Source organism: Acinetobacter sp. YH1901134 (genome assembly GCF_013416965.1).
In the GTDB taxonomy this organism is placed as follows: Bacteria; Pseudomonadota; Gammaproteobacteria; order Pseudomonadales; family Moraxellaceae; genus Acinetobacter; species Acinetobacter amyesii.
This window is the reverse complement of record NZ_VPEW01000008.1, coordinates 57672-115185: the sequence shown is the minus strand read 5'-3', so window position 1 is coordinate 115185 and position 57514 is coordinate 57672. Positions and strand designations below refer to the sequence as shown.

Sequence of the window (57514 nt, the reverse complement as noted above, 5' to 3'; positions counted from 1 at the left end):
GCTGATGGTAGCTATGCAATTTCTGGTACAAAAATCTTCATCTCTGCGGGTGAGCATGATTTAACAGAGAACATCGTACATATCGTTCTTGCACGTCTTCCAGATGCACCTGCAGGTACAAAAGGCATTTCATTATTCATCGTTCCAAAATTCCTTGTGAATGCAGATGGTACTGTGGGCGAACGCAATCCTGTAACGTGTGGTTCGATTGAACACAAAATGGGGATCCGTGCTTCGGCAACAGCTGTGCTGAACTTTGACAATGCCATTGGTTACTTGATCGGTGAAAAACACAAAGGCCTACATGCAATGTTCACCTTCATGAACACTGCACGTATTGGTACAGCAATTCAAGGTATTGCACATGCTGAATTGGCATTCCAAGGCGCACTTCCATACGCCAAAGAACGTATGTCTATGCGCGCACTTTCAGGTAAAAAAGATCCTGAAAAAGTAGCCGATGCGATTATTCACCATGCAGACGTACGTCGTATGCTTTTAACTCAAAAAGCGATCGCTGAAGGCGGCCGTTCAATGATTTACTATGCAGCTCAAATTGCGGACAAAATGACTGATGCTTTAACCCGCGGTGATACAGCAGCGTTTGAAGCACATGATGACCACTTAGGCTTCTACACCCCGATTCTCAAAGGTTTCTTAACCGAAATGGGTTATGAAGCTGCAAACCATGGTATGCAAGTATACGGCGGTCATGGTTATATTAAAGAATGGGGCATGGAACAAATTGTTCGTGACTCACGTATCTCTACTCTCTACGAAGGCACAACCGGTGTTCAAGCACTAGACTTGATTGGTCGTAAAGTTCTGTTGACCTCTAAAGGTAAAGTGATTCGTGACTACACAGCTGAAATCTTGAAGTTCTGTGGTCAACATGCACGTAACAAATACATGCGTCGTTTTGCGTGGGACTTAACGAAGCTTTGTGCACAGTGGAATGCATTAACGGTTCGTATCATGCTTGCAGCACGTAAAGACCGTGACATCGTATCTTCTGCTTCTGTAGATTTCTTGATGTTCTCTGGCTACGTGATGATGGCTTATTTCTGGGCACAACAAGCTGCCGTAGCTTCTGAAAAATTAGCAGAAGGCAATGGTGCAGAAGTTCCTGAGTTCTATAAAGCAAAAATCAAAGTGGCTGACTTCTACTTTGAACGTCTATTACCACGCTCACAAGGTCACGCTGAAGCAATGGTTAACCCATCGAAGACCATGACTTCTTTGGCTCCTGAACACTTTAGCTTTGACTACTAAGCTTTAAACCGAGTTAAATGACTCTATAAAAAGACCGCTTCGGCGGTCTTTTTGTCTTCTCTTTTAATTTTCATCTATAGCGATAATGAGCAGCATTCTTAATTTCTTCATGAGGTAATAACAATGTATAAAGATGAACTTTATATGGAGAAATATTGTTGTATTTTTCAAAAAAATAATTTTATTTAATAAATATTAAATACTTAAATTAAATTTCACTCGATGATTTTAGCTTTACATTTGTATCTCATACAACTTCATATCTTCTCCATAGCCTCCCCCTATGATGACTTCATTGATTCATAAAGAGCGTAACCTTGAAAAAATTGATGTCTTCATTAATGATTGGTCTGATTGCAACAACTGCGACAATGTCTGCAATGGCAGCGCCTGTATTCGATCATAAAAATCCGCCACCTGCTCCATACTTTGATAAAAAACCTGTACCGCCTAAAGCAATACATCACAAACCTGCTGGGCCCCACATGGTGAAAAAAGAGCATCAACACGCTCATGCAAAATTTGCCAAACAAAATCATAAGGCAGTAGCTTTTAAAGGCAATCAACACAAACCTGTTTCGCAGCATAAATTACCGCCAATACCACCGAAACATCGTTAAGTAAATTAAAAAAAGACCGCTCATGCGGTCTTTTTTAATATTTACTTTGCTTTATCAGCAATAAATTCTTTAATCTCTATGGGTTTATCTTTTACCAACTCAACTGTGCCTTCATTCACACCATTAAAGTTCTTAAAGTGAATTGAAACACCTTGGTCGTTGGCAAGTCGCACACCACTTCCTGAAACTGCTCGTTTCAATTCATACACACGATCAGAATTATCAGTCAATTGTGCGGTTTCAAAATTATCTTTGGTTTTTAACTCAAGGCTTAGATCTTGTGGCCCTGTAAAGTGAATCACTTGCTCATCTTGAGCTACTGCAACATCGTTTGTTTGTGCAGTTGTGGCCGTTGCCTCTGTTGCAACATTTTGTTCTGATGGCGCTTTTTTATCGGTGCAACCCACCAAAGCTATAGTTAATAACGTCGCAGTTAAAATATATTTCATTTTCTGAAGTTCCTTTATGCCATGTAAATTCAATTATCAACTGAATAATTTCATACACATTCTGCAAATTACATTCGAAATATGAAAAATTACTTGTGGCTCAAATTTTAAACAAGTTTGACATAGCTTTCATTACAGGAATTCTTCCAACACTGAGTTTAAAAAGATATGTCCCTGCTCGGTACAAGACAAAAGTGTTGGATCACTGACCATCAATTTACGTTCACGTAATGAGTTCAATAACTCGGCAATTGGCTCTAAACTTTCCCCTGTACGCTCGCTATATAGCTTGGCTTCCACCCCATGATTTAAACGAAGTGCATTCATCATAAATTCAAAAGGCATGTCGGCTGCTTCGATGCGCTTAAACTGAAGATGTTCAGCAGGTACTTTGGCTAAATAGTCTTTCGGCAATCGGGTTTTTTGGAAACGATACACCCCGTCTGGCATGGTCACTTTACCATGTGCGCCTGCGCCAATCGCCAAATAATCGCCAAACTGCCAATAATTTAAATTATGTGCCGACGGCTTTTCTTTACGCCATGCCGATACTTCATAATTGATAAAGCCTTGCGCTGTTAAATAGGCTTCGCCCTGTTCTTGAATATCTTCAAGCACATCATCGACAGGTAAAATTGGTTTTGTGCGGAAAAAAACTGTATTGGGTTCAATGGTCAATTGATACCACGACACATGGGTTGCCCCATTTTCCACAGCAAGTTTTAAATCCAAAAGCGCTTGCTCAATGGTTTGTTCAGGCAGGCCATGCATCAAGTCGACATTTATCCGTTCAAAACCTGCCTCTTTTGCATGCTGAATGGCAGAAATCGCATCATCATTCGAATGAATCCGCCCCAGCTTTTTCAGCTGGTCGGTATTAAAACTTTGCACACCGATAGATAGACGATTGATCCCTGCATCTAAATAACCCGCAAAAGGATCGTGCTCAACCGTGCCCGGATTGGCTTCTAAGGTAATTTCACAGTCCGCTTCAAATGGCACTAACGCTTTGAGTTGAGCAAATAACCATTGATAGCCTTTGGATGAAATGAGCGATGGTGTACCCCCACCAATAAATACACTATGAATCAAGCGACCCTGAGCAAAATCGACTTGCGTTTTAAAGTCTTCAACCAACGCCTGTAAATATTCTTGTTCTAAGTCTAAAGACAATTCACCATTCGGGACCGCATGCGAATTAAAGTCACAGTATGGACATTTGCGCACACACCACGGCATATGAATGTATAAAGATAACGGAACAACTGCAGGATTTAATTCAGCCAAGGAAAATGCTCAAAAGGAACAAAAGAAGTAAGCGCATTTTAACATGACTGCATCAGAGCGCTTATGAAAACTCATCCACAATACAGTAGACTAATAAAATTAAAGAAGAATTAGATGATTAGAAGATGAAAATAAGCAGCCATTTATTGTACTTACTGCCGCTCGCGATGGGTGTTGGTATCGCCATGACCATTCAAACAGCGATCAACAGCCAATTGCGTGAATATTTATATTCACCGCTGCAAGCTGCCCTTTTTTCTTTTTTGGTTGGTACAATAGTCCTCGCCTTTATGGTGTTTTTTCAATCGGCCGAAAAACCGGACTTTGCAAGTTTTGCTCAAATCCCTTGGTATTTATGGCTGGGGGGATGTTTGGGTGTTTATGCCATCAGTATCAGCATTTATACCGCACCGAAACTGGGTTTTTTATCCCTCTCCGGTCTGATTATTTTTGGACAGATCTTAATGTCGATGGTATTTGACCATTTTGGCTTGCTCGGCACTGAAAAAACCCCGATTAACTGGCAACGCTTATTGGGTGGCGTGGTGATTTTTATTGGTGTGCTTCTCACTTTCCAACGCTAAGACCTCATTCCTAAGCACCTCACAAGAAATGAGTACATTCTGTGTCTACTGTCACGGCTGTAACAAGCAGCAAGTATGAATTAAAACAACTGTTTCATTTAATGATCCCGATATTAATTACGCAGTTTGCGCAAGCGGGATTTGGTCTCATTGATACCATCATGGCAGGACACATGTCCGCCAATGACCTTGCAGCCATTGCGGTCGGGGTTGGTTTATGGATACCGGTCATGCTGCTGTTTAGCGGCATTATGATTGCAACCACCCCATTAGTGGCAGAAGCCAATGGTGCTCGCACGCCTGAAAAAATTGCCACTATTGCCCGTCAGTCTTTGTGGGTTGCGTTGTTTCTTGGCATTATCGCTGCACTGGTTTTACAGGCAATGCCGCTTTTACTTCCTGTACTTGGTGTACCTGAGGCCTTGCTTCCGAAAGCCAGTTTATTTCTACACGCCATTAGTTTAGGTATGCCTGCTGTCACCATGTACGCAGCTTTACGTGGTTACTCAGAAGCATTGGGGCATCCGCGTCCAGTCACTGTGCTGAGTCTGATGGCCTTATTGGTGTTAATTCCACTGAACTTTATTTTTATGTATGGTTTAGGCCCAGTCCCTGAACTGGGTTCTGCTGGATGTGGATTTGCCACCGCGATTTTGCAATGGTTAATGTTCTTTGCTTTGGCGATGTACGTTTTCAAAGGATCGGCCTATCAAAAAACCCAACCTTTCGCTGCTTTTGAAAAAATGAACAGTGAATGGATCAAACGTATTTTAAAACTTGGCTTTCCCATTGGCTTAGCCATTTTCTTTGAAGTCAGTATTTTTAGTACAGCCGCTATTGTGTTGAGTCCTTTAGGCGAAGTCACCATTGCCGCGCATCAAGTCGCCATTTCGATTACCTCGCAATTGTTTATGATTCCCATGTCACTAGCGATTGCGCTGACCATTCGGGTCGGTACCTATTATGGGGAGAAGAACTGGCTAGCGATGCGAAAAGTCCAAAAAGTCGGTATGTTGACAGGGACGGTATTTGCCCTGATTACCATGTTGCTGCTTTGGCTTTTACGTAATGAAATTGTGTCACTGTATACCAATGACTATGATGTGACTCAGCTTGCAGTATATTTGGTCTTGTTCGCGATTGCCTATCAGTTGATGGACGCATGGCAAGTCAGTGCCGCAGGGTGTTTACGCGGTATGCAAGACACTAAAGGGCCGATGTGGATCACCATGATCGCGTATTGGATCATTGCCTTCCCTATCGGGATCTATCTTGCACGCTTCACCACGACTGGTGCTGCAGGCGTTTGGATTGGCCTAATTGTGGGTCTGACTGTCGCCTGTATACTGCTACTTACACGTTTATTTATGATGAATAAGCGTTTAGCTCAAGCGGGATAAGCCCTTAAAAATCATCTAAAAAGTTACTTAAAAAAGACGGCTAGGCTATGCAGAAGATTAATGCAAATTAACACGCTGCATAGCAACGCCATAAATAAAAAGCACGAAGAAGAGGAAAATAAACATGTCCCATGTATTTCGCTCGATGAGTCTCTGTCTGAGCTTGGGCTTCTCCATGTCACTACAGGCTGAACAAACAATCAACCGACATGAATTTCCTTTGTATTACGCACCCATCAAAGTCCAATCACAACCTGAATTTGATTACATCAATCAAGCACTTTGGACAGCCTTTCGCTTTTATCATGAACAACAAGCAGACTCATATACCGCACGTTTAAAGTTAAGTTGTCAGCAGTCTGGTATGGCATATACCTATCAGGACTTCATCAAGGCCAATCAAAAGTTTGCCTCTGCGGGTGATCAGGATTTTATCGTGACGCAAAACCTCATCACCTTGAATGAAAACTTACACCATAACCAATGCAGTAAATATCTCAGTCCACATTTAGAACTGGAAAAAACTGAAGCAACTGATGTTACGGAGTAACATCAGTTGCTCAATTTGATTCAAAAAAAGAACGATACACGAAAAAGTCATCTGCAATTGTTTGAGACAGGACTAGTTCTAATCAAAAATGTTTTTGCGATACTTTAAATAATTAGACGCTAGCGAACGAGTTTTGTCGGTGAGGTGCATTGCACCGCAAGATGGTTTCCTTGCGAAGCACGCTTCTCATTTTGCCGAATGAGAAACAACGTTTCGTAAGAGTACCTCCAGCTGAAGGCTAATCCCTTTATTCAATCCCTAGATGAAAGACTCCGTCGAATAAAATTAAAAATCTTTTTTTAAATGCGTAAATACTTTCACAGGCATAACATCAGTAAAGCAACTAAAGCAGCAAAGCCAACTAATTAAGCGCCTCAATGGCATTTTTTAAACCTTGTGGCACTTGGCTGTCGTCCTCTACGTCTTTCACGATCGCCTGCCCGACAATCACCTCTGTCCCATTAAAACTCATGGTCGGTGATCCATACAATTCATAGCCTTCATTTAAAGCTTTGGTCACACGGGCACAGAAATTGACATCATCTTTACCGGTTAAATAGCGATACACTTTCATCGTTCAGTTCTCTTCTAGCGACGCGATATTTTAAACCATTCAGCACGTGGCTTAAATTTGCCTGAATTATTTTCAGTATTTACATTTTTGCCCATCATTTTATCAATGGAAATAAAGTCTTAACAATTTAAAGTAGGCAGTTTGTGTTTTGTCGCCTATGATCGGTATTAGATAATAAATGATGATCTTGAGGAACATCACATGGCAAAAACGGCTAGCACACCGGGTCGTCGCTTTATGAAACTTGCCAGTATGACGGCAAGCATTGCTACTAAAACCGTTTCCAATTCCATCCGCAATATCACTGCCGATGAAGAACAGAAAAATGCATCTCGCAGTAAACTTTTTCAGGACATCGGTCTGCAAATTGCAGACACTTTGGGTGAAATGAAGGGTGCGGTGATGAAAGTCGGACAAATTGCCTCGCAGTACAAAGACATTTTTCCACCTGAAGTCGCAAAAGCGATCAGTAAATTACAACGCCAAGCGCCAGCCATGCCTTTTGCTGAAATTAAGGCTCAAGTAGAACAAGAACTCGGCAAACCCCTCGCGCAAATTTTTAAAAGTTTTGAAGAACAACCTTTTGCCGCTGCATCCATTGGGCAGGTGCATAAAGCCGTGTTACCTAATGGTCAGCAGGTTGTAGTGAAAGTCCAATATCCGGGTGTCGAAGAAGCCTGTGACAGTGACTTAAAACAAGTTCGGCTTGCACTTCGTCTGATGGGCGTATTGAAAATTGATCGGAAGTTACAAGACAAGCTATTTCGTGAAATTCAGGACAGTTTAGACAACGAATTGAACTATGAAATTGAAGCGCAAAACTTAGATGTGGCCCGTGCGTTTCATTGTGCGCTGGATGACAAAGTCATCATTCCACAGGTCTATAAAGATTATTCTTCACGTCATATTTTGACTCTAAGTCTAGAGCTTGGCGACAGTATAGAAACTGCCAGCACATGGTCACAAGAAACACGAAATGCCTTGGGAAGGCGCTTATTCCGTGCCATTGGCCGTGAAATTTTCTTCCTTAAACGTTTCCACTGTGACCCACATCCGGGCAACTTCGCCTTTCGTGAAGATGGTTCAGTCATCGTATATGACTACGGCGGTGTGAAAACCCTGTCTCCTGAAATCGTGTCGCACTTTAAGCAATTGATCAATGCTGCACGCAAGCACGATATTCCGCTGATGGAACAGCAACTCGATGCCTTACATTCACTCAATGAACTCGGTAAATTCCCTACGGAGTTGTATGAGCAATGGCTTGAAGTACTGATGCGTCCGCTGACCACACAATACGACTTTGCTGAAAACTCAGCACACCATGACGGGGTAGAATTAATTAAGCCTTCTCTTAAATATTGGGATGTGTTTAAACCGTCGCCAGACACCCTGATGGTGAACCGGACTGTTTCAGGACATTATTGGAATTTGATTCATTTGAAAGTGAATGACAATCTGAATGATCTCTTTGATGAGTTGGTCCCACCTAGCGCTTAAGAGAACATGAAGCGCTGATTGCCTGATGAATTTCGGGCAATATTTGCATTTTATATTGTTATGTTATAACATTCCCTTAATCAATAAATTTAAGGAACAGAAGAATGCGTGCCAACATCCATCCCGAATACCGTGAAGTGCTCTTTCATGACACCAATGCCAATGCCTTTTTTGTGATTGGCAGTACCTTAAGCACCAATCAAACCAAAGAGTTTGAAGGCAAGACCTATCCATATGTGACACTCGATATTTCAAGTGCATCACATCCTTTTTATACAGGTGAACAACGTCAAGTGAATAACGAAGGACGTATTGCGAACTTTAATAAACGCTTTGCGCGTTTCAAACGCTCACAATAAGTTCAGTTTAGATTAAGTTTTTTCTTTTAAAATTAAAACATTAAAGAAGTTCAGGGTTCCCCTCCTCCAGCCTGAGCTTCTTTTTTTTATGTCTGAAATTTTGTGGTTTTCAAGCGTTGTTTTAAACATCTATTTTTAAAATCGAATGAAATAAGTAATATCCCAGCCCCAATACGATGACACCAATCACCACACTGGAAATGGCATAACTAAATGCCAGCCCACTTTGCCCTTGTCTGAGCAGTTGAAAGGTTTCTAAGCCGAAACTGGAAAATGTGGTAAAGCCACCTAAGATCCCGACCATAAGCAATAAGCGTGCTTCATTTTGTAGAACGGGATATTTTTGGCTAAATGCAAACAACACACCTGCACAAAAGCAACCTAAAATATTCACCCACCATGTTGCCCACGGAAAGAGCACGGTTGGCTTGGCCAATAACAGTCCTGCTGCATAGCGAAGTGTTGCCCCAATTGCGCCGCCACATGCGACCAAAAGCCAGTTCATAGTTGTCCTACTTCAACATCATTGGTATCTACAGTTTAGGCAACAGACTGCCTAAGGTCGCCCTTCAATATACACGCATTTAATTTACGCAAATAGTGTTAAATGTTTGGGCCAAAGCTTGCTATAGTCTGCAACACTTTGCGGTATTTTTTATTGAAAGAGGACATTATGGCTCAGGAATTATTAGATCAACTTCAAGCAGGGACTGCGAAATTTTCAGATGTGATTGCATTTATTGAAGCGCGTTATAACCACACACCAACTGCTTTTACCAATGGCAAACAAGCCAATGCAGCGACTGAAAACCAAGGCAGTGCCAAAGTATTTTCTTTTGCCCAATTGAATGGTCTAAACCAAGCTGAAACATTAAGTCTTTTTGCTGAACATTATGCTGCTGTTTTGGCGACACCAGACGCAACTGACCACCAAAACATTCGCCAATTTATGCAAAATGGTTGGGAAGGTATTCAATTTGACGGTCAAGCGCTCAGCGCGAAATAATACATACGTGGACGTTTTAAATCAGTTCGTCTGCGATAAAAAAGCCAGTATAAATACTGGCTTTTTTATCTTTTCATCAGTGGTTCAAATCAAGACACTCGAACTCTGCAAGTCCATTCAGCCATCGCGGTTTTTTCCCAAGCTCGTGCATGCTTCAAATGTAGTAATTCTTCACCGGCAGTCAATGCGGTAAAACGATAAGTTTTTTGACCACCGGCACCAAGCACTGGTGTCGCATCTGCAGCAGCAGCTTGTTGTTGTTGTTGTTGTTGAGCTGATTGAAACACTTCTTCAACTTTAAAAAGTTTCGGTTGCTCAGCCAAAGACCATACATATCCGGTACTTGGATTTTCGTTTAACAGTACTTCTAAAGTTTGTCCACGATCCATCTCAAGCAAGGTCGGACAACTTTGCTGTTCAGTAAATACATGGGTTTTCCCATCTACAGTTGAACTCATACTGGTACATCCACCAAGCGCTAAACCACTCGCCAACATTAGACTCAAAATAAGCTGTTTCTTTATCGTCATTTTCATCATCAAATTATTTTACCTTGAATCTAATGCACACCGATTTCAATACGATCTCGATGTAATCGAAGTTTAGCCTTTGACTTTTTCAATCCACTGAATCGAACTTACACGAAAAACTTCACAAGCCCCATCACCCGTATCTGTTGGGGTCAAAGATGAAGTCCAAACCAAATCTTTGTCTTTCACCTCAACCAAATCCCCTTTTAAACGCACAAGATCACCACGTTTCACTTGAGTAATTTGTTTAGCAATTTGCGGATTTGCAGGAATGATGTGCATATTCGACACCATCATCATGGCTTGCTTTTGCGGTACAGGAACACGATCCATTTTCCAATTTAAGAAACGGTCATATTGATTGACTGAAATCGTCCGAGCAATTTCTGGCTCTGCAAATAAGCCCCAACTGACGGCATAATCGATCGGAGAAAATTTTGCTTGTTCATCTGTTTGATAGGTTTTTGAACCTAAAATTCGGAAATCACCTTTAAATTCTTTCAAGGTAGAAATCGACTGGCCTTTGGCAGCAGGTGCTAAGCCTTTGGCAATATTATAATCTGAAGACGCTTGGACACCGATATTCAATAAAAAGCCTGCAAGCACAGTACTTAATGCAATTCGCTTGATCATCGCGTTATCCTCTTACCCTGTAATACTTCACATTACTCAATTTTAATTCTGCAATTGAGCCGACTTCATCTATTCATAATGCCCCAACCTGAACATAAGCTTAAAATCGCGTAGGTTGAGCCTGATGAATGTCGTTTTCACTAGTTGTAACTCTATATTACGCACACAGTCTGCATAAACCTTATGAACTTGGTAACAAAATGCTGTTATTCAGTCAATTGGCCCATATTCACTTCCTACCACATGATTTAAAATTAAAAAGACATGATTTACACTTTAAAAAAACCAACAACAATGCCCGCTATGATTTATAAATTTTATCAACAACACATTTTTCCGCATCTTTTAAATCAAGTCATGCAAGTACCAAGCTTGATGGATAAACGACGCGAACTCCTGTTAGCCGTATCTGGTGAGGTGCTCGAAATTGGCTTTGGTACAGGTTTGAATTTAGCGTTTTATCAAAATGTCGATACGGTTTTTGCCCTAGAACCCAATCCTGATATTTTTCATTTAGCTGCTGAACGTGTACATGCAGCGCCCTTTGAGGTACAGCATATTTTAGCCAGTGCTGAAAAATTACCCTTTGCAGATGAAAGTCTAGATCATGTCGTGAGTACATGGACCTTATGCAGCATTGCCGATATTGAAACTGCGCTTGAAGAAATCTACCGTGTCCTTAAACCAACAGGAACATTTCATTTGGTTGAGCATGTACAACACAATGAAAATCGGAAAATTAAGCAGTTACAAAACTTACTGACGCCCATTCAAAAGAAAGTCGCGGATGGCTGTCATCTGGATCGTAATATGCAAAAGTTGCTTGAAGATGCCCAGTTTGAATGTTTTGAAACGCAGTATTTTGATGCTGAAGGCATTCCAAAAATTGGACAGCGCATGTTGCTCGCCCACGCACGGAAGTTGAGTTAAAGCTTCCAAGGCCATGTTTAAGCAAAATCAAATCTAGTTAAAAGTACCTAGTCTTTGATTAGTCGAATGGCATTAATTTTTAGGATATGACAGGGCTTTTTATTCAACACATTAAAGGTGCTATACGACTTCCCTGTTTTGGTGGAATGCACATCCACCCATTCACCCAAAATCTCCACACGATCCCCTGATTTCAAACGCCGAATACGATTTGCGACGTCTTCGGATTGAGCAATCACACTGACATTTTGCAATTCGGAGTTGAGCTGTTCAACTTGTGTCGAGGGTACATTTTTCGCTTGTACGTTAAAACAGCGGTTCTGCTGCGACCATTCAAGATGATATTTTAAAGACTGGAAATCATTTGCGCCTGAACTCAGTAGCAGATCAATATTGCTGACATAGGCCAAGTCTTGAAAGCCACCCACCACGGTCGGTGCTGCCGGATGTAAAGTACGACTACTTGCACTGTAGTAGCGTTTATCCAACAGCAAATATTCACCGGAAAATGCCTGAGTCGGTGTGACCTGAAAATTTTTCAGCACACCAGTTTGCTCTAAATGTGGAATGGCACGAAAATATTCAGACCATATCCACAGCATGAGCGCAAAAACGGCTGCAGTCGCTAAGAGTTTTTCCATGTGGATATTCTGTCCTTATTACTTTTCGACGGTTCTGAGCCTGAATCAAGCGAGCTTAAATATGCTCAAAATCAATTCGGATGGTTTCAAAACGCACTCGCCCTTCAGCAATGGCTTGAGCAATCGCTTGTTGCCCTTTGGTCAAACGTGCCCCACCACTTTTAATATCAATCAGCACCACTTCAATGTCTTCAGCGAGTCCATCACCATCACGAAAATCAGTGTAACCATCAAAAACCACATAATCGATCGGGTCACCGAGAAACTTTGCATCGCTAGGTAAATACTGAAATTCAGGCATGATCGGCGCCATTTGTTCAGCCATTTTGCCTTTTAAAACAGCACGACTGGTATTTACACTGCGCTTTTGTGCGTGGGCCAATGCCTGCTGATGTTCCAATTCTAGTTCTGCAATATATTGCTCGTATTCTGCCTTAATCCTTCCATTGCGACTGCCACTTAAAATTAAGGTGGTCAGTACAATCCCAATACATGCGCCAATGAGCATGGCCATCCAGACAGACATTTAAAATTCCTAATCTTTTTAATATATTACAGCGAAACGTATAGAAAAAACTTAGACTTTGGTTCTTTGTCATATTCCCCGCATTAAACAATGATATGCTAGGGATGAGCAGAATAAAATCTATTTAGGTCGATGAAAACGATATTAATTGCCAATCAAAAAGGTGGTTGTGGCAAAACCATCACAGCAATCAGTTTAGCCTCTGCACTTGCGCAAAAAGGTTATAAAGTGGCCTTGGCAGATGCTGACAATCAAAAGTCTGCACGTCAATGGCTCAAACAGCGCCCAGAGACTGCAGCCCCAATTCAGAGCCTAGATTGGCGTCATGAAAAATCGATTGGTGATGTGCCGAAAGGGATTGAATATCTAATTATCGATGCACCGGGTGCGTTATCGGGTGAACATGCAGATCAGTTGGTGAGTGAAGCTCATGCCATCATTACCCCGCTACAACCATCTTTCTTCGACATCGACTCGACCCGTCGTTTTTTAAAGCATTTACAAGAAATTAAACGGATTCGTAAAGGTAAAGTCCAAATCTTATTGCTTGCCAATCGTGTCAAACCCAATTCTGCTCATTCCAAAGAAATTCAAGATTTTTTCAATAAAGTTGAACAACAGCCCGTTGCTTGGATTTCTGAACGTACCGCTTATGGTCAACTTGCCATGCAAGGTCTTTCGGTTTTTGACAAAACGCAAAAATTGTACCTCGGTATGCAACAACAATGGCAACCTGTGCTCAATGCCATTATTGAAGACGAAGCCGAGTGGTTTTAACCCATCATTCCACATTTTGTTGATATAAAGGCCAATCTTGCAAGGATCTAGCCTGAAAGATATTCACCATAAGTTAACAAGCTCTCGTTTTCGGGAGCTTTTTTTTCGGTTAAGATTGAACACAACATGATGAAAAAATCAGAGCACGCATTGCCAACGTTCGCACCTACATTACAAAAAGTCTTATTGTTCGGATTATTTTTTATCCTGATTTTTTTGAGCTTTAGCGTACTCAAATACTTTATTGTGCCCGTTGTTTGGGCAGCGATTATTGCTTATATGACTTGGCCGCTGTATCAATCGGTGCATCGTTTTTGTGGCAATCGTGCAAATCTAAGTGCGGCGCTGATGATCTTACTGGTGGTGCTCGTGGTAGGTCTGCCGGTGATTTTTGCGATCTTCTTGCTACAACATGAAGGCCGTAACTTGTATTTTGAATTACAAAAGCAAGTTTTCTCTGGTCATGTCAATGTGCCTGATTTTATTCGCCAACTGCCGTTTATTGGTAAAGAAGTCAGTCGTACCCTGCATGAGCTGAACAATGACCCAAACAGTATTATTCAATCGGTACAAATTTGGATTCAGGGGCATTTGAACTACGGTAAAGTTCTGGTCGGCGAAGTCAGTAAAAATATCTTTAAGCTGTGTTTTGCCGTGATGTCTTTATTTTTCTTCTATCGTGATGGTCAAACTATTTTAAGTCAGGTCAGTAAAGCCCTCGAAATGGTGATCGGGCCACGTATTCATCATTATCTTGCCACCATCTCGGATACCACACGTGCCGTAGTGTATGGCATCGGTCTCACCGCCATTGCCCAAGCTTTACTTGCCGGTCTCAGCTATTTTGTTGCCGATGTGCCTAACCCAATGTTATTAACCATCATTACCTTCATGTTGGCACTGATTCCTTTTGGCCCACCGATTTCATATACCGCTGTGTCGTTGTGGTTATTTTCACAAGGTCAAACCATTGAAGCCATTGGCGTCATGGCTTGGGGTGTTTGTATCGTGAGTACGGCCGATAACGTGATTCGTCCTTTAGTGATTTCAGGGGCAACGCAGATTCCATTCTTATTAATCATGTTTGGTGTTTTAGGTGGGATCGCCAGTTTCGGTCTTGTTGGTTTATTTATCGGCCCAGTGATTTTGGCAGTATTGTTAGCCATTTGGCGTGAATGGTTGCATGAAACCCAAATTGAACCCGTCATGATGCCCAAAGCAACATTGGCACATAACTTAGACAATATGGATGATAAGCCTGAACAACCTTAATTCAGGCTTAAATTCATTAAACAAATATTACAATCAAATACTTAAATTATCTGTCATCCTGTATCCGCATCTGTTTCAATGGTTGAAACTCCATAAAAACAGACAGGATGCCAAACATGTCTTCACTATTTAAATTCGGTGCGCTTGCTGCGGTCAGTGCCCTGATGTTTACAGGCTGTGCGAGTACCTCGACTTCAACAGGTCTGAATGCAAAAACCGTGACGGTCAATGCCGTGACTACTCAAGGTATTGGTCAAAGCATCGGTCAAATTAACTTGGTTGATAGCCCTGCTGGCTTGGTTATTCATACCAATTTAACCCAGCTTCCTCCGGGTCCACACGGTTTCCATATTCATGAAAAAGGCTCTTGTGCCCCAGCTGAAAAAGATGGAAAAGCGGGTGCTGCTCTTGCTGCAGGTGGTCACTTTAACCCTAAAGCTGCACCTAACCACGGTACGCCGCTAACAGGTCACTTGGGTGACTTACCGATCCTTCAAGTTCAAACCGATGGCACAGCAAAAGTGAATTTAATTGCACCACGTTTGAAATTGGCGGATGTACAAGGCTTAGCCATTATGATCCATGCTGGTGGTGATAATTACTCTGACGACCCTAAACCTCTAGGCGGTGGCGGTGACCGTATTGCCTGTGGTGTGATTCAATAATCGACCTTGCACATAGATTTGAATAAGCGGACTTTAAGTCCGCTTTTCTATTGAATAAAAATTGACAGTTCACAGAAAAAAGCTCAGTCTAATTTACAAAATCATTCGAATACTTCATAACTCTGTGAACATGCGACTCTCTTGGTTTCAACAGTTTCAATCCAGTGCAATCATTATGTATTGCCTGCAAATTTGTATTGTTTTGAGTGGCACCACGCTCGGATTATATTTTCTCGGTTTTCATAGTGTTATTGTTCCCGTCACCTTAGGTGCGATTGCCACCGCGCTCACGGACTTTGACGACCGACTCAGCATCCGACTGCGTAATTTGCTCTATGTCTGCGTACTCTTCTTTAGTGTCAGTAGTATTTTAGATTTTCTCTATCCCTATAAGCTGCTGTTTATATTGTATCTTTCACTGTCCAGTGCAGGATTTATTTTATTAGGAGCTTTGGGGCAACGCTATGCCACGATATCTTTTGGCACGATTTTACTGTCGATTTACACCATGTTCGGCTTGGGCGAATATGACACCTGGTATTTTCAACCCAGCTGCTTTGTTCTAGGGGCCTTATGGTATGGCCTGACCTCAATTCTCTTTTACTTGATTAAACCCACCCTACCTGTACAGGACAATCTTTCGCGTTGTTTTTTACAAATCGCCGAAGTACTGAATGCAAAAGCACGCTTATTTGACCCAGATAATGTCGACAATGTGGAACACTTACTGTATGAATTATCACTCAAAAACAGTGATGTCATCCCAAGTTTAAACACGACTAAAGCTTCTTTACTCACCCGTTTAAAAGCCTCAAGGGCCAATAAAAACACCATCTACTGGCTGAATTTATATTTCTTGGCACAAGATATTCACGAACAGGCCAGTGCGAATTATTTACACTATGAACAAATTCATCAAAATTTTAGCCGTACCGATTTAATTTTCCGTTTTCAAAAAAATATTCGATTACAAGCGCAGGCTTGCCAACAGTTGGCCTACTGCATTTTGCATCGACAACCCTATCAGCCTGATCCGATTACTGCGCAAGCACTGGCACATTTGCATGCCTCTTTGCAGGAGTGGATGGCCAATAATCCGCAAAATATAGAAGTGAAAAATCTACAGCTGATCTTGAGTAATTTGGACAGTGTGCAAGAACGCTTTTCGCATGTGCAGGATTTAGATCATTCACAGCAACAGGCCTATCAGCAGCATATCGACAACCTCAATTTACTCGACGACGACATTCACGGTTTGCACGATTTATGGCTCAAACTGAAACAGCATTTGAGTCCAGAATCTGCCTTATTTCGCCATGCCGTTCGCATCGCTTTTGTCTTTGCCATGGGCTATGCCATTTCACTACTGCCTTTTGCCAAAAATGGCTACTGGATATTATTGACCAGTTTATTTGTCTGTCAGATGCGCTATTTTGCGACCAAAAGTCGTTTAAAAATGCGGACTTTGGGAACCATATTAGGGGTCTTACTTGGCATTCCTATTTTGTATTTTGTGCCGAGTGTCGAAGGTCAATTACTACTGACGATTATTTTTGGCGTGTGCTTTTTCTATCTGAGTGCCAAAAAATATGCCATGGCGACCCTCATGGCAACCTTAATGGTCTTGCTGATTTTTAATTTAAAAGGCGCTGGTTATGCGGTCATTTTACCGCGTATCGTTGATACCCTACTCGGCTGTTTTATTGCATGGTTCGCAGTCAATGTGATCTGGCCAGATTGGGACTTTCGCAATATTTCCAAGACCATTCAAAAAAGCTCTGCTGCGACTCTACATTATTTTGATGCCGTAGTTGAGCAATATCTCCATGGGAAAACCAATAGCATTGATTATCGGCGTGCCCGTCGTTCAGCCCATAATGCCCAAACTGAACTATCGAGCATGATTTCAAGTTTAAGTACCGAGCCTGAACCCGACCAAACTTTGATTCAACATGCTTTTCGCTATTTGGTCTATAGCCATAGTCAGCTCAGTTATATTTCGGCATTGGGGAGCCACCGTGAACAGGTACAAGACCAACAAGTCCTTGAACTGCTGAAATGGTGTCAAAGCACCTTAGACGAAGTCTTAATTCAGCAAAAACCGCTTAACCCTGAGAAAATTCAGCAAAAACTCTTTGAAATTAAAACACTCAGCACTGAAGAAATGCGGTCTAATCACCTACAACTGGTGCTCAAGCAAATCAGTTTATTATTAGAAACATTAGCCGAACTGATTCAGCTTCGAACACAGCTGATTCAGGCGGAAATTAAATAAAATCATTCGAGACTCATGATGAAAATGCTTAGTTTAGGTTTTAGACGCCTTATATTACCTACGATTGTGGCGACCTCATGTTTAGCTGCGTCTTCTGTTTTTGCAGCACTGACAGCACAAGATTTGAAGCGTATTTTGGAATGTCAGGCCGATTACGACACCTACCATGACACTTTGCTCGACTATGAAAAGACTCTGGAGCAACTGGGCTGGAAACGCCATGATGACCCACATCAACCGTTTATTTATATCTATAAAAATAAGCAAGCGGTTGAATTTTTTGGCATGCCAACCCAAGAAATTGGCCTGTCTTCCAATGCAGTATTCGCGATCTATCGCCAAGCCGATGTGAAAAAACTTGCCCAAAAATATGGTATTGAGCAGCATCCAATGTTTGCCAATATGCCATTTTTCCGTGGTGAAAAAATCTTGCGGACAGAAGCAGAAACCGATGAACTTCATGCTGTGAATCACAAATTGAGCTTGTCTGAAATGACCGGAAAAAGCCCAATGATTTTACTCGGCTGTAACTATGAATTTGATCAGGGTTCGATTGAAGATGCCTTAACGGATCTAGAAGGTTAATCCGAGCAGACGACTCAGAATTAACTTTAAATACATCAACTTAGATTCAATATGCGGATCAATTATTTCAACGGGAATGCTTCGTTCCTGCAGTGCTTTCAGGTACACTCAAGGCTGAAATCACTTTGAATTTAGACTTCGCATGAATATCAAGACCTTACGCTTTGTGGGCCTACTCGAAGGCATCTCCTTTTTATTATTATTGTTCATTGCTATGCCAATGAAGTACCTGATGGATAATCCAATATTGGTCAAATACGTCGGTATGGGACATGGCGTCTTGTTTATTGCCTTCTTGGTGGTGCTATTTGTGGTCTGTGAAAAGCAAAAATGGTCGCTCAGTGTATTTCTAATGGGCCTGATTGCATCGATTTTGCCTTTTGGCCCGTTCATTTTCGATCGCAAATTAAAAAATGCAGAACAACCGGCAACATCAAATTAAGACTGTTTAAAGAAAATAAAAAAGCCCAATTTTGTTCTACACAGCATTGGGCTTTTTCTATGATGGCATGAACTCGAATTTAAAATTCACCCGTCAATTTACGTTGTCGCATAATATCTCGCACCACCAAGCGTGGTAGGCTGAACCACAAGATAATGAGGGTAAAGCCTGCCAAACTATAGGCCCAAAGGCCAAAATTTTCATACAGCACGCGAACAATTTCGATCACGGCAAAGAACGTCAGCATCATGATTACAGACACTGCCGCAGCCACTGTGCCCTTCGACATTTCAGACGACATTAAGGCAAAACGATAGAGCACAGAAAAGCTAATCCCTTCACCAAAACTGACCAAACTCATGCCGAGAATGAGAAAGGTCAGAAAATAACTTTCAGTCATCGTCCCAATCACCACGAGGCTCGTTCCGAGTAACATCAGCGGTAGCCCGATCATCACAGACTGACCTAGAGGCAATTTGTCGATGATTTTAATCAGGACAATATTACCGATGATCAGCCCGCCCAAAACAGGAAACTGTGCCATGCCATATTGCATGCTACTCAGTCCTAGCTGCTCCACCAATATCACCGGAGATAGCGCAATCCACAGCATCAGTGGCATTGCCACCATCGGTAGGCCCAGTGTCAGTGCCAAAAAGCGTTTATTTTTTAACACCTGTTTAAAGTCATCAATGATATAGCCCACCGGTTGCTTTGGAATGCTGATGTGCTGAGTCGGCATCTTGGCCTTTAAACCAAACCAACTCAAAAAAGATAGAAATGCGATTCCTATAAAACCCCAATGCCATGACACGTGATCAATCATAAAGGCACCGAGGACGGGTCCGATCAGTGGCGCTAGTAGTGAAATATTCGCCATGATCGCCATGACTTTGATGGCATCACGCTCTTCAAAAGTTTCCTGAACAGCAGCATAGCCCACGGCAGAAATGACCGACAAACCAAAACCTTGTAAAAAACGCAACGTTAAAAAGCTTTCGATATTATGCGTGAGCAATATCGCTAGACAGCATAAGCTAAAGAATGCCACACCACCCAACAGGACTTTTTTACGGCCTAATCGGTCTGACAATGGCCCTAATATCGCAGCGACACAAGCACCTCCCAATAAGTAAAATGACATCGACGAGGGTGCCCATGCACTACTCACACCAAACTCTTGGGTAATCGCAAGCATGGCGGGTTGCACTAAGTCGTTTCCGATATAGACAGAAAATTCAAATAAAACCAGTGCCAAGGGAAACATTAAGGTGGCACGACTTAATTTTGTGGTTTGTACGTTTTGCATTGTTATCTACATATCAAATGTGTGCTGTCGAGCTTGAAATGACAAATAGGGAGAGACACTTCAGCCCAATGACGAGCACTGTAATATTAATTTTAAAAATGAATTTGCGGCATATCCGCCATATGTGCGTCGTATTCACAAGACGCTAGATAGAGATAAAATGAACTTCAACGAACCGATCTGTCGGTTTGAGTCCGACTATTTTAACAGTGTTTGCTGGCGTTGTATTGGTCTTTTTATCTAGCCACTTTTATGGCTTTTCATTGTCTGCTTTTTGGATAAAGCGACCTTGTTTTAGGTCCTCATAGGCTTGCATGACTTCTGCAAAATGATTCATCACAAAATAACCTCGCCCATAGATGGGTTCATTTAAAGGCTGCGCCGATAAATACAACATGTGGCTATCTTCAACTGCCGTCAATTCGACATTTTCACCTTGGCTCGACATAACTGCCATATGCTGTGCATTTAATAGTTCATCCGTTTCATTAAATTTCAGCTTGCCCGAACGTAAATACACAAGCGTGGTATCCCCTTCCTGTGCAGGCAGGGTGATGCTTTGATTGGCTCTGACAAAGACATCAAATACTTGCATAGGCGTATGTGTTTCTGCGGGGCCGTGGGCTGTTAAATAATGACCTGCAATGACCCGTACATAACCTGCATCTTGGGCTAAATCGACCTTTGGAATACTGGCTTTGGCTAAGCTCTGATAGCGTGCAGGATTCATTTTATCTTTGGCAGGCAGATTGACCCAAAGTTGCAAAATTTCAAATGCGCCGCCCCGCTGTGCAAAGGCGTGGCTAAAAACTTCTTCGTGCTGAATGCCTGAAGCAGCAGTCATCCACTGCACATCGCCCTCACCAATGACGCCACCGCCGCCAGTCGTATCATGATGTTCAAGTTCGCCTTTAAACACCAAGGTGACGGTTTCAAAGCCTCGATGTGGATGTTCCAACACGCCTTTTTTCAGTTGGGTTGGTTTCAGCACTCCAGGCCCTAAATGATCGAGCAATAAAAAAGGCGAAACGGTATTCCCCAATTCATAATGGGAAAATACTGAAGTCACTGGGGCAAAGTCACCTACAGCTGAGCCTGAGTCATTGACGTGAATAAAAGCGAGGGTTTTCATCATAAATTTGAAATCTGATCATGATTTGAATTCGGTTTTATATTATTAAAAACTATACGAACTCACGAGAAAATTTTTAGGATTGAATATTCTATGTTTAGGATGAAAATTAAGATACGCGGAAACTCATCCGCAACTGTCCGAGTCAGGACACATTCAATATGTAAAGTTTCTGCGACCTACACAATTGAAGATGGTATTTGACGAGTTTTGCGGATGAAAGATGGTTTTGCTACTTTTGCCGAAACAAAAGTAGATACGAGCTCCAATCATCGAATTTAAAATGAAAGGACCCCGTCATGCTGAATATTTAATAAGAAATTTAGACCTTAACTTTTTATAATTTAAGGACACTTCGCCGATTGGAAAGTCTTGGTATTTTTACCACGCTGGCACTGATATTCCTTTTGCGTATTTACACGCTCCCAGTCACCATCCACCAATCTAAAACTATAAATAGTACGAACCGATTTCACCGAATCATCCATCAAACCCGTTTCAGTCACTTTCACCTGCCCCGCATTTGGCGACTCGACACGGTTAAAATACTGACGAATTTCCACAGTCGACAGCTCTTTACGTAAATCAGGACGTTCTTTTAATACCTGATCGAGTGGCGTAGCAGAAGAACCGACTTTAGACACAATTTTCTGCGTTGTCGCACAACCCGCCAACATCCCCACACACAATGCAGACACAGCAATTAAACGATACATAGAACCAACTCAAATTTATTATTCAGCCCTATCATGCCGAACATTTGTCCAAAACACTATTTAAGCAATGTAAAAGAAGTACTCCATTCCAAAAATCAATGTGTGGTCTCTCATCCATGCGTGGCTAAAAAGTCGTGCTATAGCCATAAAAAACGCATCCGAAGATGCGTTCTAGTACGTCTTTAAAAAATTAAAGATCGAACAATTTACCTGGGTTCATAATTGCATTTGGATCGAATACTTTTTTCAATGCTTTCATATATTCGATTTCTTCTGCTGAACGTGTGTAATCGAGGTAAGGCTTTTTGGTCATACCCACGCCATGTTCTGCTGAAATTGAACCGTCATATTTTTTCACAGTTTCAAATACGTATTTGTTTACCACTTGGCATTTTGCAAAGAATTCATCTTTACTTAAATCCGCAGGTTTCAAAATATTTAAGTGCAAGTTACCGTCACCAATATGACCGAACCAGCAAATTTCAAAGTCTGGGTAATTCGCTTCCACAATTGCATCAATTTCTTTAATAAATGCAGGCACATGTGTAATCAGAACTGAGATGTCATTTTTGTATGGAGTGAACGGTGCGATTGACTCTGAAATGTCTTCACGTAAACGCCATAAGCTATGTACTTGGTCTAAGCTTTGGCTCATCACGCCATCCAGTACCCAACCTTGTTCCATGCAATGTTCAAAGATTTCCATTGCCGCATCCATGATCGGTTCAAATGGTGCTTCAAACTCAAGTAAAACATAGAACGGACATGGTGTTTCAAACGGACGTTGTACATGGCCATTGTCCAATACTTTTTGCATCGCAAGTTCACCAAAGAACTCAAATGCAGTCAGGTCGATTTTCTTTTGGAAGGCATGTAGAACAGGCATAATCGCATCAAAATCAGGCACACCGAGAACCAATACTTGTAAGTCATGGGGTTGGCGTTCAAGTTTGATTTCAGCTTCAGTCACGAGGCCCAAAGTCCCTTCACCACCAATAAATAAGTGTTGAAGCGCATAACCCGTCGCGTTTTTGATCATGCCTTTGTTCAAGCGCAGGATGTCACCTTTACCTGTAACCACGGTCATGCCCAACACCCAGTTACGTGTCATGCCGTATTTGATGACTTTAATACCACCCGCATTGGTACCAATGTTGCCGCCAATTTGAGATGAACCTGAAGAGGCAAAATCAACTGGGTAGTACATGCCTTGTTCTTCAGCATAGTTCTGAAGTTGTTCAGTCACTACACCTGCTTGTACGCGAACCATACGGTCAGCTGGAAAGAATTCCAAGATTTGGTTCATCTTGTCCATGCTCACCACGATTTCACCGTTAGCAGCCACAGCACCTGCTGATAAACCTGTACGACCGCCACTTGGGGTAATCGCGACATTAAATTGGTTGGCAAGTTTTACAATTTGTTGAACTTGCTCTGTGCTTGAAGGGAAAACGACGACCGAAGGATTTGGATCGAAGTGCTTAGTATGGTCACGACCCCAATTTTGGAGACTATCCGCATCTGTTTTAATACGGCTTTCGCCAACAATAGCGGTCAATTGGGTCAATAACTCTGGGGTTAAAGCGACTGGAGCATTCATCGTTTTCAGACCTTGCAAGAAGTAAACAAGTTTTTTTTAAAGGTCCAGACTTCATTCAGTCAAAACTGCGGTAACGCATATTTCAAGGGAAAAAGCCTGAAACAGAGCGCATCAAAATGTCAGGGAATTGGTCATGATGATTTTGAGCGGCACCATTATAAGCTATAACTGGGCTTTTTTTGACAAAACCCAAAGAAAAACGTGATTTCAAAATGTCACGAGGAATATGACCAAGTTAATTAGACCAAATCTAAAAAAATTGACTCATCATTCGCCAAAATAGCCATGACGTCGGTCATAAAGGAAATGTATATCAGGCGACTTCCTATGCTATTATATGCGCACTAAATTTGGCCTTTGTAGCGGAGCCGTAATGAGCCAACATCTTTCTTTACCTAAAGATAAAATTCGTTTCTTGTTGTTAGAAGGCGTTCACCAAAACGCAATCGACACTCTAAATGCTGCTGGATACACCAACATTGACTACCGTAAAACTGCGCTTGAGGGTGAAGCGTTGAAAGAAGCGGTTAAAGATGCTCACTTCATTGGTATTCGTTCACGTACTCAATTAACTGAAGAAGTTTTTGAAGCGGCGAACAAACTGATTGCTGTGGGTTGTTTCTGTATCGGTACAAACCAAGTGAACTTAAATGCTGCAATGATTCGCGGTATTCCAGTATTTAACGCACCATACTCAAATACGCGTTCAGTTGCTGAACTAGTACTTGCTGAAGCGATTCTATTACTTCGTGGTGTTCCTGCAAAATCTGCTTCAACTCACCGTGGTGGTTGGAACAAGTCTGCAGTCGGTTCATTTGAAACTCGTGGTAAAACTTTAGGTATTGTTGGTTACGGTTCGATTGGCTCGCAACTTTCTGTACTTGCTGAAAGTTTAGGTATGCACGTAATTTATTACGATGCTGTAACTAAACTTCCAATGGGTAATGCACGTCAAGTCGGTTCTATGGGTGAACTTCTTGCCAATGCAGACGTGGTTTCTTTACACGTTCCTGACGTTCCATCTACACGTAACTTCTTCGGTAAAGAGCAATTTGCTCAAATGAAAGAAGGCGCAATCTTCCTCAATGCTGCACGTGGTACATGTGTCATCATTGAAGATCTTGCTGATGCAATCAAATCTGGTCATATTGCTGGTGCGGCTGTAGACGTATTCCCTAAAGAACCTAAAGCAAACGGTGAAGAATTCGTTTCTCCACTTCGTGGCTTAGACAACGTGATTTTGACTCCTCACGTGGGTGGTTCAACAATGGAAGCGCAAGCGAACATCGGTCTTGAAGTTGCTGAAAAATTCGTTGCTTACTCTGATAAAGGTATGACTTTATCTGCAGTGAACTTCCCAGAAATCGCGTTACCGTTGACTGAAGGTAAACACCGTTTACTTCATATCCACAAAAACGTGCCGGGCGTTCTTTCAAAAATCAACAACTTGTTTGCTGAACACGGTATCAACATCTCTGGTCAGTCTTTAATGACTAAAGGTGATGTGGGTTATCTTGTGATGGACGTTGATGCAACTGCATCTAAAGAAGCTTTGGATACTCTTCACGAAGTGGAAGGTACAATCCGCGTTCGCGTATTGTTCTAATTTAATTAGACACTGAAGCCACAGCCTTCGGGCTGTGGTTTTTTTATTGTTATAAAATTTTAAAATCTGGCTAGTGCCACTCTCCCGCTCTTCGAGTCATCGAAACAAATTTAGTTTATGCCAAATTTTAAAGTTGCACCGGCTGTCCAAGCACCGCTGATCTTGCTTATTGCCATGATCAGCATGCAAAGCAGCGGTTCATTTGCCAAATATCTTTTCGGTCAATTTCCCATACTGACCGTCTCGGCCATGCGTTTAATGCTAGGCGCTTTGATTTTGGCGATTATTTTTAAAATTTGGCAGATCAATTTTAAACAAGTCAAATGGTCTGCGATTATCAGTTATGGCTGTGCTCTTGCAGGCATGAATATGCTGTTTTACTTGTCCATTGATCGCCTACCTCTCGGCATTGCCGTGTCTTTTGAATTTATTGGCCCTTTAAGTGTTGCACTATTGGCAGCAAGACGAAAATTCGACTTCGTCTGGGTCGGCCTTGCAATTCTAGGCCTAATTTTGCTGTTTCCATTTGATCAAGCAGCACAACGTCTTGACCCAATTGGGATCTTGCTTGCCCTCGGTGCAGGTGCATGTTGGGCACTCTATATCGTGGCAGGTCAAAAACCATCAGGGGTCTCAGGCAATCATACCGTTTGCTTAGGCATGTTCGTCGGCATGTGTGTTCTGATGCCCATCGCAATCTTTGCAGGTATGCCGGCACAGGCGTTTGAGCCAAGTAGTCTGCTGTATTTTATTGCACTTGCGACCTTAGCTAGTGCTTTACCTTTTACTCTAGAAATGATTGCGCTACGTAACATGACTGCGCTGAGTTTCGGTACACTCATGAGTTTGGAACCCGCTGTTGCCGCTCTCTCGGGTTTTATCTTTTTGCATGAACAATTGTTATGGACACAATGGTTGGCATTGGCAGTGATAATCAGTGCTTCGATTGGCTGTACTTATACCACGCAAAAGGCCAAATCAATTTAAATTCAAACCGCCTTAATCTTTTGAAAATATCTCCATTTTTTATTTTGAATTTAAAAATGGTGGCGATTTAAAGACGATTTTTTATATTCAATTTTTTTAAATTCAAAACCTGCAAATTGCATTTCTGCCTCTGAAAAGTCATCAATAATTCAATATTAACCGCTATACTGAGCAGAATTAAAAATTGGGGTACTTTGTTCCCCCCACCACAGCGTGCCGCATGCCAAACTCACAATTATTAGCAGTCGTTTTCATGGTACTTTCCATGATCTCCTATCAGATCAGTGCATCATTCGCCAAGCAATTATTTTTGGTGCTTGATCCACTCAGTGTGACCATTTTACGACTCTGTTTTGCTTCAATTATTATCTGCTTAATGTTTCGTTCATGGCACATTTTAAAACGGCTGTCTTTTTTAAAATGGTGGGATCTGCTCTGCTATAGCGCGGCACTCTGTTTGATGAATGTGTTGTTCTATATGTCACTGGGTAAATTGCCACAAGGCATTGCCGTGGGTTTAGAGTTTATCGGCCCTTTGGGTTTGGCATTGTTATCCATTAAAAACAGCAGTGATTATATTTGGGTCTTTTTGGCGATCTTAGGGATTGCGTTGATGGTGCCTTGGGGACAAGCTCATGATGGTAATTTCTCAATACTTGGGGCAGCCTATGCCTTAGCAGCGGGACTCTGTTGGGCATTCTATATTTATTTCGGGCAAAAAGTCGTACACCAAAATATTGGTATGCATGCGCTAACGATTGCCATCACACTGTCCGCACTGACCTTGCTCCCGATTGGACTATATAACAATGCACCCGCCCTACTCGATACCCAATATTGGCCGAAAGCCTTATTAATTGCGATTTTAGCCACGGCCATACCTTATGCACTGGATTTAAAAGCGTTAAAAATCCTCAGTAAACTTAGTTATGGGACTTTATCGAGTTTGTCGCCTGCATTAGCTGCCATTACAGGTATAGTTCTGCTTGGCGAAAATATTGGGACGTGGCAATGGGTGGCCTTAGTCTGCATTATGTTGGCGTCCGTCGGGGTGACTTTACGTTCCTCTCGCAATACTCCGAGCAGCGTATCAGACTAAATTTTTATATTTATAGTTGAAACAAAAAGACGGCCTCTGCCGTCTTTTTTTTGATTTTGCATTCGTCTTCAGGCTTCACTTGCGTTTAGCCCGTCAAACTGTCTTTATCTGCTTTCTTGTATTTCTTATATTCCGCCAAATATTGTTTGGCTAAACTTTCCTTTTGTTTTTCATCTAAGATTTTACCTGCTTGCTGAAAAAAGCCGTGCTCTTCTTCCTGCAAATGATGATGTACCGTTTCAGATAACTTTTTCGCAATTGCCAACCAACCTTGATTACTAAATTCAGTTTCCGTCAGTTGCTCTAATAATTCATCCATCTCATGATGTTCCGCCAATGCATGACGGGTGATGTTTAGGCCTGAATCAGTCATCATTAACGGGATGTAAAAATAACGATCTTCGCCAACAGCATGAGCAAATAACTCATTTTTGAGCAGCTCAAATAAATCTCGACGCTCAGGTGTATCCCCTGATGTTTGAATGAGTTTTTCAGCAAGTTCACGTTGCTTTTCATGACTTTGGCGTAAAGCTTCAAATATATTCATTGTAGTGATGACCTCTGATGCTTAGCTAATTGTGTATTATGAAATTTAATTATTATCCACAACTCAAACGAGTCGCTTATTTTCATACTAATCATTTCAGCGACAGAATTCAGCAACGCACTGTTAAGATTTGTTTTAAGCTTGTCCCGTAAAGGTTTGATAACACAACCGTACAATCAAAATACTCACCAAAATCAAAAATAGAATTCGAATAAAGCCACTACCGTATTTAATTGCCGCACGTACACCAACGATCGAGCCTAAAATATTTGCTACAGCCATCATTAAGCCTATCGCAAATAACACATGGCCAGTGGGCGCAAAAAAACTCAGTGCTGCAAGGTTGGTGGTTAAGTTGGCGACTTTTGACAAAGCAGAGGCATGTAAAAAGTCTGCTTGTAGATAACGAATAAAAAAGAAAATAAAGAAACTGCCAGTGCCAGGTCCAAAGATGCCGTCATAAAAGCCAATCACCAGACTACCAATAGCGGCAAAACCGAGGATTTTAGGAGTCAGTTCTTGGCGTACATGCACCTGACCAAATTGTTTTTTGGCAAAGGTATAAATCGCAATCACGATCAACATGACCAAAACGAAAGGACGTAAGACTTCTTTTGGAATCATTGATACACAGGCTGCTCCCACAAAGGAGGCAACAAATGCACAGCTTGCAATGACCGCAAGTAATTTCCAACGGAGTTTGACTTGGCGTAAAAAAGAATAGGACGCCGAAGCCGTACCAAAGATCGAAGACAACTTATTGGTGCCAAATACGGTCGCTGGAGATAAGTGCGGCATGGCATTCATAATGGCAGGAATTTGAATCAGTCCGCCACCGCCAACAGCTGCATCAATTGCACCAGCAAAAAATGCAAAAAATAGCAGGCTTAAGATGATTTCAATTTCCATAATTTGGCTTCAGTGGCTGTTAATAACTATTCAAGATTTAATACACGTTTTGGTACTAAGCGCTTACGATCAGTAATTTCCGCTAGACCTAAGCAACGTTCCCCATCAAATACCAAAACCTGCGCTTCCGCAGCATGCTCAATATTACTTTCCATTCCACGACTAAAATATTCAGCTCGACCTTCCGGCGCTTGCACTTTGCAAAAATGATCGACAGGTGAATACACCGGCAGCAATAATGCTTCACGCTCAGCTTCGGTCAGACTCTCTAAATATTCAATGGTAAAGCTTGGGTTAAGATCAAAATGACCCGTTTGAATACGGTGTAGATAGGTTAAATGTCCGTAAGTACCCAATGCTTTGGCAATATCTTCGCCTAATACACGAATATACGTGCCTTTAGAACAGGTGATGTCGAGTGTAATACTATTCTCATTAAATGATAATAACTCGATGGCATAAATCGAAATTGGACGTGCTTCACGCTCTATTTCTATGCCTTTACGCGCCAACTCGTACAGCGGGCGACCTTCTTTTTTCAGCGCAGAATACATCGGTGGAATTTGTTGGATATCTCCCACGAACTGTGCCAGTACCTGCTGAATAGATGCCTCGGTCAAAACAGGTACAGCTTGTTCCATCAATACCTCACCTTCCACATCACCCGTCGTGGTGCTGTGTCCTAAAAAGACGGTGGTTTGATAACGCTTGGTCGAGTCGAGCAAGAAATGTGAAAATTTCGTCGCTTCACCCAAACAAATTGGTAATAAACCTGAAGCCAGCGGATCAAGCGCACCGGTATGTCCTGCTTTTTGTGCACGAAACAACCATCGAACCTTCTGTAAGGCTGCATTCGAGCTAATACCTAATGGCTTATTCAAAAGAAATACACCATGTACAGGACGACGTTGGATCTTAGGAGAGGCTTTTTTCATGTCAACATTTGGCTAATACAGGAACAGCGCAATGGTAACAACCCACCTCTAACGTTTACAACTCTTCTATGTTTTTATCTGCGTTTTATGTCATATTGAGTTCGCATTTAGAACTCTAAAACAATTAAAAACGGAATAAAGGTGCATTGGGATATGCAAAAAAATAAACTTTGGCTCATCATTGCCTTGGTCGTTATCGCTGTTGCTGCATTTATATTTTGGCTGGCGCCAAAAGCATCACAAAATGATCCTTCAGATCAATCGATTCAACAACAAAATACGCCTTTAGCGCAGGGCGAAAACGCTACAGCACAAGCCACAAGCGGTTCTTCACTGCTCAGTCCAAGTCAACAAGACACAGAAGTAAACTGTCAAATCAGTATGGATGGTTCAAACCGTCTGATCGTGAACGAGCAAACACGGAATTGTTTTGAATATTTCATCACTCAATATGGTGAAAAGTCGATAGATCAAATCAAAAAGGACTTTAAAGCCTACATTGCACAAGGTCATAAAGAACCTGCGCTGTCACAAATTTATGATTTGTGGGATCGTTATATGAAATATCGTGAACAGTTAGGTCATTTACAGCCACCAAGTGACGATAAAGAGTCACCACAATATTATCGCTCGATCTATAGCAGTACCCAGAATTTAAGAAAGCAGTTCTTTTCAGATTATGAAATTGAAGGCTTATTTGGCAAGGAAAATACCTATCACGAATACACGCTGAAACGCATGGAAGTGGTGAATGACAAAAAACTGTCTGAATCAGAAAAAGCCAAAAAACTAAAAGCCCTGTTTGATGAACTCCCAGAAGACTGGAAAGAAAACCTGGAACAAATCAATAAACTTGAAGATTTACGCAAACTCACAGCGGACATTAAAGCCCGTGGTGGTTCAAGCGAAGAAATCCATCAAATGCGGTTAAATTTAGTGGGTCCAGAAGCCACTCAGCGCCTTGAAAATCTAGACAGCCAGCGCAGCTCTTGGAAATCTAGCGTGAATCAATATCTCACAGAGCGTGACAGCATTGTGAAAAGCAATATGAGTGACAGCGCTAAACAACAAGCAGTGCAGCAGCTCCGTAATCAACATTTTAAATCGAAGGAAGATCAGCTCCGCGTCAGTACCTTTGAATCTGTGCATGATCAAGGTGGAAAATTACCTTTCGCAGAATAAGTGCAAATAACAATTTAAAAATAACTTCAATTTCAGGATGAAATAATGAAAAAACCACAAGCTCTTTTATGCGCAATCATGGCTGCATCAGCAGCGATCGCTAGTACACAATCTCAAGCGGCGGCAGGACTCCAACATGTCACCGCCAACAGCTCGGCAAACTATGCCAAGACCAAATATCCGATTGTGTTTACCCATGGTATGTTCGGGTTTACTCGCATTGGTTTTGACAGCTTTGGCATGGATTATTTTTATCAAATTTTGCCAGATTTAGCTCGTAATGGGGCCAATACCTTTGCTGCCCAAGTTTCTCCGCTAGAGTCGACAGAAGTCCGTGGTGAGCAATTGCTCTCTCAAGTCGAAGAAGTTATTGCTCTGACCGGCCAACCCAAAGTGAACCTCATTGGTCATTCACATGGTGGACCGACAACTCGCTACATTGCAGCGATCAAACCTGAATATGTGGCTTCGGTGACTGGGGTTGCAGGCACTTATCGTGGCTCTCTAGTCGCAGATAAAATCCAAGCAAATAAAACTATTAACTCAGTCTTTGGGGTCCTTGGCGATCAACTCTTAGCACCGATTATTACTTGGGCTGAAGGCAACTCGAGTCTACCCAACAGTGTTGATGCATCACTTACCGCGATCAGTGAAAAAGGTTCTGCTGAATTTAATGCAAAATTTCCAACCGCAGCACTGGCTGCGAACTGCAATCAGTCGGGTGCCAAAGTCGACAATGGTGTGTATTACTACTCATGGACAGGTACAGCACAAACCACGAATGTATTAGATGTACTAGATACAGTGATTAGTCAGCTTGCCCCTTTGGCCTATGGAAATCGTGACAATGACGGTTTGGTTGGACGCTGTAGCACCCACATCGGACAAGTAATCCGTGATGACTACAATCACAACCACTTAGATGAAGTGAATATGATCTTTGGCCTACGCAGCCTATTTTCACCTGACCCAGTTGCGCTCTACCGCCAACATGCCAATCGTTTAAAATTACAGGGACTTTAACCCAAAAGTTAGTTCCCTTTAAGTAGTGAACAGGACGTCTTTAGACGTCCTTTTTTATTTACAATTTTCTTACTTTTAAGCATTAAATAAATTAATTCAATAAGTTATTAAATCATAACAACTAAAATAAATAGCAAAAATAAAAGACGAATGTATATAAATATACTTGTCACCTCAACGCCGTCCATGTCCTAAAATGACATGGAATTTCAAACCGAGCATGAAAAAATGACAAGGCATCTTTGTCTATTCAAACTCTCTGAAATCAAAGATATGGCCTAGCCAATCACAAAGATGTTGCTTAAAAACAGAGAGTATTTTCATTATTAAAAAGTAATAAAAACAACATCAGATCAAGGAACATTTATGCGATCTTTAGTAAACACGGCCAAGATGGCCTCTGTAGCTGCAGTTGCAGGCTTAGCGATGAGTATATCGGCAAGCACTCAAGCTGCGCCTAGCGCCCTCCAGGTGAAGGAAACGGCAAAATCTGACTATGCAAAAACCAAATATCCAATTTTAATGGTGCATGGTTGGCTCGGTTGGTCACGTATCGGCACTGATACCATCGGACTAGATTATTGGTACCAAATCTTGCCAGATATGGCACGAAATGGCTCAACCGTATTCGCAGCGCAATTATCTCCTGCAAATACCACAGCACATCGTGGTGAGCAGTTAATTGCACAAGTTGAAGATGTTTTGGCTATTACAGGGAAGCCAAAACTTAACTTAATCGGTCACTCTCATGGTGGTCCAACTGTATTGTATGTTGCTCAAACAAAACCACAGTACATTGCGTCTATTACAGGTGTTGCAGGAACCTATCACGGCTCTAAAGTAGCGGATGATATTCAAGGCAACTCACTTTCTCGCACTGCCTTTAATATTTTAGGTGATTATATTGTCGGTCCACTGATTGCTTTGGGTCAGGCAAAACCAGAGCTTGAAATTGATTTCGATGCTTCAATGAAATCATTATCACAAACAGGTTCTGCTGCATTTAACAGTACAGTTGCAAAATCTGCTGTAGCTGACGGTGTTTTGGCATCTTCAGAAAATTGCAGCAAAAACTTAAAACAAGTCGACAGCAAAGGCATTCAGTACTATTCATGGACTGGTGTTGCGCAAACCACGAATCTACTTGATATCGACACGATCCTAATGCAACTCGGGCCATTGTCTTACGGCAATAAAGACAATGACGGTATGGTTGCACGTTGTAGTGCTTATATCGGTAAAGTTATTAACGACAGCTACAAACTTAACCATACCGATTTAGCCAATATGATGTTTGGCTTAACAGGGCTATTTGCACAAGATCCTGTGGCGCTGTACCGTCAACATGCAAACCGTTTAAAACTGCAAGGACTTTAATTCTTATCGTTGAAGTTTAAATGTAATAAGGGGGCTTCGGCCCTCTTATTTACTTTTATAGATCTGAAAATTCATGATCGTTTATTTTGTTACATTTAGCGTCACAGTTAATCTCTTTCAATTTGCAACAGGTGGTCTTTATTGCTTTATTAGAAATGACAATAAATATTGTCATAAAACAATAATACATTGAGGATCGCTCATGAAATACGGATCATTTTTAGCAGGTTTAATTGCAGCTACATTCATCGGTAATGTATCTGCATCGCAAGCAACCCAAGTCACTGCCAAAGCTAGTTCCAGCTATGCAAAGACCAAATATCCAATCGTATTTAACCATGGTATGGGTGGTTTTATTACCGTTGGTACGGACTCATTTGGACTCGACTATTGGTATCAAATCCTTCCTGATCTTGCCCGAAATGGTGCAAATGTTTGGGCAACTCGCGTATCGCCTTTTAACTCTACCGAAGTGCGTGGCGAACAGCTTCTACAACAAGTTCTTGAAATCAGAGCACTCACCGGTGCGGATAAGGTGAATTTGATTGGACATAGCCATGGTGGGCCAACAATTCGTTATGTTGCCGGTGTTCGCCCAGATGTCGTGGCTTCATTAACCAGTGTTGCAGGACCTCATCAAGGATCCCCTGTTGCAGACTTAATTTTAAAAGCTGAAGGCACCGCTGTCGAAGCACCCTTGGTTGGAGCTGTGAATTTTGTCTCTAAAGCCATCATTTGGGCGCAAGGTCTAGATCCAAAGACTTACCCTCATGATGCATTGGCAGGTGGTTCAAGTTTAACGCTAGCGGGTTCTGCAAAGTACAATGCCGCATTCCCTCTGGGCTTGCCTAAATCCAATTGTGCTGATGGCAATAGCGTTGAGAAAGGCATTTATAACTATTCATTTACAGGTGTGGGCCAAATCACCAATATTTTAGATTTAGACTCAGCACTAAAAGTGACCGCATTACTGATCGATGGCGGAAAAGACAATGATGGCCTCGTATCACGCTGTAGTGCCAAATTTGGTAAAACCATTCGTGATAACTACAACTGGAACCATTTAGATGAAGTCAACCAAGTGCTTGGTCTCAAAGCGTTGTTCGCACCAGATCCTGTCGACGTTTATCGTCAACATGCCAATCGTTTAAAACTTCAAGGTTTATAATTTAGTAAAGCTATACATTAAACCCTGTAAATTCAGGGTTTAATGATATTTTTATTAATCAATTTACAAAATATCTTTCATTCTGTCGATTAGTTCTCACATTTTGCTTTCCTTTTTTTATAATCCTTAATGACAATAAAAATTGTCAAATAGACGAGTTTGTCTATTTCCAAACTGAACTAAATCACAGTTTGAATACCAAAACAAAAAGAAAGGAATGAAAAATGAAAGGAAAATTGCTCTGCGCCACGCTCCTTGCAAGTATGGCAGTGACCCAAACGCATGCTGCATTGGGTATACAACAAGCGACCACTAAAAAAGTCATCGACAATTATGCTGAAACCCAATACCCCCTAGTGTTTGTACACGGGATGTTTGGTTTTAATCGCTTAGGCGGTGCCGTTTTTGGTCTGGATTATTGGTATCAAGTTCTTCCCGATTTGGCAAGCCATAAAGCTACGGCCTTTGCTACACAAATCTCCCCGTTGGAATCCATTGAAGTTCGTGGAGAACAACTGTTAGACCAAGTTGAACAAGTAGTTGCCATTACTGGCAAACCCAAAGTGAATTTAATTGGTCACTCACATGGTGGCCCTACGGCTCGATATATTGCTGGCGTACGACCTGATTTGGTTGCCTCTGTCAGTACAGTCGCAGGCACCAATGACGGTTCACCTGTGGCAGATTTAGTACAGAGTGTGCCGATTTTAAATGGCGTATTAGCGACAGTTATGGATGCCTTAATGACCCCAGTGATTAACTTCGCACAGCAGTCGAATCTACCGTCAAATTTTAAAGCATCGATCTATAGTATGTCTCAACCGGGAGTCAAAGCCTTTAATGCAAAATTCTCACTGGGTATGCCTGCAACCAAATGTGCTGATGGCCCAAGTGTAGCCAATGGCATTAGCTTCTATTCATGGACAGGTATTTCCAACACCACCAACCTACTTGATCCAGACACGATCTTTACCGCAATGGGGCCAATTGCATTTAGCGGACAACCGAACGACGGCTTAGTGAGCCAATGCAGCAGTAAATTGGGTAAAACCATCCGTGATAATTATAAGTGGAACCATTTCGATGAAGTCAATCAAGTATTAGGCTTGAAAGGCTTATTTGCACCAGACCCTGTTTCAGTCTACCGTCAACATGCCAATCGTTTGAAACTTCAAGGGTTATAATTTTCTTTCTTGCATAAAAAAATGCGCCTAAAGGCGCATTTTTTTACAGCGTTGTAAAACAAATTATTTTGCTTTACGAGCTGGTAATTTTTCACGAATACGTGCAGCTTTACCAGACAATTCACGTAGGTAGTAAAGTTTAGCACGACGAACGTCACCACGACGTTTCACTTCGATACCAGCAACGATTGGTGAGTGAGTTTGGAATACACGCTCAACACCGAAACCGCTAGAAATTTTACGTACTGTGAACGCAGAGTTCAAACCACGGTTTTTCTTAGCAATTACAACACCTTCAAATGCCTGAAGACGTTCACGCTCACCTTCTTTTACTTTAACTTGAACAACTACTGTGTCACCAGGAGCAAAAGCAGGGATGTCTTGTTTCAACTGTGCATTTTCAACAGCTTGTACTAAAGGATGTTTACCGCTCATGGGGTATCTCCGATTATGCGAGTTAGAAGAGGTCTAATCATCGCTGGGGCTAGAGGCTAAAGCGCATAGACCCGATTGACTTTCCCTTTATGCTTGACCGCTTCAATGCATAAAGAGCCTAATATAAGATTTAAAAAATTTAAACCTGGGAATCTTTTAGCCATTTCTTTTGCTGCTTGGTCAATTCAACTTTTTCAACCAACTCAGGTCGGCGTTCTAAAGTGCGTTGATATCGCTGCAAAAACCGCCACTTCTCAATATTGGCATGATGTCCCGATTTTAATACTTCAGGAACATCTAAACCTTCAAAATGGTCTGGCTTGGTATATTGTGGGCAATCTAAAAGACCATCCACAAATGAGTCTTGCACATGTGATTGCTCATCAGACATTGCACCCGGAAGTCTCCGAATCACACTATCCAATAAAACCATCGCAGGGAGTTCACCACCAGATAAAACGTAATCGCCTATTGACCATTCCTGATCAACATATTGTTGGATCAAACGCTCATCAACTCCTTCATAACGACCACACAATACAATCAATCCATCATATTTGACGAAATCTTGTACCGCAGGTTCATTTAAGGTTTTTCCTTGCGGCGACATATACACCACAGGAACATGAACAGCACCCGCTTGCTTGGCAAGCTCTTTGGCACGATGAATTGCTTTCGCTAATGGCTCAGCCATCATCACCATACCTGGACCACCACCAAATGGACGTTCATCCACTCTTTTGTAGTTGCCCTCAGCAAATTCGCGTGGATTGATACAATGAACTTGCACAATGTCACGTTTTGCTGCGCGCCCGCTAATACCGTAGGCTGTAATCGCTTCAAACATTTCAGGAAAAAGCGTAATGACTGCAAAAAACATCGCAGACTCCTCTATTTTCCTGCTGCGTCAATCCTTAAAGGATTAATAATCTACGCCCCAATTTACGTAGATACGACCAGCTTCGAGATCAACACGCTGTACTACATCTTTATGCCATGGAATCATTCGCTCTTCGCTATCGACACTGTCAGCAGTAGCGCGAACTACCATCACGTCGTTAGCACCTGTTTCAAACAATTCGTGGATTTGACCGAGGTTGACTTCTTGTTCATCTTCTCCAAGACCTAACACTGTTAAGCCCTTCAAATCTGACCAGTAGTACTCGTCCACGCCTGCTTGAGGCAGTTGCGATTTAGAAATCCAGATATTTGCGCCAACCAAGTTATCTGCCGCGGTACGATCACTCACACCTTTTAGCGAAACAACCAAGCCTTTGCCATGTGGTTTCCAACGTTTTACATCTACTGTTTGCCAACCTGCTTTGGTCTCAATGTACCAAGGGAGGTAGTCAAAAATATTGCTCATAGGTTCTGTATTGGAATAGACCCAGAGCCACCCATTTAATCCATATGCTGAACGTAGCTGTCCAATCTGAATACGATCTTCGGGAACATTCTGTGTTGGTGTCATGGGCAACCTACTACTAATTAAGCAGTAGCTGCAGCTTTCTTAGCTTCAGCAGCTAAAGAAGCAACACGTTCTGAAGGTTGAGCACCTTGTGAAACCCAGTGAGCAAAACGGTCAGCATCTAAACGAAGTTTTTCTGCTTTACCTTGAGCCGTAGGGTTGAAGAAACCGATACGTTCGATGAAACGACCGTCACGTGCATTACGGCTATCAGTCACAATGATTTGATAGAACGGACGTTTTTTAGCACCACCGCGTGCAAGACGAATAACAACCATGATAGAACCTTATAGTTTTTACGGATTATCCCTGTACCGACCATCGATACATTTCAAACCCCTTTCATAGAGGGCAATATTTTACGTGAAATTTGCCCTGAATGAAAGATCAAAAAGTGTTTATCCACAATTTTGAATTTGGGGTTATTTGCCGTCCCAGTTTGAGGTGGCAGATGGAGTACAAGCAGTACCAGAATTATCTGTACCAACAGTCCAACACCGCTCACCTTTATAATTTAGTGCAATATGCCCATCAAGGTGCTGAGTTGAAGTTGCAATTGGTGTAGCAACTAATAACCACCTTTCTGAACCTAAGGGTGAGGATGTATCAATAACTCCACTATCATCAAGCCATTGCAGTTCTAACATATACAAAGGATTGCCCTGAATCGGGTATGTAGTCTTAATACCAATATCAGTCATAGTTGCACCTGTTACCTTAAAATTAGCAATTTTAAAGCGCTGAATTTGTGCAGCAACTTGCAACATATTTGCTTGCATATCAGTACGTTTAGTTTTTTTCACATATTGAAGATATGAGGGATATGCAAATGCTGCAAGTATTCCAACTATCGCAACAACAATCATCAATTCAACAAGTGTAAAGCCATTTTTTCTTACCATGACTCTGCTCCGGAACAATCAAAACCTATTGTCTTCCCTTGCTTAAAACACTGTATACCGGTACTCGTTACTACATAACTATTATTTTTTTCATCGGTTGATGTAGCCATAATTGCCCAACTTTGCCCGGTAGAAGATGAATTACTTAAAGTATTTGCTGTATTCGCTCCATCTCGAACACTAATATTATATTTAATATCAGTGCCCGTCGCACCATTAGGTACAACCAATAAATTGGATGAAGCAGTAAAATTTAAATAATTAAAATTACGCGTTTTATGCTTCTCCAAATCAACAGCGATTTGTTTCATCGTTTGTTGTGCTTGCGATGCTAAAGATTTTCTTGCATAAGCTTGATAACTAGGAATAGCAATAGCTGCAAGTATTGCAATGATGACAACGACAACCATCAACTCAATTAAAGTAAAACCTTTTTGAGCAAATAAAGTATTTTTGTTATACATACCGCCCACCTATTGTAACTTGGCATACCAACGCTGAGGAATTAAACAAATCTTACTCGCTTCACCGGTATTACCACCCAGACCATTATAAATAGTTCGAGTCCCAGTACTTAAACAATAATTGTTTTCACTACCGCCAGTTCCACCACCATTTCCACCACCATTTCCACCGCCAGTTCCACTACCAGACCCGTCATCAACACTGACAACTGTGCCTGTATGAATACCTACACCTATTTCATCTTTACCATACCATTCAGTACCAAATTTTGTTTTATCACACTGACCATATGGCAAACATAAACGCGAAAGATAACTTTCACCTTTGACACCAGCACCACAATCTCCAGAAATACCTGGACGGGAACCATCAAAAGTAGTTACGTAAAGTACGTAATTCATTGCGATTGGGGTGCCAAATACCTTCTCACTTTGAAATTTGTAGTTATTACATGAGTCTGAACCAGAACAGTTTTTATATTCATAATACCAACCTTTTGTCGAAGCATAAGGTGCTTTAAGCGTAGTATCATCCTTACGATCCTCATCCGTAATCGCAACAAGATTTGTTCTTATAATATCTTGTGTACTATATGCAGATAATGACATCAAATTTTTATTAGCAACATCTTTATCATAAACATTATAAACCGCTTCATAATCTGCACCTGAGGCATAATCCTGCAACGGCTTACTTCTATTTCCAGAGCCAATACTGATAAGTGCAAAAACATCACCTTGGTCACTATATAATGAAAATGCTGGCATATCATAAAAACGTGGACTCATCCCACCAGTTTTACTCAAATTCAGTAATCGAACAGGCTTTTTAACAATATTGCCTAGAGCCGTTGCTTTATTGTCTAAATCAACCCTAAATACTTGACCACCCAAATCTCCAAAGTAAATATTATCAATGAGTTCATCACCGTCGCGATCAACAGTTCGGATCTCACTAACAACACTATTAATCATTGTTGATACATTAGATGCTAAAGGTACTGCTGTACTAGTTGTAGCACTCGCACTCGACCACCATAATAAATCACCATTTTGTGCATCAAACATATAAACACCAGCCCCTTTTGCTGGAGCAGAGCTTGTCGGTGCATATTTAGGGCATTCATAACCTACATTTTTGGAAGTCGTATCTGTACCAGTATTACATGCTGTTGTCCCAGTTTTTGCATCATAACCACCACCAACAAACATTACTTGCTTACGAGTCGTTTTTCCTGCTGAATCCTTCCAATTGATCCAACCAATTGCTGGTTTAGACCAACTTTGCCCCATATGTTGAAGTTGGGTGAACGACTTAGACGTGTTATTGTAAAAAACTTTTTGATTTTCTGGGTCTATATGGAACTTCAGCTTAGGATCGCTCATATTTTGCAGATCTAACGCGTAGTAACTTTTTCCGCCCATGCGTAGTCCACCATATACCATCTGTCGGCCTTTTTGCGTTCCCTTTCCTGAACCAACGGTTAAGTAACCATTATCATCTACCACATATTCGGTATAAGCGGTCCAAGGCCCATCTATACCATAATAAAGATTATTAACACCGCCATTTGTAGAATCATATTTTAGAAAAGCATTTTTTTGCTTTTCAATCATTTCATTTGGCACAAATGTAAATACTTCATCACCACCAGCATCAGAAATTCCAGATCCATTTTTATCACCAATTACAATATCGCCATTTTCTAAACGTTGTTTTCCAGCTTTAACGACATGTAAAACACCTTGTGTAGTACCAAATAAAATGTAATCTTCACGCCCCTCAGAACTGAGTCGCTTGACATCTTTATCGTATGCAATTTTACCCTTATTCGTAATTAATAAAGGAGATGAGTGCATTACTGCACCGATTTGGCGTAACTCTTTATTTAAAGTTGTTGATGTTGGGTTGTTTAAATCATTTACGTTATAGCCAAGCAAAGCCATAAGATAACTATTATTTGCATTATCGGCTTTATAGACACTATTTGTTAGATCAGCCCGAGTGACCTGTCTAAGTTTAGTCCCACCACTCCAAACACCTGAATTTACATCTCGATTTGTTAATACTTTACGTTGCTCTTTTGTGTTATCACTCGCACTAAAACCTAATTTTAGTTGAGAAAACACCCCTCCACGCAATGCAAACTTAGTACTACCTTCTGTAAACTCATCACCTTCTTTATTTGCATCAACAACTGATGCTGCCCACAGGTCATAATTATCTTTAATCGCACCTTCATCATCTAAAATAGTATTTTTATTTTTATCTTTTAATACACCGTTGATAACAGCATATTTTTTTAAATTACCAGCCCAGAGTTGAAAGCTTTTCTCTGGGGTTGGTTGAAATTGAGGATAATATGCAAAATCTTGAATAACTGATGGATTTAAAGCGTCTTGCGGAACAGAAGGTGAACCCGTCGTAACAGTTGGTATTGCCACTCCTAAGTCACCTAAAAAGGCATTAACACTATTTACAATATCCTCAGAACTTTTTCCAGAATACCACCCACCCTCACCAATAATTCCTAACTTAGCCGCATTCTTTTGGTTCGTACTAGCATTGGAAGCATCCACCGCTGCCAAATTTTCAGCACGAGTTTTAGCCTTATCAAAACTTGGTACAGAGTTAAAAGAATTACCAAACCCAACCATCGCAGTTTTAATTTTTAAATTAACTGGATTTTTAGTCGGGTCTAATAATGTCTCAGCCAGCTGATGACTACATGTCCAAGTGCTATTATCCGTACATGTAAAAGCATTACCATAAGCACCCAGTGCCTTTTTCATAAGATCTCTAGGACTGCTATCATTTACAGGGTCACCGTCAGTCAAAATATAGACACCTTGACCACTACATTTTTTTATTGCATCTGTTTGCACTAATGATGCAGGCTTTTGGTATTTATTTGTCGCAGCATTTTTTGTTGTATCATCTGAATAAGCGTAACCACTTCCAGTTGTGCCAGAAGTTGTCTCCCCCATTAAGTATGCTATAGCTTCACTGTATGAACGAGAGGTTGGTGTATTAGTAGAAGCTGTAAGACTATTTACTTGATCGATCAAAATTTGCCTATGGGTTTTCCCATTATTAGGCATATTAAAACAACCAACCGCACCATATACGCAGTCTAACCGTCTTGCTGGAACTAATACTGCACCAGTATTATAATTATTATTATTATACTTAGCCCCTAAAGTGGAGATACCAATTACCTTATCGTCACTAATTGGCAATATTTTTTTTGTTGTATTCCCTTGCAATAAATCGGTCATTGCAATTTTTAAACGTTGAATCCTACTTCCTGTTGTTCCTGAATCAAAATTACCCATACTGCCCGAAATATCAAGTACAAACATCAAGGTAATATCACCCGACTTGGCCTCCTGATAAATATCAATATCACTTGCTTGTGCTACACTTGATGCTACTAGACCCGTATAAATTGCTGCGATACTGGTCGCAAGAATTTTCAGACAATAGGATTTTTTTATCGCATTCTGTTCAATCTTTTTCATCTTTTCTTACTCCCAAATCACGTAAAATCTTGTGCAATCACATACTCAGTCGCATGTGAAGTATATGGAACATTTAACCCCGACAAACATTCCGTCACACTTTTAGTTGGATCATCCTCGATGGGATCAACTTTAGATGGTTTTGTCGTACCATCAGGTATGGAAACTTCATTCATTCTTGCATTAAGACAAGTATCAATTTTCGAGCGATCTGCTGTGCTGAGCGCAGGCATAATCGAAACAGCGAACACTTTCACTGGTTTACTTTTTTCAAACTTCACACCCTTTTCATCAGAACCGAACTGCATTCCATAAAATGGATCCGCATCAGACTGAGTTGAATATTTCACAGCAACTTGAGTAATAACAGCCTTACGACCACTCGTAAAAAAGTTGCTTGTAGTAGATGTTGATGTACTGCAATAACCATCCATTCCCATTGCATTTGCTGTTGGTTTTGACTGTCCACCTTCCCATTGCATAATGCTGGCACGATTAATATCAAAAAAGTCCGCCTTATCACCCATATAGCAAAATACTAATTCTTTATCTTTATTTTCAGCCCCACTGATATAACCAAACATTCCACTCGTGGTTAAACTTTGAATTAAGTTCTCTTCTTTTTCCACACTAAAAAAAGCTGAATCAGCATTTTGTAAAAGTAATTGTTGAGCTTGGCTGTTTGTAGCAATGCTTAAACCCACTACACTATTTTTTATAGCTAATGTCCCAATTACAGTTATCGCCAATAAAAGTACCAATACAACTATTAAGGTCGCACCATTTTGATTTTTCATTTTCCTCGCTCCCCAAACGTGTTACGTAACGCAATCGTTTGAGAAACAACTTGTCTTACGTACTTAGAAGATGAATTAGTTTTTGGCGTTTTAACAACGACTGTCTGATCCAAAACTTTAAATTCTTGATCATCCTTAAAAGCTGAATCACTTCCAACACTTTGGGTCGAACGACCTAATAGCCCTAACTGTACAGATAAAATCCGCGGTTTAGGCTCTTCTGTTAAATCCATATATTTTTCTTGAGAAATATATTCATAACCATTTTTCGTATGAATCCCAAATAAAACCCGAAAGTGGTCAACTCGTTTCATTATAATTTCACCCTGACCACCAAAATCAGTTAATACTGTTGGATTGACGTCTGCAGAAGCGCTATTTTTATAAGACTCCCAATACCACCCTGCATCACAAGCTAAAGAAAGTGATTCATTTGGTTCAGTACCTTTATCGGTATCTTCCCTTAAGAAATAGCGCTGTACAATAATTCGCTTTGCAGGTTCTGTTTTTAAAAATTCAATTTTATTACCTTCACAATCGTATCCCCCAAACCACATATCATCTGATGTAACTGTTGTTCCTTTATCATCTGTGACATATTGAGGTTTGTATTGAATAACTAATTGATCACTAGACACATCACCCGACTCACAACCATTATCTATTACATCAGCACAAGAGACATTAGATGAATGAATCCCACTAGATGTCAAAAAAGATTCCGCTGTATTAGCGCCTATTAATGTTGGATATAAATTACTAAATACTTTTTTGGGTACGGTATCAGTTGCAGGAATAGTTCGTGCATTTGCAGCAGATGTAAATACTATTCCTCCATATGTTGTTTCGTCATTTATGATGGATTTAATATTGTTTAAATTAGTAGATCTAATTTCGTCAGTAATATAATTCAAACCAAAAGTGGTATTATCCTGCAAATTAGCCATACCTTGTTGTAAAGCATAACTTTTTTGAGCCGTAATAAACATCAATATTGCTGCAGCAGAAACAATCAAACCCAATGCTAATGCAATCATTAACTCAATTAATGTAAAACCATGTTGAAGTTTCATATTAGTACACCTCCATGATCAGGCATGTTGAACTTGGATCATAAGAAGTCGAGTTAGTACATCCACCAGCCCCTGCATCCGTTTCATTCGTCGGGCTTGTCTCCCCCCACGCGACATATATACATGCACGACCATCATCATTCCCCTGACAATCGATCAAATTTACTGCCATAGCTTTTTCATGTGCTTTTTTAACAATTTCAGAAACATCAAAATCAGCCATTTCATCTGCATCACATGCGGTCTGATAACAGTTTTTAGTAGACGTTTTTTGTTCAGCCGGCGTTGTTATTTCAGACTTATATTTTTCCAAAGCACCCCGATTTACACGAATGCGCTCGGCAAAATCACGAGCCAAACTCATGCCTTCTACTCGATAGGTACTTTCAGCCGATGCCTCAATTGCACGATATTGCAATGCAATAAATCCAAGCACGCCTATTGCTAGCACTAATAGCGCGACTAGGACCTCCATCAATCCCAAACCTTTCTGTACTGATATGTAATGATGCATTAGCAAGTACCCTCTACAATTTGTTGAATTATCCCCATTCTTGAAATCGTAATTATCTTTGATTTCTCTCCGGAATTTTCGTTACAGACTTCAATGACTACGTCAGTCATTGAACTACTCACTCTTCCTGTCATATCAAATACAATAGGGCTAACTGATGTTTTTAATTCAGATTTACCAGAAGGACTCCACCCAAACAAAAGCTTTTCTCTCATTTTTTCTTTTTCAGCGCTACTCGAGGTAACAGTATTTAATGAAAGATCAACCTCTACATTTTGACGATTTAATACAGCTTGAGCTCTTGCCTCATTCATTACCGAGATTAAAGTATTCGTACTTTTATTTAGATTCTGATTTAAAAGCATATTATTCATAAATGGCGCTGCCATTCCCGCAATAATTGCTATCACAGCAATTGTCACAATCAGCTCAATTAACGTAAATCCATTATTTTTCTGCATACTCCCCCCAAGGCGCGCCAAACTTTACCCTATTAAAAATAATATCTAATTAAATTACAAAACAAACACAAATTAGGATAAAAGGCATAAAAAAACAGATAATTGCCAAAAAGCAATTATCTGTCAATTCTTAAAAAATTCAGAATGTTAAGTCATTAACACTTTATGCCTGAGTTACAGGAATACGTAACTCTTTTGGTAAACTAAATGTAATATTTTCTTCACGACCATCCAGTTCTTGCGGTGCTTTTGCTCCCCAATCTTGTAAGCGCTGAATTACCTGTTTAATTAAAATTTCAGGTGCAGATGCTCCTGCAGTTACACCAATTTTAGTCTGTTCATTAAACCATTCTTGCTGTAACTGATCGGCATTGTCCACTAAATACGCATACTTACCCATCCGTTCTGCCAATTCACGTAATCGGTTCGAATTCGAAGAGTTCGGCGAACCCACAACCAATACAACATCACATTGCTCAGCCAGATCACGTACGGCATCTTGGCGGTTTTGAGTGGCATAACAAATATCATCTTTGCGCGGCCCCTGAATTTCAGGGAACTTCTGACGTAGGGCATCAATCACTTTTGCTGTGTCATCGATAGAAAGCGTGGTCTGAGTTACAAACGCTACTTTTTCAGGATGCACCACTTTTAGATCAGCAACATCTTGTTCATCTTCAACCAAATAAATCGAACCACCATTTTTGGTGTCATACTGACCCATTGTCCCTTCAACTTCTGGGTGACCTTCATGACCAATCAAAATTGCTTCCACACCTTCACGGGCATACTTGGTCACTTCTATATGTACCTTAGTCACCAAAGGGCAAGTCGCATCAAAAACTTTTAGCCCACGGCGCTCAGCTTCTTGTTGTACCGCTTTAGATACACCATGCGCACTGAAGATCACGATATTGTCATCAGGCACTTCATCCAGTTCATCCACAAATATCGCACCGCGTTGACGCAAGTCGTCCACCACAAATTTATTGTGTACTACTTCGTGACGTACATAAATGGGTGGGTTAAAGCATTCCAATGCACGGTTCACAATCGCGATGGCGCGATCAACACCTGCACAGAAACCGCGTGGATTAGCTAAAACAATTTCCATAGAATCCTCAATGCCCACTCAATTTTACGGGTATCATTTGAAATAAATGTAAACAATAGACGTCTGACTATTTTGTTTGGCGCGCGTCTACTCTAAAATAGAGAAGATATTTTATCATATCAGGAAAAATATCATGTCGGGTCTCTTGTTTGTCGTTTCTGCTGCTTCGGGAACGGGCAAAACATCCCTCGTTAAAGCCCTGCTTGAACGTGTAAACAATTTACATGTCTCTGTTTCTCATACCACTCGTGGTCAGCGTCCTGGCGAATTAGACGGCGTACATTACCATTTTGCAAAAAAAGAAGATTTTCTATCTTTGGTAAATGAAGGCGGCTTCATTGAATATGCAGAAGTTTTTGGTAATTATTACGGTACTGCACAGCGCACAGTAAAAGAACAATTGGCCAAAGGTCATGACGTTTTACTTGAAATTGACTGGCAAGGTGCTGAACAGGTTCGTAAACTTTTTCCTGAATCTAGACAAATTTTTATTCTCCCTCCGAGTCAGTTCGATTTACGTCAACGTTTATCCAATCGTGGTACAGACTCTGTTGAAGTGATTGAACATCGCCTAAGCTGTGCCGTAGAAGATATGCAGCAATACGTTAATTTTGACTATATCATTATTAATGATGACTTTAATAAAGCACTGCATGACTTAGAGTCCGTGATTATTGCCAATCGTCTTGTTTTAAAACAACAGGCCATGCGTCACGAAAAATTGATTGAGAAATTAATCACCCCTACGGAACAGTGATTAAAACTTGAGTCTATAGACAAAGCACCTTATACTGCACAGTCTGTTAAAAATTTATATTCAAACGAGAATTCTTATGGCACGCGTAACCGTTGAAGATTGTTTAGACCATGTAGACAACCGCTTTGAGCTTGTACTAGTGGCAAGCAAACGCGCGCGTCAATTGGCACGTCAAGGTATCGAACCTACTGTTGAGTGGGACAATGACAAACCAACCGTTGTTGCTCTTCGTGAAATCGCAGCGGGTCACGTTTCTAAAGACATTTTGAAACAACGTGAACAAGACTACCAAACTTCAAGTTTAGACCTTGCACTTTCTGCAAATAACCTAAACTTAGACGGTTTTTCTTTCCAATAAGATAAACCTGACCTTAAAAGCCTAGTTTTTAACTAGGCTTTTTTTATGGATTCTCTTTAATATTTTACTCAGAACAGTTATAACATAAGCTTAAGAAGTGCAAAGCAAGCAAAAAAGATTTTCATTTTTTTAAACTAAAAAATTGACAAGTCATGCAATATGCATTTCATTAAAGTATTAATCGTTTCATTTGTAAATCAGTAGTAAAAGGGTGTTCTATGCCAGGCCCAATGGTCAGCCAAGCCAAGCAACAGTTAAATGTGATTATCGACGCTTACCTTTCAGTAAGTGATGTCGAACGCGTGCTTGAAGCTTGCGACTATGCGGATATTGCTCATGATGGCATTACACGTAAAAGTGGCGAACCCTACATCCTCCACCCAATTGCGGTGAGCTGTATTTTGGCGCATATGCGTCTTGATGCGGAAACTTTAATGGCCGCTTTACTACATGATGTCATTGAAGATACCGAATTTACAAAACAAGATATTACTGAAAAATTTGGTCTGACCGTTGCTGAACTCGTCGACGGCGTCACTAAACTCAGCCACTCTAGTGATAAAGAATATAATAAAGCCGCATCCTTCCGTAAAATTCTGCAAGCCACCCTACAAGACCCACGTGTCATTATTATTAAACTGGCGGATCGTTATCACAATATGACCACACTAGGTGCTTTACGCCCTGACAAACGTGCTCGTATTGCCCAAGAAACTTTTGAAATTTTTGTACCTATGGCACGCCTTGTCGGTATGAATGAAATGGCCGACAACCTTGAACATTTGTGTTATCAAAATCTCGACTTAGATATGTATAACAATGTTCAAGAAGCGTTATTACAAACCAAACCGAAACGCTGCGAATACCAGACCAAGTGGGAAAACAACCTCACCACCTTGCTAGAACAACACCATATTTCAGGTCGAATTAAAAAGAAGAATAATAATATTGAATTACTTCGCCACTTTGTAAAAAACGATATCGATCTGCAAGAGCTCACCCATAGTCATGCCTTTGAAATTATTTTACAAAGCATCGCAGACTGTGACCGACTTGCTGATATCCTTAAAGAAAGCTTTAAAGTTCTAAATTACACCGATCATATTCGCCGCCCGTTACCCGGTGGCAACCAGTCACTGATGATGCGCTTAAAAGGTGAAAAGACCATTTTATCTCTGACTATCCAAACGGAGTTGATGCGTAAAGCGGCGCGCTTTGGTGTGGTTCTCGGTGAAAATGCACCACAAGCTTGTCGCTCAGCGATCCAAGCCTCCATGCAAAATTTAAACGTGTTAGTCGATGGTGCATGTGCCAAGACAACATTTAGTGAATTACTCGATTATCTACATCAAGAGAAAATTTGGGTTTATACCCCACATGGTCATTTGCATGAACTCCCTCAGGGTGCCACAGCGGTTGATTTCGCTTATTCAGCAAGCTTATTTTTGGGCAACCATGCCGTTGGTGCGAAAATTGATGGGGAAACCAAGCCCCTTTCAACACCATTACTGAGTGGTCAAGTGATTGAAATTATCACTGATGTTCTTGCAACACCAAACCCTGACTGGCTAAGCTTTATTAATACCCAAAAAGCCCGCCGCGCATTACAAAATATCCTCCGCGACCAAGACCAAGATGAACAACGTTTAGTGGGTCAGCAAGCTTTAAATCGCGCATTAAAACTCTTTAACCGTTCTGTAAGTGATTTGACATTAGCGGATTGGGAAAATGTGCTGAATTGGCGTCATTTAAATGATAAAGAACAATTATTTGAACACATTGCCGTGGGTGACTTATTACCGCAATTGGTTGCTAATCATTTATATGCTCAAGATACCATTCAGGATTCAAACTCTGCACGCTTAATCTTGGGCACTGATGGCGTCGACGTCAAATATGCGCACTGCTGTAACCCGGTTTTAGGTGATCCAATACAAGGGCATTTATCACGTCGTGGTTTGATTGTGCACCGTTCACGTTGTCATAATTTATTGCATGAACAACATTTACATCCTGAAAATATCATGCCTTTACACTGGACTACAGAAGACAGTGAGGACATTAGTTTTACAGCCTATTTATGCTTAAACATGCTGTTAAATGATGAGCAAATTTCAGAACTGATCTATCTATGCCGTAAAGAAAAAGTCGGTGTAGAAACTGTCCGTTCACATGAAGAAAAAACCTATGTGAATATTGTTGTACACAATCGTAAACAAATTGCCGAAATTATCCGTAATTTAAGAATGCATTTTGGCTTCCCACGCATCAGTCGTTTGGCACAACCTGTTGCCATTGCTGAGCCTGCGAAAGTTGCCAGCTAACCTGACACCACATATTTATATGTGATGTGTCTGTGATGATAATAGGAGAAATAGATGTCCCGCCAGGTAATCCATACTGAAAATGCACCCGCTGCAATTGGTACTTACTCACAAGCCATTTTAGTGGGCGACACTTTGTATTTATCAGGTCAAATTGGCTTAGATCCATATAGTATGGAGCTGGTAGAAGGCATTGAAGCTCAAATTCGCCGTGTATTCGACAACTTAAAAGCGGTATGTGAAGCTGCAGGTGGTTCGCTAGCAGATATCGCTAAGCTGAATATTTTCCTCACTGACCTTTCTAACTTCCAATTGGTCAACCAAATTATGGGCGAATACTTTGCTCAACCCTACCCTGCACGCGCAGCACTCGGTGTTGCTAGCCTACCAAAAGGTGCACTAGTTGAAATGGATGGCGTGGTGATTATTAATCAATAAGTTAGTAAACACCGATTAAGCCTTTCACTAAATATCATATTCCAAAAGAACAAAAAGCCTCACATGGAAATCTGAGCATTACTCAGATTTCCGCTTAAATGACAGTTTTTATTCAAAAACTCAATCACTTTAAAAGCATTTTTAAATGATTTTTATTGACAAACGATAATAATTATCAATAATATTACTTATCCCATTTATTCACTTGGTTTGATTTCATGTACGTTTGTTTGTGCCGTGGTATTACTGATCAAGACATTAAAGATGCAATTGCCAATGGCGCAGAAAGCTATCGTGAAGTTCGCGATATGCTTGATTTAGGCACCTGTTGTGGTCGCTGTGCTCCTGAAGCTCGTATGATCATAAGTGATGAAGTTGCACAAATTGCAGCCCGTATCGCAATTGCCGCATAAACCAAGCTTTTAAATTTTCTTAACAATCATAATTATAAAACCAATGGTTTTAGACCATTCCTCCTCTCCCGCTTCTGACTCTAAGCGGGTTTTTATTTATTAAAGTCCTGAAAATTAGCGCCTTGTTTTGATTGTGATTTTCATTTGCTGTTCTATAAAATACTCGCTAAATTGCACTTTGTTGTTTAAGATATTTCTATTCTAATATCGAATTTATATTGCTTAATTCGAGCTTTATTGCAGTTAAGGAGTCAGACATGAAAGGCAATCGTGATGTAATTAATCAGTTAAATCAAGTGCTTTATCATCATTTAACTGCAATTAACCAATATTTTCTTCATTCACGGATGTTTAACGATTGGGGCATTGAGAAACTTGGTTCAGCAGAATATAAAGAATCAATCCGTCAAATGAAGCATGCCGATAAAATTATTGAACGTATTCTATTTTTAGAAGGCCTGCCAAACTTGCAGCACCTCGGTAAGCTGTATATTGGTCAACACACGGTTGAAGTACTGAATTGTGATGTGCGTAAAGTCAAAGAGAACATTCAAGCCATTCAAACTGCAGTTAAACTAGCAGAAGAACAGTTAGATTATGTCACTCGAGATCTGGCTCAAGAAATTTTAGAGAAAGAAGAAGAATGGTTGGATTGGACAACCACTCAGCTAGACCTTGTTGAGTCTATCGGTGTAGAGAATTATATTCAGAGCCAGATTTAAATATTTAAGCCCACATCTGTGGGCTTAAATATATTACAGATGATTAAGACAATTCAACTAAAACAATTAATAGCCCTAAATAATATATATCCTAAACTATCATCAACAACTTTAAAATAATTATATCACCTTGTTAAAAAAGGTAAATATAATTCAAAGTAATCAATAATATAATGATTAAAACTTTCAAATATAAACAACTAAAACCGAAAAAATATTAGAATCAATTTAAAGATATATAAACTCATATTCACAACCCTTTACCATATTTAAACTCAGTAATCATATTATCATCTGTGATGACTTGCTTATATCGAGGACTCAGTTGAATTTTATCAAAAGGAATCAACTCATTACTATAAATAATATGTGCTGCATTAATACATTCATTTAGATCATTAAAAGTTGATTTTTGAGTGATTGGATCTTTCATTAAACATAGATTATGTGCAATAGTGTCAACATCTAATTTCTGTGGATGTTTAGCACCCAACACAAAAAATTTATATTGATATACATAAGGAAAAACAGTTTTTGCTGTAGAAAAAGCATTCATAGACTCAGTTGTATTATAAAAAACTAACGCATTATCTTCCAAACGTTGGCTAATAATTTCGACAAAATTTTTACTCAGCAAATTTGAGCCATACGCTCTCCAGTGCCACGTCGTATTCATCAAAATAGTATCGAATTTTATATTATTATTTTTCTTTAACCATTTTCGACCATCATCAATAACTATTTCAACTCTTGGATCATCAAGCAAACCTCCAACTTCAGGATATAATTTAATCAACTCTATATAATTAGGATTAATCTCAATGATAGTCATTTTTTTAATATTTGGCATTAAGCTTAATACTTTTGCCCAGGAACCAGTACTTAGTCCAATAACTAAGATATTTTCCGCTTTTGGATTAAGTGTAGCAATTAAATAGGCACGATCTATACCATTAGAATTATGGAAAATATTAGTATTTAATTTACCATCATATACATTTGCTCCAAAGACAATTTGATCTTTATTATTTTCATAAACTTGTATAACTCCATGTTTGTTTTCTAAAATAAAATTTGGATAAAGATTTAGTTGGTAACTATTTTTTGATAATTCATGAAAAATCTTTTCAGGTAAAAGCATCAGTACAAATGGCACAATAACAAAACTCAAAGATAACAGTTTCATATTTAATTTTTTTTGACATAATACTGCTATCACTAACGTTAACAAACAGATAATTAAATAAACTTGCTGTGTATTGAAAAAATCCAAGGCAAAAAAACTTATTAAAAGTGGTGCCAAAGCACTTCCGAACACATTACTAAAGTAAACATTAGAAATTTGTGCACCTGTTTTTGAAACTTTTGTACCAACATGGTGAATCATTGGAAAAATAATGCCACGAACAGCAGCACAAATAAAAACACACAAACCTAAAATTAAAATAGAAGGCGTTAAATAGTGACTATACAAATAAACAAATATAATTAATAAAATATCTATGATACCAGCAATAAAAAAAACATTACCTAAATAATCAACTTTTAGATTTTTATTATTTTTACATATTTTTTTACCTACATGTGCACCAAATGCAATCCCCATAAGAAATATAGCTAAAGTAAAAGAAAAAGTTTGCGGAACCGACATACCAAGAAATGAAATGTATCGCATCCAAATAATTTCTTGTGCTAAACTGAGAAAACCGCTTGAAAATGAGATTATAAAAATTAATTTATTGTTTTTCATGATTTTCACGTCCATATTTCAAAAATATAATAGATGCAATGAAGATGTTTAACCCTGCAGCCAAGTAAATTGTCTGAGAAAGTGTTATATAGTTAAACAAAACAAATCCCGTTGCTAATGCACCTATCGCAGCACCTAAAGTATTAAAAAAATACAAAGTTCCAATTGATTCACCTATATTGGAAATATAGCGATTAAAAAAACTGGTTAAAACAGGAAGTGTAGCCCCCATCAAAAACGTAGGAAAAATAAGGATCAAAAAAGTGATCAGAGTTAGTACTAAAAGACTACTATGAATAAATATATCTTGTATTAAATATATAATTTTTGCACTAAATAGTCCAAAACCACCTACTCCTAACTCTATTAAACAAAAGATCATTAATAAAGAATGCTTAAACCTATCAGCAATTCGTCCACCAAAATACGCACCGACCCCAAGACCAGCCATAAAGACTGAAACAATCACTGTAATTGAAGTCAAATCAACCCCAAAGCCTGTAAATAATATACGTTGCCAACACACTTGGTAAATAAGTGCACTAAATCCAGAAATAAAAAAAACGCCAGTCAAACTTTCTAACATTTTCTCGTTACTTTTAATCATTTTATTTCTTTACACTCCCCAATAAACTTTGCTTGATCATAGTCCCTCCCTCCCATCACCAATCGTGGATAATTTTTAAAGTTTTTTAAAATACTTCTTGATAATGAGTCATTAGGAATCGAAATATCAGCAGCATCAATCAATGAAGGAAAGATTGATGTTTGATTAATCTTCCTGTCTTTATTATCTTTAAGATATTTTACTTTTTCTGGAGATTGATTTTCAAATTTATCTGAATACCATGCAAAACCAGCAATTTCAAAATTTCTTGCTGTTTCTAGTCCATGTCCACTTTTCAAACATTTTTTATCAAACAAGTCCTCACCATGATCCGAACTATATAATAAAAATGAGCGAACTTCTGTTTGACTTTTAAGTATCTGAATAAGGCTGTTAAGAACATAATCTGTAAAAATAATACTATTATCATAACTGTTTCTTAATTCTTTCTTATATTTCAGTTCTTGCAAACTATAATTATTTAAAGACGAAAGGTCTGGTTTAAATTTTGCAAATGATGATGGATAACGGTGAACATAGTTATAATGACTGCCTAATGTATGGATTACAATTAATCGTTTCTTTTCTGGATTTTCCACGATTTTATTAAATAATGGAATTAATACATCATCATATTCACCCGCATTTGTATATCCAGTTTTATTTAAAAAATGTATTTCGTCTGCTTCTTTTGCATAAACGGAAGTACTCGTATCATAGACGCCAATTTTTTGTTGTGTAGACAACCAATAGGTTTTAAACCCTGCTTCTCTAAAAGCTGAAATAACTGATTTTTCTGCAAAATCGTATCGATAAACGGCTTTATCTGACTTACGCGTCAACATCATTGGAATCGAACTTCGTGTTGCGCTCGATAGCGAAATAAAATTTGTAAAATTTACTAAATTTTCTTGTTGACTAAGTTTTGGATTAGTCTTACGTGTATAACCATTTAACTGCCAACTTTCTTTACGACTTGTTTCCCCCAATACTAAAACATAAATTTCTTTTTCATCTAAAAATTCACTACGCTTTGCATCAAATTTAAAATTATTATTTTTTTCATATGCTTGATTTATTTTTTTTTGTTCTTTAAATACATTAAAGCTACTAATTACTAGGCCTAGAGGATATGTTTGCTTTAAGTCTTTCAAGAAACTATTTTCTTCTTCAACTAGAAAATTTTTTTCTGGACTTCCAGTCGCTGCATTAATATCATTGACAACCGCAGCATTAAAACTATAACCAATTAAAAAATATAATGTCCCTAAAACTAAAACAAGATAGCGACTCCAATGACACCATACTATGGGATGAAAATAATTTTTATAGCAAATATAAATACAATATACCAACCATGAGAAATAGAAAAATATATAAAAATAGATATTTCCTCCTAAAAACTGTAAAACTTCTTGAATATCTGTTTCTATAACAATACTAAGTATCTGCTCATTAAACTCAACATGATAAATCGAAATATAATAAATATATGCAGGAATAAAAAATAAAAATGGAAACAATACAAATAAATATTGAGACGTTTTAAAAAATGAAAATAAATAGACAAAAACAAAGACGCTCATCAAAATAATATGGAAATTTTGATGGTAAAAGAAGAGATAAAAATCAGGTAATAATAAATACATTTATTCATAAAAAAGCTCTCTTAAGAGAGCTTTTTTAAATTTTTTATTATTGAGAAGCAGAACAACCTGATGGACGATATTTTGCTTCAGCAGTAGTGTGACAACGCCAAGAACCAGTAGCATCACGAACCCAAGTAAGTGTAGATGGTGTTGCTTTCAAAGTTGCAGCAGCTTTGTCTGCAAATGTTGCCACAATTGCCGTAGTTTCCGATAAAATTGCGGCATTTGTTCCCAATGTTGCTCCAGCAGTCGTTGATGGTGCAGACCCAGCTACTGTTAAAGTTAAAATATTTGATGCAGTTGCACCAAGATTACAAGCACCAATAGCTGTATTACCATCATTTAAACATGACTCAACTGCTGTCTTAATAGCACCTGCTTCAGACATTGCACGGCTAACTTGAGACTTAGCGATGTAATTTTGGTATTGAGGAATCGCAATCGCAGCAAGAATACCGATAATTGCAACAACGATCATTAATTCAATAAGGGTAAAACCTTTTTGAGCATTCATAACATTCTCCACAAATGTTTTTTAATTTAATTATTTAATAAAGCTATGTAGCTTGTTTTATAAATAGCACAGAGCGTGCCAAGATTTATTATAGTGAAAATGACAGAAAAAACAGCACTTTAAAAAAATATTTTTATTTTTTGTAATCATTACGTCTCTTTTTGTGTTTAAAAGTGACGATTTGTGTCACTTTATCACCGTTTTTTAGCGCAGAATTATTGGCGCATTTGCAATTTCATTAGTTCTATCTACTGGCTTCCCTGCATAAAAGTGATCCATCACTTTACCGATTTCTTTTACACCAACCGTCAAAGCTGTTCGGTATTGTTTATTTTGCATGTTTTGGATAATTCGCGCGCAAATATCCTGCCATACTTGGGCATCGGTCGCCTGCCTCATCCCGCGATCAATGACAATTTCAACCTGACGTTCACATAAGTTTAAATAAAGTAAAACACCACTATTAAATTCTGTATCCCACACACCCAGTTCAGCAAAGAGCTGTTCAGCACGTGCACGGGTATTTTGATAATAGGCTTGGTTGGAAGGAATATGCCCTTCGATCACCACCTGTATTTCGCCCACATGGCCATGCTCAGCTTCTGTCACCGCTTGTGCAATGGCCTGCTGATCTTGCTTATTAAAAAACCGGTTTGCTGCAGGCATATAAAAAAAGTGCTTCAACCAGCGTTTAAAACTTGGTTGCTGTATTTCCTGTGTTTTAGGACAGGTGACAATTTCTGTTGTTTCTGTTTTCGTTACCATGAACCTGATGCTCCCCCACCGCCAAAGCCACCACCGCCCCCACTATAGCCTTCGCCACCAAAGCCACCACCTCCGCTACGGCCACCACCCCCACCACCACCGGCAAGGAACATTTGAAAAATGGTTTGAGCAATAGCAGTTATGAGTAGAAAGAAAATTGCTCCACCCATCAACAGACTGGTGAGTAGACCTGCACCATTGACCAAACCCGCAACGGTACCTGCAACAGCAGCAGTTGACGCACTTAAGCGCTTACCCACAATAAAGGATGCAAAAATACCAATCACCAAAATGATGAGAACCGTTGTAAACGTTTTCTCTTTGGCTTCTTGCTCGTGTAAAGCTTGTTCCTGACGTTCTTTTAACTCTTGGGCTGCTTGAGCGGCAACTTCAGGGTCTTGATTTAAAATTTGGGTTATTTCCGTTAAGCCAGCATCAATACCTTGAGCATATTGGGCTTCCTTAAAATGAGGTGTAATTTGATTTCGAATAATGCGACTAACGATGATATCAGGCATGATTCCTTCCAGCCCATAACCCGTCAGGATTTGTATTCTGTGATCATTCACAGCAATCGCCATCAATATCCCGTTGTCACGTTTTGCTGAACCGAGTTGCCATTTTTCTGCAACACGCATGGCATAATCAAAAATATCTTCTTGGCCCGTGGTTGGCACAATCACGACACCAACTTGTGCTTTGCCCTGTTCGTGTAACTGTAAAATTTTCTGACTAATGGCTTGCTTTTCAGCAGCAGAAAGTAAATTTGCCTGATCAACTACAGGTTCATTTAGGGTCGGCAAGCCACGAATTGAC

62 protein-coding genes (2 of these 62 only partly in view) are annotated in these 57514 nt (G+C 40.1%); 29 read left to right on the top strand and 33 right to left on the bottom strand.

What is annotated here, in order from left to right; all coding sequences use genetic code 11:
- Both FTV50_RS09960 and FTV50_RS09955 read left to right on the top strand, forming a co-directional pair.
- Nucleotides 1-1272, top strand: partial view of an acyl-CoA dehydrogenase C-terminal domain-containing protein gene (locus FTV50_RS09960; protein WP_180003419.1) — the 3' portion only. 552 nt of this gene lie to the left of the window's left edge; 1272 of the gene's 1824 nt are visible here — the last part of the coding sequence; its start codon lies off the left edge, out of view; its stop codon occupies nt 1270-1272.
- Nucleotides 1273-1601: 329 nt separating this feature from the next.
- Nucleotides 1602-1892 carry a hypothetical protein gene (locus FTV50_RS09955; protein WP_257223899.1) on the top strand — a complete coding sequence of 97 codons (291 nt, stop codon included), beginning with the start codon at nt 1602-1604 and terminating at the stop codon, nt 1890-1892.
- A gap of 41 nt (nt 1893-1933) precedes the next feature.
- Here FTV50_RS09955 and FTV50_RS09950 read toward each other — a convergent pair whose 3' ends face one another.
- Entirely contained in the window at nt 1934-2341 is a 408-nt protein-coding gene (locus FTV50_RS09950; RefSeq protein WP_078192483.1) for a hypothetical protein, read from the bottom strand.
- Between the two features lie 132 nt (nt 2342-2473).
- The gene (hemW, locus tag FTV50_RS09945) at nt 2474-3628 is read right to left on the bottom strand and encodes a radical SAM family heme chaperone HemW (RefSeq protein WP_180024328.1); all 1155 of its coding nucleotides are present in this window, start codon (nt 3626-3628) and stop codon (nt 2474-2476) included.
- 125 nt (nt 3629-3753) lie between these two features.
- Between hemW and FTV50_RS09940 the strand changes: the two genes are divergently transcribed.
- The 3 genes from FTV50_RS09940 (at nt 3754) to FTV50_RS09930 (ending at nt 6162) form a co-directional block, all read left to right on the top strand.
- On the top strand, nt 3754-4212 hold the full coding sequence (locus FTV50_RS09940; RefSeq protein WP_180003411.1) for a DMT family transporter: 459 nt from the start codon (nt 3754-3756) through the stop codon (nt 4210-4212).
- A 41-nt stretch (nt 4213-4253) separates the two neighbouring features.
- Nucleotides 4254-5612 carry an MATE family efflux transporter gene (locus tag FTV50_RS09935; RefSeq protein ID WP_373683686.1) on the top strand — a complete coding sequence of 453 codons (1359 nt, stop codon included), beginning with the start codon at nt 4254-4256 and terminating at the stop codon, nt 5610-5612.
- Between the two features lie 124 nt (nt 5613-5736).
- Nucleotides 5737-6162: a hypothetical protein gene (locus FTV50_RS09930; RefSeq protein WP_180024327.1), complete on the top strand. Its 426-nt coding sequence runs from the start codon at nt 5737-5739 to the stop codon at nt 6160-6162.
- A gap of 361 nt (nt 6163-6523) precedes the next feature.
- Here the strand turns inward: FTV50_RS09930 and FTV50_RS09925 are convergent, their stop codons facing one another.
- Nucleotides 6524-6736 carry a DUF1737 domain-containing protein gene (locus FTV50_RS09925; RefSeq protein WP_180024326.1) on the bottom strand — a complete coding sequence of 71 codons (213 nt, stop codon included), beginning with the start codon at nt 6734-6736 and terminating at the stop codon, nt 6524-6526.
- A 201-nt stretch (nt 6737-6937) separates the two neighbouring features.
- Here FTV50_RS09925 and FTV50_RS09920 point away from each other — a divergent pair, with 201 nt between their 5' ends.
- Both FTV50_RS09920 and FTV50_RS09915 read left to right on the top strand, forming a co-directional pair.
- Nucleotides 6938-8236 carry an AarF/ABC1/UbiB kinase family protein gene (locus FTV50_RS09920; protein ID WP_180024325.1) on the top strand — a complete coding sequence of 433 codons (1299 nt, stop codon included), beginning with the start codon at nt 6938-6940 and terminating at the stop codon, nt 8234-8236.
- Between the two features lie 104 nt (nt 8237-8340).
- Nucleotides 8341-8595 carry a type B 50S ribosomal protein L31 gene (locus FTV50_RS09915; protein WP_078189321.1) on the top strand — a complete coding sequence of 85 codons (255 nt, stop codon included), beginning with the start codon at nt 8341-8343 and terminating at the stop codon, nt 8593-8595.
- A 121-nt stretch (nt 8596-8716) separates the two neighbouring features.
- Here the strand turns inward: FTV50_RS09915 and crcB are convergent, their stop codons facing one another.
- The gene (crcB, locus tag FTV50_RS09910; RefSeq protein ID WP_078192489.1) at nt 8717-9100 is read right to left on the bottom strand and encodes a fluoride efflux transporter CrcB; all 384 of its coding nucleotides are present in this window, start codon (nt 9098-9100) and stop codon (nt 8717-8719) included.
- A 168-nt stretch (nt 9101-9268) separates the two neighbouring features.
- On the opposite strand from crcB, the gene FTV50_RS09905 reads away from it, so the two are divergent.
- A complete protein-coding gene (locus FTV50_RS09905) occupies nt 9269-9601 on the top strand; it encodes a HopJ type III effector protein (RefSeq protein ID WP_078192490.1) in 333 nt (110 codons plus the stop codon).
- A gap of 89 nt (nt 9602-9690) precedes the next feature.
- Here the strand turns inward: FTV50_RS09905 and FTV50_RS09900 are convergent, their stop codons facing one another.
- Both FTV50_RS09900 and FTV50_RS09895 read right to left on the bottom strand, forming a co-directional pair.
- Nucleotides 9691-10131, bottom strand: coding sequence for a protease inhibitor I42 family protein (locus tag FTV50_RS09900; RefSeq protein ID WP_257223898.1), 441 nt, complete (start codon nt 10129-10131; stop codon nt 9691-9693).
- 72 nt (nt 10132-10203) lie between these two features.
- Nucleotides 10204-10764, bottom strand: coding sequence for a hypothetical protein (locus FTV50_RS09895; protein ID WP_180024324.1), 561 nt, complete (start codon nt 10762-10764; stop codon nt 10204-10206).
- Between the two features lie 303 nt (nt 10765-11067).
- On the opposite strand from FTV50_RS09895, the gene FTV50_RS09890 reads away from it, so the two are divergent.
- Nucleotides 11068-11694 (top strand): class I SAM-dependent methyltransferase, encoded by a 627-nt coding sequence (locus FTV50_RS09890; protein WP_180024323.1) that lies wholly within the window; start codon nt 11068-11070, stop codon nt 11692-11694.
- A gap of 47 nt (nt 11695-11741) precedes the next feature.
- Here FTV50_RS09890 and FTV50_RS09885 read toward each other — a convergent pair whose 3' ends face one another.
- Both FTV50_RS09885 and FTV50_RS09880 read right to left on the bottom strand, forming a co-directional pair.
- Nucleotides 11742-12335: a hypothetical protein gene (locus FTV50_RS09885; protein WP_180024322.1), complete on the bottom strand. Its 594-nt coding sequence runs from the start codon at nt 12333-12335 to the stop codon at nt 11742-11744.
- A gap of 55 nt (nt 12336-12390) precedes the next feature.
- A complete protein-coding gene (locus tag FTV50_RS09880; RefSeq protein ID WP_078192492.1) occupies nt 12391-12861 on the bottom strand; it encodes a Holliday junction resolvase-like protein in 471 nt (156 codons plus the stop codon).
- A gap of 132 nt (nt 12862-12993) precedes the next feature.
- Between FTV50_RS09880 and FTV50_RS09875 the strand changes: the two genes are divergently transcribed.
- The 6 genes from FTV50_RS09875 (at nt 12994) to FTV50_RS09850 (ending at nt 18877) form a co-directional block, all read left to right on the top strand.
- Nucleotides 12994-13638, top strand: coding sequence for a ParA family protein (locus FTV50_RS09875; protein WP_078192493.1), 645 nt, complete (start codon nt 12994-12996; stop codon nt 13636-13638).
- 150 nt (nt 13639-13788) lie between these two features.
- Nucleotides 13789-14910 carry an AI-2E family transporter gene (locus FTV50_RS09870; RefSeq protein WP_180024375.1) on the top strand — a complete coding sequence of 374 codons (1122 nt, stop codon included), beginning with the start codon at nt 13789-13791 and terminating at the stop codon, nt 14908-14910.
- A gap of 116 nt (nt 14911-15026) precedes the next feature.
- Nucleotides 15027-15575, top strand: a complete 549-nt coding sequence (gene sodC, locus FTV50_RS09865) for a superoxide dismutase family protein (RefSeq protein WP_180024321.1) — start codon at nt 15027-15029, stop codon at nt 15573-15575.
- 124 nt (nt 15576-15699) lie between these two features.
- The gene (yccS, locus tag FTV50_RS09860) at nt 15700-17850 is read left to right on the top strand and encodes a YccS family putative transporter (RefSeq protein WP_373683685.1); all 2151 of its coding nucleotides are present in this window, start codon (nt 15700-15702) and stop codon (nt 17848-17850) included.
- An 18-nt stretch (nt 17851-17868) separates the two neighbouring features.
- A complete protein-coding gene (locus FTV50_RS09855) occupies nt 17869-18435 on the top strand; it encodes a hypothetical protein (protein WP_218950733.1) in 567 nt (188 codons plus the stop codon).
- A gap of 142 nt (nt 18436-18577) precedes the next feature.
- Nucleotides 18578-18877, top strand: a complete 300-nt coding sequence (locus tag FTV50_RS09850; protein ID WP_078189335.1) for a DUF3817 domain-containing protein — start codon at nt 18578-18580, stop codon at nt 18875-18877.
- 79 nt (nt 18878-18956) lie between these two features.
- On the opposite strand, the gene FTV50_RS09845 is transcribed toward FTV50_RS09850, so the two are convergent.
- The 4 genes from FTV50_RS09845 to FTV50_RS09830 all read right to left on the bottom strand — a co-directional run bounded on the left by FTV50_RS09845 (nt 18957) and on the right by FTV50_RS09830 (nt 23634).
- Entirely contained in the window at nt 18957-20186 is a 1230-nt protein-coding gene (locus FTV50_RS09845; protein WP_180024318.1) for an MFS transporter, read from the bottom strand.
- Between the two features lie 250 nt (nt 20187-20436).
- Nucleotides 20437-21318: a pirin family protein gene (locus tag FTV50_RS09840; RefSeq protein ID WP_180024374.1), complete on the bottom strand. Its 882-nt coding sequence runs from the start codon at nt 21316-21318 to the stop codon at nt 20437-20439.
- A gap of 344 nt (nt 21319-21662) precedes the next feature.
- The gene (locus FTV50_RS09835) at nt 21663-22034 is read right to left on the bottom strand and encodes a hypothetical protein (protein WP_180024317.1); all 372 of its coding nucleotides are present in this window, start codon (nt 22032-22034) and stop codon (nt 21663-21665) included.
- Between the two features lie 190 nt (nt 22035-22224).
- Nucleotides 22225-23634 carry an FAD-binding oxidoreductase gene (locus FTV50_RS09830; RefSeq protein WP_078189543.1) on the bottom strand — a complete coding sequence of 470 codons (1410 nt, stop codon included), beginning with the start codon at nt 23632-23634 and terminating at the stop codon, nt 22225-22227.
- Nucleotides 23635-24007: 373 nt separating this feature from the next.
- Here FTV50_RS09830 and serA point away from each other — a divergent pair, with 373 nt between their 5' ends.
- The 3 genes from serA to FTV50_RS09815 all read left to right on the top strand — a co-directional run bounded on the left by serA (nt 24008) and on the right by FTV50_RS09815 (nt 27326).
- A complete protein-coding gene (gene serA, locus FTV50_RS09825) occupies nt 24008-25240 on the top strand; it encodes a phosphoglycerate dehydrogenase (protein WP_180021554.1) in 1233 nt (410 codons plus the stop codon).
- 117 nt (nt 25241-25357) lie between these two features.
- Complete coding sequence (locus tag FTV50_RS09820; protein ID WP_111884175.1) at nt 25358-26227, top strand: EamA family transporter; 870 nt, start codon at nt 25358-25360, stop codon at nt 26225-26227.
- Nucleotides 26228-26447: 220 nt separating this feature from the next.
- On the top strand, nt 26448-27326 hold the full coding sequence (locus FTV50_RS09815) for a DMT family transporter (protein ID WP_180024316.1): 879 nt from the start codon (nt 26448-26450) through the stop codon (nt 27324-27326).
- An 85-nt stretch (nt 27327-27411) separates the two neighbouring features.
- Here the strand turns inward: FTV50_RS09815 and FTV50_RS09810 are convergent, their stop codons facing one another.
- The 3 genes from FTV50_RS09810 to truB form a co-directional block, all read right to left on the bottom strand.
- Nucleotides 27412-27873, bottom strand: coding sequence for a hemerythrin domain-containing protein (locus FTV50_RS09810; protein WP_180024315.1), 462 nt, complete (start codon nt 27871-27873; stop codon nt 27412-27414).
- A 135-nt stretch (nt 27874-28008) separates the two neighbouring features.
- Nucleotides 28009-28782, bottom strand: coding sequence for a TSUP family transporter (locus tag FTV50_RS09805; protein WP_180024314.1), 774 nt, complete (start codon nt 28780-28782; stop codon nt 28009-28011).
- Between the two features lie 26 nt (nt 28783-28808).
- On the bottom strand, nt 28809-29717 hold the full coding sequence (truB, locus tag FTV50_RS09800) for a tRNA pseudouridine(55) synthase TruB (RefSeq protein ID WP_180024313.1): 909 nt from the start codon (nt 29715-29717) through the stop codon (nt 28809-28811).
- 153 nt (nt 29718-29870) lie between these two features.
- On the opposite strand from truB, the gene FTV50_RS09795 reads away from it, so the two are divergent.
- The 5 genes from FTV50_RS09795 to FTV50_RS09775 all read left to right on the top strand — a co-directional run bounded on the left by FTV50_RS09795 (nt 29871) and on the right by FTV50_RS09775 (nt 35651).
- Nucleotides 29871-30899: a lipase secretion chaperone gene (locus FTV50_RS09795; protein WP_180024312.1), complete on the top strand. Its 1029-nt coding sequence runs from the start codon at nt 29871-29873 to the stop codon at nt 30897-30899.
- Between the two features lie 78 nt (nt 30900-30977).
- Nucleotides 30978-31922: an esterase/lipase family protein gene (locus FTV50_RS09790; RefSeq protein WP_373683687.1), complete on the top strand. Its 945-nt coding sequence runs from the start codon at nt 30978-30980 to the stop codon at nt 31920-31922.
- A gap of 366 nt (nt 31923-32288) precedes the next feature.
- Entirely contained in the window at nt 32289-33299 is a 1011-nt protein-coding gene (locus tag FTV50_RS09785) for a triacylglycerol lipase (protein ID WP_180024310.1), read from the top strand.
- Nucleotides 33300-33501: 202 nt separating this feature from the next.
- Entirely contained in the window at nt 33502-34467 is a 966-nt protein-coding gene (locus FTV50_RS09780; RefSeq protein WP_180024309.1) for a triacylglycerol lipase, read from the top strand.
- Nucleotides 34468-34691: 224 nt separating this feature from the next.
- Nucleotides 34692-35651, top strand: coding sequence for a triacylglycerol lipase (locus tag FTV50_RS09775; protein WP_180024308.1), 960 nt, complete (start codon nt 34692-34694; stop codon nt 35649-35651).
- A gap of 63 nt (nt 35652-35714) precedes the next feature.
- On the opposite strand, the gene rplS is transcribed toward FTV50_RS09775, so the two are convergent.
- From rplS to ispH, 12 genes are all read right to left on the bottom strand, one after another.
- The gene (gene rplS / locus FTV50_RS09770) at nt 35715-36086 is read right to left on the bottom strand and encodes a 50S ribosomal protein L19 (RefSeq protein ID WP_078189351.1); all 372 of its coding nucleotides are present in this window, start codon (nt 36084-36086) and stop codon (nt 35715-35717) included.
- Between the two features lie 139 nt (nt 36087-36225).
- Entirely contained in the window at nt 36226-36966 is a 741-nt protein-coding gene (gene trmD / locus FTV50_RS09765; protein ID WP_180024307.1) for a tRNA (guanosine(37)-N1)-methyltransferase TrmD, read from the bottom strand.
- Between the two features lie 42 nt (nt 36967-37008).
- Nucleotides 37009-37557: a ribosome maturation factor RimM gene (gene rimM, locus FTV50_RS09760; RefSeq protein ID WP_078189353.1), complete on the bottom strand. Its 549-nt coding sequence runs from the start codon at nt 37555-37557 to the stop codon at nt 37009-37011.
- Nucleotides 37558-37574: 17 nt separating this feature from the next.
- On the bottom strand, nt 37575-37832 hold the full coding sequence (gene rpsP, locus FTV50_RS09755; protein ID WP_078189354.1) for a 30S ribosomal protein S16: 258 nt from the start codon (nt 37830-37832) through the stop codon (nt 37575-37577).
- Between the two features lie 144 nt (nt 37833-37976).
- The gene (locus FTV50_RS09750) at nt 37977-38456 is read right to left on the bottom strand and encodes a type IV pilin protein (RefSeq protein WP_180024306.1); all 480 of its coding nucleotides are present in this window, start codon (nt 38454-38456) and stop codon (nt 37977-37979) included.
- Nucleotides 38450-38920, bottom strand: a complete 471-nt coding sequence (locus FTV50_RS09745; protein WP_180024305.1) for a type IV pilin protein — start codon at nt 38918-38920, stop codon at nt 38450-38452. The genes FTV50_RS09750 and FTV50_RS09745 overlap by 7 nt, the downstream gene beginning before the upstream one ends.
- A gap of 9 nt (nt 38921-38929) precedes the next feature.
- Complete coding sequence (locus FTV50_RS09740; protein WP_180024304.1) at nt 38930-42442, bottom strand: hypothetical protein; 3513 nt, start codon at nt 42440-42442, stop codon at nt 38930-38932.
- Between the two features lie 17 nt (nt 42443-42459).
- Nucleotides 42460-43239, bottom strand: a complete 780-nt coding sequence (locus tag FTV50_RS09735; protein ID WP_180024303.1) for a PilX N-terminal domain-containing pilus assembly protein — start codon at nt 43237-43239, stop codon at nt 42460-42462.
- On the bottom strand, nt 43236-44312 hold the full coding sequence (locus tag FTV50_RS09730) for a PilW family protein (RefSeq protein ID WP_180024302.1): 1077 nt from the start codon (nt 44310-44312) through the stop codon (nt 43236-43238). The genes FTV50_RS09735 and FTV50_RS09730 overlap by 4 nt, the downstream gene beginning before the upstream one ends.
- 1 nt (nt 44313) lies before the next feature.
- The gene (pilV, locus tag FTV50_RS09725; RefSeq protein ID WP_078189360.1) at nt 44314-44826 is read right to left on the bottom strand and encodes a type IV pilus modification protein PilV; all 513 of its coding nucleotides are present in this window, start codon (nt 44824-44826) and stop codon (nt 44314-44316) included.
- The gene (locus FTV50_RS09720; protein ID WP_180024301.1) at nt 44826-45287 is read right to left on the bottom strand and encodes a GspH/FimT family protein; all 462 of its coding nucleotides are present in this window, start codon (nt 45285-45287) and stop codon (nt 44826-44828) included. Before FTV50_RS09720 ends, pilV begins: the two co-directional genes overlap by 1 nt.
- Nucleotides 45288-45450: 163 nt before the next feature.
- Nucleotides 45451-46401 carry a 4-hydroxy-3-methylbut-2-enyl diphosphate reductase gene (ispH, locus tag FTV50_RS09715; RefSeq protein WP_180024300.1) on the bottom strand — a complete coding sequence of 317 codons (951 nt, stop codon included), beginning with the start codon at nt 46399-46401 and terminating at the stop codon, nt 45451-45453.
- A 133-nt stretch (nt 46402-46534) separates the two neighbouring features.
- Here ispH and gmk point away from each other — a divergent pair, with 133 nt between their 5' ends.
- The 6 genes from gmk (at nt 46535) to bfr (ending at nt 51413) form a co-directional block, all read left to right on the top strand.
- Entirely contained in the window at nt 46535-47158 is a 624-nt protein-coding gene (gmk, locus tag FTV50_RS09710; RefSeq protein WP_078192517.1) for a guanylate kinase, read from the top strand.
- Nucleotides 47159-47234: 76 nt separating this feature from the next.
- Nucleotides 47235-47516 (top strand): DNA-directed RNA polymerase subunit omega, encoded by a 282-nt coding sequence (rpoZ, locus tag FTV50_RS09705; protein WP_067762989.1) that lies wholly within the window; start codon nt 47235-47237, stop codon nt 47514-47516.
- 218 nt (nt 47517-47734) lie between these two features.
- The gene (locus FTV50_RS09700; protein WP_180024299.1) at nt 47735-49840 is read left to right on the top strand and encodes a bifunctional (p)ppGpp synthetase/guanosine-3',5'-bis(diphosphate) 3'-pyrophosphohydrolase; all 2106 of its coding nucleotides are present in this window, start codon (nt 47735-47737) and stop codon (nt 49838-49840) included.
- Nucleotides 49841-49894: 54 nt separating this feature from the next.
- Nucleotides 49895-50278: a RidA family protein gene (locus tag FTV50_RS09695; RefSeq protein WP_180024298.1), complete on the top strand. Its 384-nt coding sequence runs from the start codon at nt 49895-49897 to the stop codon at nt 50276-50278.
- A gap of 218 nt (nt 50279-50496) precedes the next feature.
- Nucleotides 50497-50691, top strand: a complete 195-nt coding sequence (locus FTV50_RS09690) for a bacterioferritin-associated ferredoxin (protein ID WP_078192519.1) — start codon at nt 50497-50499, stop codon at nt 50689-50691.
- 257 nt (nt 50692-50948) lie between these two features.
- Nucleotides 50949-51413 carry a bacterioferritin gene (gene bfr / locus FTV50_RS09685; RefSeq protein ID WP_180024297.1) on the top strand — a complete coding sequence of 155 codons (465 nt, stop codon included), beginning with the start codon at nt 50949-50951 and terminating at the stop codon, nt 51411-51413.
- Nucleotides 51414-51663: 250 nt separating this feature from the next.
- Here bfr and FTV50_RS09680 read toward each other — a convergent pair whose 3' ends face one another.
- From FTV50_RS09680 to FTV50_RS09655, 6 genes are all read right to left on the bottom strand, one after another.
- Entirely contained in the window at nt 51664-53163 is a 1500-nt protein-coding gene (locus FTV50_RS09680; protein WP_180024296.1) for a fused MFS/spermidine synthase, read from the bottom strand.
- On the bottom strand, nt 53150-53770 hold the full coding sequence (locus FTV50_RS09675) for a fused MFS/spermidine synthase (RefSeq protein ID WP_180024295.1): 621 nt from the start codon (nt 53768-53770) through the stop codon (nt 53150-53152). Before FTV50_RS09675 ends, FTV50_RS09680 begins: the two co-directional genes overlap by 14 nt.
- Entirely contained in the window at nt 53767-55419 is a 1653-nt protein-coding gene (locus tag FTV50_RS09670; RefSeq protein WP_180024294.1) for a phosphoethanolamine transferase, read from the bottom strand. Before FTV50_RS09670 ends, FTV50_RS09675 begins: the two co-directional genes overlap by 4 nt.
- Before the next feature lie 46 nt (nt 55420-55465).
- Nucleotides 55466-55933 carry a pilin gene (locus tag FTV50_RS09665; RefSeq protein ID WP_180024293.1) on the bottom strand — a complete coding sequence of 156 codons (468 nt, stop codon included), beginning with the start codon at nt 55931-55933 and terminating at the stop codon, nt 55466-55468.
- A 204-nt stretch (nt 55934-56137) separates the two neighbouring features.
- Nucleotides 56138-56698, bottom strand: a complete 561-nt coding sequence (locus tag FTV50_RS09660) for a TPM domain-containing protein (protein ID WP_180024292.1) — start codon at nt 56696-56698, stop codon at nt 56138-56140.
- Nucleotides 56692-57514, bottom strand: partial view of a TPM domain-containing protein gene (locus FTV50_RS09655; protein ID WP_180024291.1) — the 3' portion only. It continues 245 nt past the right edge of the window; 823 of the gene's 1068 nt are visible here — the last part of the coding sequence; its start codon lies off the right edge, out of view; the stop codon is at nt 56692-56694. The genes FTV50_RS09660 and FTV50_RS09655 overlap by 7 nt, the downstream gene beginning before the upstream one ends.

Coding starts and splice junctions, on each gene's coding strand:
- rpsP (WP_078189354.1), bottom strand. CDS start 37,832: ATGGTTGTTATTCGTCTTGCACGCGGTGGTGCTAAAAAACGTCCGTTC.
- serA (WP_180021554.1), top strand. CDS start 24,008: ATGAGCCAACATCTTTCTTTACCTAAAGATAAAATTCGTTTCTTGTTG.
- FTV50_RS09730 (WP_180024302.1), bottom strand. CDS start 44,312: ATGAAACTTCAACATGGTTTTACATTAATTGAGTTAATGATTGCATTA.
- FTV50_RS09735 (WP_180024303.1), bottom strand. CDS start 43,239: ATGAAAAATCAAAATGGTGCGACCTTAATAGTTGTATTGGTACTTTTA.
- FTV50_RS09720 (WP_180024301.1), bottom strand. CDS start 45,287: ATGCAGAAAAATAATGGATTTACGTTAATTGAGCTGATTGTGACAATT.
- FTV50_RS09955 (WP_257223899.1), top strand. CDS start 1,602: ATGTCTTCATTAATGATTGGTCTGATTGCAACAACTGCGACAATGTCT.
- FTV50_RS09850 (WP_078189335.1), top strand. CDS start 18,578: ATGAATATCAAGACCTTACGCTTTGTGGGCCTACTCGAAGGCATCTCC.
- FTV50_RS09690 (WP_078192519.1), top strand. CDS start 50,497: ATGTACGTTTGTTTGTGCCGTGGTATTACTGATCAAGACATTAAAGAT.
- FTV50_RS09840 (WP_180024374.1), bottom strand. CDS start 21,318: ATGAAAACCCTCGCTTTTATTCACGTCAATGACTCAGGCTCAGCTGTA.
- rimM (WP_078189353.1), bottom strand. CDS start 37,557: ATGACACCAACACAGAATGTTCCCGAAGATCGTATTCAGATTGGACAG.
- FTV50_RS09805 (WP_180024314.1), bottom strand. CDS start 28,782: ATGGAAATTGAAATCATCTTAAGCCTGCTATTTTTTGCATTTTTTGCT.
- ispH (WP_180024300.1), bottom strand. CDS start 46,401: ATGGAAATTGTTTTAGCTAATCCACGCGGTTTCTGTGCAGGTGTTGAT.
- FTV50_RS09845 (WP_180024318.1), bottom strand. CDS start 20,186: ATGCAAAACGTACAAACCACAAAATTAAGTCGTGCCACCTTAATGTTT.
- pilV (WP_078189360.1), bottom strand. CDS start 44,826: ATGCATCATTACATATCAGTACAGAAAGGTTTGGGATTGATGGAGGTC.
- FTV50_RS09930 (WP_180024327.1), top strand. CDS start 5,737: ATGTCCCATGTATTTCGCTCGATGAGTCTCTGTCTGAGCTTGGGCTTC.
- FTV50_RS09775 (WP_180024308.1), top strand. CDS start 34,692: ATGAAAGGAAAATTGCTCTGCGCCACGCTCCTTGCAAGTATGGCAGTG.
- FTV50_RS09790 (WP_373683687.1), top strand. CDS start 30,978: ATGGCTGCATCAGCAGCGATCGCTAGTACACAATCTCAAGCGGCGGCA.
- FTV50_RS09815 (WP_180024316.1), top strand. CDS start 26,448: ATGCCAAACTCACAATTATTAGCAGTCGTTTTCATGGTACTTTCCATG.
- rpoZ (WP_067762989.1), top strand. CDS start 47,235: ATGGCACGCGTAACCGTTGAAGATTGTTTAGACCATGTAGACAACCGC.
- FTV50_RS09795 (WP_180024312.1), top strand. CDS start 29,871: ATGCAAAAAAATAAACTTTGGCTCATCATTGCCTTGGTCGTTATCGCT.
- FTV50_RS09745 (WP_180024305.1), bottom strand. CDS start 38,920: ATGTATAACAAAAATACTTTATTTGCTCAAAAAGGTTTTACTTTAATT.
- FTV50_RS09740 (WP_180024304.1), bottom strand. CDS start 42,442: ATGAAAAAGATTGAACAGAATGCGATAAAAAAATCCTATTGTCTGAAA.
- FTV50_RS09810 (WP_180024315.1), bottom strand. CDS start 27,873: ATGAATATATTTGAAGCTTTACGCCAAAGTCATGAAAAGCAACGTGAA.
- FTV50_RS09875 (WP_078192493.1), top strand. CDS start 12,994: ATGAAAACGATATTAATTGCCAATCAAAAAGGTGGTTGTGGCAAAACC.
- sodC (WP_180024321.1), top strand. CDS start 15,027: ATGTCTTCACTATTTAAATTCGGTGCGCTTGCTGCGGTCAGTGCCCTG.
- FTV50_RS09670 (WP_180024294.1), bottom strand. CDS start 55,419: ATGTATTTATTATTACCTGATTTTTATCTCTTCTTTTACCATCAAAAT.
- FTV50_RS09665 (WP_180024293.1), bottom strand. CDS start 55,933: ATGAATGCTCAAAAAGGTTTTACCCTTATTGAATTAATGATCGTTGTT.
- FTV50_RS09950 (WP_078192483.1), bottom strand. CDS start 2,341: ATGAAATATATTTTAACTGCGACGTTATTAACTATAGCTTTGGTGGGT.
- FTV50_RS09920 (WP_180024325.1), top strand. CDS start 6,938: ATGGCAAAAACGGCTAGCACACCGGGTCGTCGCTTTATGAAACTTGCC.
- FTV50_RS09890 (WP_180024323.1), top strand. CDS start 11,068: ATGATTTATAAATTTTATCAACAACACATTTTTCCGCATCTTTTAAAT.
- FTV50_RS09895 (WP_180024324.1), bottom strand. CDS start 10,764: ATGATCAAGCGAATTGCATTAAGTACTGTGCTTGCAGGCTTTTTATTG.
- FTV50_RS09925 (WP_180024326.1), bottom strand. CDS start 6,736: ATGAAAGTGTATCGCTATTTAACCGGTAAAGATGATGTCAATTTCTGT.
- FTV50_RS09660 (WP_180024292.1), bottom strand. CDS start 56,698: ATGGTAACGAAAACAGAAACAACAGAAATTGTCACCTGTCCTAAAACA.
- FTV50_RS09820 (WP_111884175.1), top strand. CDS start 25,358: ATGCCAAATTTTAAAGTTGCACCGGCTGTCCAAGCACCGCTGATCTTG.
- truB (WP_180024313.1), bottom strand. CDS start 29,717: ATGAAAAAAGCCTCTCCTAAGATCCAACGTCGTCCTGTACATGGTGTA.
- gmk (WP_078192517.1), top strand. CDS start 46,535: ATGTCGGGTCTCTTGTTTGTCGTTTCTGCTGCTTCGGGAACGGGCAAA.
- trmD (WP_180024307.1), bottom strand. CDS start 36,966: ATGTTTTTTGCAGTCATTACGCTTTTTCCTGAAATGTTTGAAGCGATT.
- crcB (WP_078192489.1), bottom strand. CDS start 9,100: ATGAACTGGCTTTTGGTCGCATGTGGCGGCGCAATTGGGGCAACACTT.
- FTV50_RS09905 (WP_078192490.1), top strand. CDS start 9,269: ATGGCTCAGGAATTATTAGATCAACTTCAAGCAGGGACTGCGAAATTT.
- rplS (WP_078189351.1), bottom strand. CDS start 36,086: ATGAGCGGTAAACATCCTTTAGTACAAGCTGTTGAAAATGCACAGTTG.
- FTV50_RS09915 (WP_078189321.1), top strand. CDS start 8,341: ATGCGTGCCAACATCCATCCCGAATACCGTGAAGTGCTCTTTCATGAC.
- FTV50_RS09785 (WP_180024310.1), top strand. CDS start 32,289: ATGCGATCTTTAGTAAACACGGCCAAGATGGCCTCTGTAGCTGCAGTT.
- FTV50_RS09885 (WP_180024322.1), bottom strand. CDS start 12,335: ATGGAAAAACTCTTAGCGACTGCAGCCGTTTTTGCGCTCATGCTGTGG.
- FTV50_RS09700 (WP_180024299.1), top strand. CDS start 47,735: ATGCCAGGCCCAATGGTCAGCCAAGCCAAGCAACAGTTAAATGTGATT.
- FTV50_RS09780 (WP_180024309.1), top strand. CDS start 33,502: ATGAAATACGGATCATTTTTAGCAGGTTTAATTGCAGCTACATTCATC.
- bfr (WP_180024297.1), top strand. CDS start 50,949: ATGAAAGGCAATCGTGATGTAATTAATCAGTTAAATCAAGTGCTTTAT.
- FTV50_RS09940 (WP_180003411.1), top strand. CDS start 3,754: ATGAAAATAAGCAGCCATTTATTGTACTTACTGCCGCTCGCGATGGGT.
- FTV50_RS09835 (WP_180024317.1), bottom strand. CDS start 22,034: ATGTATCGTTTAATTGCTGTGTCTGCATTGTGTGTGGGGATGTTGGCG.
- FTV50_RS09750 (WP_180024306.1), bottom strand. CDS start 38,456: ATGGTAAGAAAAAATGGCTTTACACTTGTTGAATTGATGATTGTTGTT.
- FTV50_RS09695 (WP_180024298.1), top strand. CDS start 49,895: ATGTCCCGCCAGGTAATCCATACTGAAAATGCACCCGCTGCAATTGGT.
- FTV50_RS09830 (WP_078189543.1), bottom strand. CDS start 23,634: ATGAATGCTCCAGTCGCTTTAACCCCAGAGTTATTGACCCAATTGACC.
- FTV50_RS09900 (WP_257223898.1), bottom strand. CDS start 10,131: ATGACGATAAAGAAACAGCTTATTTTGAGTCTAATGTTGGCGAGTGGT.
- FTV50_RS09675 (WP_180024295.1), bottom strand. CDS start 53,770: ATGATTAAAAGTAACGAGAAAATGTTAGAAAGTTTGACTGGCGTTTTT.
- FTV50_RS09880 (WP_078192492.1), bottom strand. CDS start 12,861: ATGTCTGTCTGGATGGCCATGCTCATTGGCGCATGTATTGGGATTGTA.
- FTV50_RS09680 (WP_180024296.1), bottom strand. CDS start 53,163: ATGAAAAACAATAAATTAATTTTTATAATCTCATTTTCAAGCGGTTTT.
- FTV50_RS09855 (WP_218950733.1), top strand. CDS start 17,869: ATGAAAATGCTTAGTTTAGGTTTTAGACGCCTTATATTACCTACGATT.